Raw genomic sequence first — 57,229 nt, forward strand, 5'->3', positions numbered from 1 at the left:
CGACGTCGTCAGCCTCAACGAGATCGTGCTCGACGCCGTCGACCAGCTGTGGGAGAAGGCGGCCGGGTTCGGCAGCCAGGTCGTCGCGCAGGTGCCCGATACCGAATGCGTGACGATGGGCGACCGGATGATGCTGACGCGCGCGGTCGCGAACCTGATCGACAACGCGCTGAAGTACGGCCCGGTCGCCGCGGACGTGCATTGCACGCTGAGCGGCGACGGCGGCGCGTGGCTGATCGGCGTCGAGGACGCCGGCCCGGGCATCGCGCCCGCGCAGCGCGCGTCGGCGACCGAATCGTTCGTGCGCCTCGAGTCCGCGCATGGCGCGGCGCGCGCCGGCTTCGGCCTCGGGCTCGCGTTTGTCCGCGCGACCGCCGCGCGGCATCGCGGCCAGATCCTGATGCGCAATACCGCGCGCGGTTTCATGGTCGCGCTCCGGCTGCCGGCGCAAGCGGAACGGTGAGCCTGCGCGGCGGCGCGGCACATGCCGGCCGCGCCACGCGTCATCGCCCGATCCCGATGCGACCGTGCCGCAACGTTGCGGCGGGCGCGGCGTCCGGCGCAGACCTTTTCCGCAGTCCTTTTCTCAACGCAGACTTTGAAAGCCCACAACGAACATGGCCACCGTGACGCCCAGCGCGACCAATGAAAGCTTGCATCCGACGATCGGCAGTGTCCGGCTGACGCTCGGCAACCGCATCCTGCTCAGCTTCGGCGTGCTGTTCGTGCTGATGCTGCTGACGGCCGGCGTGTCCTACGATCGCCTGCGCGCGATCAACGGTGAAGCGGTCAGCATCGAGCGCGACTCGCTGCCCGGCGTGTATCTCGCATCGTCGCTGCGCGCATCGGTCAACGAATCGTTCATGCTGCTGCAGCAGGCGACCTTCGTCGAGACCGATCCCGAGGCCGTGCAACGCGAAATCGCGAAGATCCGCGAGGTGACGAAGGAAGTCGACGCGCTGTCGGTCAACTATCAGAACTCGGTATTCCGCGAAGACGATCGCGCGCGTTTCGTGTCGTTCCGCGCCGCGTACGACCGCTACCTGCCACTGTTGAACGACGCCATTCAGAAGAACGGCGCATCGCGCGATGACGAGCTCGCCGCGTATGCGCGCACGGTGCCCGCGTGGAGCGAGGCCGTGCGCGACGCGAACACGATGGTCCAGGAAAACCGCAAGTTCGCGGACCAGTCCGCGAAGCTGATCCGCGAATCCGTGCAGGGCACCGAGATCGTGCTGGCGGTCGCGCTGGCCGCCGTGCTGCTGATCGCGCTCGCGCTCGGCTACGGGCTGTACCGGTCGATCACGTTGCCGATGGCGCGCCTCGTCGGCGTGCACGACGCGATGCGCACCGGCAACCTCACGCAGCGTCTCGACCTGCGCCGCCACGACGAGTTCGGCACGCTGCAGGACGGTTTCAACCGGATGGCCGACGAGCTGGCCGAGCTCGTCGCGCGCGCGCAGCAATCGTCGCTGCAGGTGACGACGTCGGTCGCCGAGATCGCGGCGACGTCGCGCGAGCAGCAGGCGACCGCGAACGAGACGGCCGCGACGACGACCGAGATCGGCGCGACGTCCCGCGAGATCTTCGCGACGTCGCGCGACCTGCTGCGCACGATGAACGAGGTGGCCGGCGTGGCCGAGCAGTCGGCGACGCTCGCGGGCGTGAGCCAGAGCGGGCTCACGCGGATGGGCGAGACGATGCGCAGCGTGATGGACGCGGCGGGGTCGGTGAACGCGAAGCTCGCAATCCTCAACGAGAAGGCGCTCAACATCAACCAGGTCGTCGCGACGATCACCAAGGTCGCCGACCAGACCAACCTGCTGTCGCTGAACGCGGCGATCGAGGCCGAAAAGGCCGGCGAGTACGGCCGCGGCTTCGCGGTCGTCGCGACCGAGATCCGCCGCCTCGCCGACCAGACGGCGGTCGCGACCTACGACATCGAACAGACGGTGAAGGAAATCCAGTCGGCGGTGTCGGCCGGCGTGATGGGGATGGACAAGTTCTCCGAGGAAGTGCGGCGCGGGATGCTCGACGTGCAGCAGGTCGGCAGCCAGCTGTCGCAGATCATCGCCGAGGTCCAGACGCTCGCGCCGCGTTTCCAGATGGTCAACGAAGGGATGCAGACGCAGGCGAGCGGCGCCGAGCAGATCACGCAGGCGCTGTCGCAGCTGTCGGAAGCCGCGCAGCAGACGGCCGAATCGCTGCGCCAGTCGTCGCAGGCGATCGACGACCTGACGCTCGTCGCGAACCAGTTGCGCACCAGTGTGTCGCGCTTCAAGGTCGACGCGTGACGCGCGCGGACGCCCAGCACGGCGCGCACGCGCTGTTCCTGCTGTTCGATCTGGACGGCGAGCGCTATGTGCTCGACGCCGCCGGCATCGACGCGGTGCTGCCGCTCGCGGCCACGAAGGCGGTGCCCGGCGCGCCCGCGTGGATCGCCGGGCTGCTGATGTGCGGCGGCGTGCCGGTGCCGGTGATCGACGTGCCGATGCTCGCGCTCGGCCGGCCCGCGCAGGCATTGCGCTCGACGCGGCTCGTGATGGTCCGCTATCGCGCGAACGGTGCGAACGGTGCGAACGGTGCGGACGGCGCGAACGGCGCGAACGGCGCGAACGGCGCGAACGGCGCGAACGGCGCAAACGGCGCAAACGGCGCAAACGGCGCAAACGGCGCAAACGGCGCAAACGGCGCAAACGGCGCAAACGCCGGCGAGCGCGTGCTCGGCCTGATCGTCGAGCGCGCGACGCAGACGATGCGGATCGACCGCGGCGCGTTCCGCGCGACCGGCATCGTGACGCCGCGCACGCGCTGGCTCGGCCCGATCGCGAACACGCCGGACGGCATCGTCCAGCAGGTGTCGGTGTGCGACATGATCGACGCGGTCGCGCGGCTGCATCTGTTCGACGACACGTCAGGCCTTGGAGGGCCGCCAGCATGAGAATCGGCGATTCGCGTTTCCATACGTGGGTGCTGCGCGAGACGGGCATCGATCCCGACTCGCTCGGCAGCGATTTCCTGATGCGCGCGGTGACCGAGCGCATCCACGCGACGCAGGCGGCGGACGGCGCGCGCGTGCCGTCCGCCGCGCGGCCGCCGGTGTCGCCGGATGTGCTCGACGCGTACTGGCAGCGCCTTAACGCGAGCTCGGATGAACGGCGCGCGCTGATCGAACTGATCGTCGTGCCGGAAACCTGGTTCTTCCGCGATCGCGAGGCGTTCGCGACGCTCGCGCGGCTTGCGCTCGAGCGGCTCGCCGCGCACCCGGCGCGCGTGGTGCGCGTGCTGAGCGCGCCGTGCTCGACCGGCGAGGAGCCGTTTTCGGCGGCGATGGCGCTGTTCGACGTGGGGCTCGATCCGGCCCGCTTCTCGATCGACGCACTCGACCTGAGCGGCAAAGCGCTCGAGCATGCGCGGCAGGGCCGGTACGGACGCAATGCGTTCCGCGGCAGCACGATGGAATTTCGCGCGCGGCATTTCGTGCCGGTGGCGGACGGCTGGCAGCTCGACGAGCGCGTGCGCGCGTGCGTGCAGTTCCGGCAGGCGAACCTGATCGAACCGCTCGGCGACGGGGGCGCCCGCTACGATTTCGTGTTCTGCCGCAACGTGCTGATCTATTTCGAGCGCGACGCGCAGGACCGCGTGATCCGTTCGCTCGCGCACCGGCTGGCCGACGACGGGATGCTGTTCGTCGGGCCTGCCGAGACCGGGGTCGCGATGCGGCACGGGCTGCGCTCCGCGCGGATTCCGCTCGCGTTCGCGTTCCAGCGGCCGCGCGCCGCCGAGCGGCTCGCCGACGGCTCTATCGGCAGCGTTACCGGCGGGTTCGCGGTGACGCGGCCTGCCGCGCCGTACCGGCGGACCGAACGGTATGTGGCGGCGCGTATCGCAGCGGCGCGGGCGGCGCAGCCGGCGTGGCTCGACGGGGCGGGGCGCCCGATCGTGCCGGCGGTGGAGCGCGCGGCCGGCGGGCGCGACAAGCGTGCGCCGGCGGATGCCGACGCGCGGCCGGCTAGCGCCGACGTGCCGACGCTGGAAGACGCGCAGGCACTCGCGAACGCGGGGGCGTTCGATGAAGCCGAGCGTGCGCTCGCGCGCTTCACGGACCGCGTCGGGCCGCACGCCGACGCGTTCTATCTGCACGGACTGATCGCGGACGCACGGGGGCGTGCCGCGGAAGCCGGCGATTTCTATCGCAAGGCGCTGTATCTGCGGCCGACGCATCACGAGGCGCTCACGCATCTCGCGACGCTGCTCGACGTCGGCGGCGACCGCGCGGGGGCGCAATGGCTGCTCGAGCGCGCGCGGCGCTCGGCGGGATAATGAACGAACCGGCGTCGTGCGACGTACGCCGGCATGAGAAGAGGACCTATGAACCGCGAGGCCGTTGACCTGACCCACGTGACGATCGACGTCGACGACTGCTGGAACCGGATCGGCACGCGCGGTGACCGGTCGTGCGAGCGGCTGACCGCGTACCTGCGCTGCCTGAACTGTCCCGTGTACGCAAACCAGGCGGCGGCCCTGCTCGAGCGGCCGCTCGGCGACACCGAGATGAGCGACGCCGCGCGCCGGATGATCGGCCGCGGCGCGGCGCGCGAAGTCGCTACGACCGGCGGTGATGCGCGCCATGCGGCGCTCGCGTTCCGCGTCGCCGACGAGTGGCTTGCGCTGCCGATCGGCGTGCTGCGCGAGATCGCCGGCACGCGGCCGATCCATTCCCTGCCGCACCGTCGCGACGCGGCCGTGCGCGGCGTCGTCAACATTCGCGGCACGCTGCGCATCGCGATCTCGCTCGGCGCGCTGCTCGGGCTCGGCACGGCGGGCGGCTGCCCGCGCGGCGACGCGGGCAGCCGCCGCTTCACGCGCTTGCTGGTCGTTGCGCATCACGGCGACCCGGTCGTGTTCCCGGTCGACGAGGTGGAGGGCGTGCTGCGCTTCGGCGCATCCGACTGGGTGCCGGCGCCCGCGACGGTCGGGCGTGCGAGCGCGGGCCTGTCGCGCGGCGTGCTGACGTGGCGCGGCAAGTCGATCGGCCTGCTCGACGACGACCGCCTGTTCGACGCCGTGACCCGGAGCATGCGATGAGCGCCGATGACGACCTGAGCCACCTGTCGCTCCTCGAGCTGTACCGCGAGGAGACGCGCACGCAAACCCACGCGCTGTCCGAGCGCCTGCTCGCGCTCGAATCCGGGACGCCCGACCCGGCGGCGCTCGAAGCCTGCATGCGCGCCGCGCACTCGCTGAAGGGGGCCGCGCGCATCGTCGGCGTGCCGCTGGGCGTCGACATCGCGGGGCGGATGGAAGAGTGCTTCGTCGCCGCGCAAGGCGGCACGACGGCGTTGACGCCCGCGCATGTCGACGCGCTGCTGGCCGGCGTCGATCTGCTCGTGCGGATCGGCGATCCGCAAGGACAGCCGGTCGACGCGGCGGAGATCGACGCGTTCGCCGCAGCGCTGGCGGCCGCCGACGGCGGGGACGTGGCGCAAACGTTGACGACGGCGGCAGGTGACGATGGTGATGGCGATCGGGATCTGCCGGTGCACATGTCGGCACGTGCCGATGGCGACGCAGCGGTGGCGGGCGTGAGCATGAACCTCGGCACGGGCATTGGCACAGGCGCCAATGCGAGTATGAGTACGGCTGCGGCTGCGGCTGCGGCTGCGGCTGCGAGCACGAGCACGAGCACGAGCACGACCGCCGGCGGCATCCCTGACCCCGCACAGTCCGGCCGCGGCGCCGGCGCGATGCGCCGCGTGCGCGCGGACAGCCTGAACCGGCTGCTGAGCCTGTCCGGCGAATCGCTCGTCGAATCGCGCTGGCTCAAGCCGTTCGCCGAATCGATGCTGCGCGTGAAGCGCGCACAGCGCGATGCCGCGCGTTCGCTCGACACGCTGGTCGAGCGCTTCGCCGGCGAGCTCGACACCGGCGTGCTCGCGTCGCTGAACGAAGCGCGGCACATGCTGAACGATGTTCAGCGCTCGTTTGCGGAACGGATGGACGAGTTCGACCGCTTCGAGCGGCGCAGCACGCATATCGCCGAGCAACTGTACGACGAGGCGCTGCAATGCCGGATGCGGCCGTTCGGCGACGCGACGCGCGCGTACCCGCGCATCGTCCGCGACCTCGCGCGCTCGCTCGGCAAGCAGGTGCGGTTCTCGATCGTCGGCGAGGCGACGCAGGTCGACCGCGACATCCTCGACATGCTCGACGCGCCGCTCGGCCACCTGCTGCGCAACGCGCTCGACCACGGCGTCGAGTCGCCGGCCGCGCGGCGCGCGCGCGGCAAGCCGGCCGAGTCGGCGGTCACGCTCGAGGCACGCCACAGCGCCGGCTCGCTGCTCGTCAGCGTCAGCGACGACGGGCCGGGCGTCGATCTCGACGCGCTGCGCGCCGCGGTCGTGCGCCAACGGCTGACCGACGACGAGACGGCCGCGCGGCTGTCGGACCAGGAGCTGCTCGAATTCCTGCTGCTGCCTGGCTTCTCGATGCGCGACGCGGTGACCGACGTGTCGGGGCGCGGCGTCGGCCTCGACGCGGTGCATGAGATGGTGCGCGGTGTGCGCGGCGCGGTGCGGATCTTCAACGAGCCGGGCGCGGGCATGCGCTTCGTGCTGCAGCTGCCGCTCACGCTGTCGGTGATCCGCAGCCTGCTCGTCGAGGTCGGCGGCGAACCGTATGCGTTCCCGCTTGCACACGTGCGCCGCACGCTCGAGCTCGACCACGCGGATATCGACGTGCTCGAAGGGCAGCCGCATTTCCCGTTCGACGGCCGGCGCGCCGGGCTCGTCGCCGCACACCAGCTGCTCGACGCGGGCGAGCCCGATGGGTCGCGCACGCGCACGGCGGTCGTGGTCGTCGGCGGCGAGCCGGAACTGTACGGCGTCGCGGTCGACCGTTTCCTCGGCGAGCGGATGCTCGTCGTGCAGCCGCTCGACAGCCGCCTGCACAAGATCCAGAACATTGCAGCCGGCGCGCTGCTCGAGAACGGCGACCCCGTGCTGATCGTCGACGTCGAGGACCTGATCCGCTCGGTCGACAAGCTCGTGCGCGGCGGGGAGCTCGCGAAGGTGATGCGCGACCCGCAGCTCGCGCTCGCGGACCGGCGGCGGCGCGTGCTCGTCGTCGACGATTCGCTGACGGTGCGCGAACTCGAACGCAAGCTGCTCGAGAAGCGCGGCTTCGACGTGACGATCGCGGTCGACGGGATGGACGGCTGGAACGCGGTGCGCAGCGACGCGTTCGATCTCGTCGTCACCGACGTCGACATGCCGCGCATGGACGGCATCGAGCTCGTCACGCTGATCAAGAGCGATCCGCTGCTCAAGCGCGTGCCGGTGATGATCGTGTCGTACAAGGATCGCGACGAAGATCGCCGGCGCGGGCTCGATGCCGGCGCCGACTACTACCTGGCGAAGGGCAGCTTCCACGACGAGGCGCTGCTCGACGCCGTACACGACCTGATAGGGGACGCCCGGGAATGAACATCGGCATCGTCAACGACCTGCCGCTCGCCGTGGAGGCGCTGCGGCGCGTAATCGCGCTGCGGCCGGACCATCGCGTGCTGTGGGTCGCGACCGACGGCGACGAGGCCGTGGATTTCTGCGTCGCGCAGCCGCCCGACCTCGTGCTGATGGATCTCGTGATGCCGAAGCTCGACGGCGTCGCCGCGACGCGCTGCATCATGGCGCGCGCGCCGTGCGCGATTCTCGTCGTGACGGCGAGCGTCAGCGCGAACACGTCGTCGGTGTATGAGGCGATGGGCGCGGGCGCGCTCGACGCGGTTGATACACCGACGCTCGCGCTCGCGCCGAACGCGGGCGTGTCGCATCCGCTGCTCGCGAAAATCGACCAGATCGGCCGGCTGCTCGAAAGCCGCACGGCCGCGCCCGTGCCGCGCGCACGCACGGCGGCGGGCCGCGTGCCGACGCTGGTCGCGATCGGCGCCTCGGCAGGCGGACCGACCGCGCTCACGGCGCTGCTGCGCGCGCTGCCGGCGGATTTTCCGGCGGCGATCGTGATCGTCCAGCACGTCGACCAGGCGTTCGCGGTCGGCATGGCGCAGTGGCTCGACGGTTATACGCAACTGCCGGTGCGGGTTGCGCGGCAGGGCGCCGTGCCGCAGCCGGGCGAGGTGCTGCTCGCGGCCACCAACGACCACCTGGCGCTGTCGCCGCGCGGCGTGCTCGGCTATACGCGGCATCCGGCCGAGACGCCGTACCGGCCGTCGATCGACGTGTTCTTCAACAGCGTCGTCGACGGCTGGCAGGGCGACGCGATCGGCGTGCTGCTGACGGGGATGGGGCGCGACGGCGCGCTCGGCCTGAAGGCGATGCGCGCGAAGGGCTGCTACACGATCGCGCAGGACGCGGCGACGAGCGCCGTGTACGGGATGCCGAAGGCGGCCGCCGCGATCGATGCGGCGTGCGCGATCCTGCCGCTCGACCGGATCGCGCCACAGCTGGTCGCGCGCGTGACGCGCAAGCTGCGCGCCTGACGGCCCGCATTGCACGCCGCGCGGGCCGTCGCGTAAAATGCGGGCTTCGGAGATGGCATGCCTCCCCGGGGCCCGCGCCCGCTCGCGACGAGCAACGCACCGGCCCTCAACCGCCGGCAGTCCGACTGCTCGGCTGATGATGCCTGCGCATTCCTGGGTACGGGAGGTCGCAGGCCGTCCATGCGGTGTTCTGCCGCCCAGGTTTGATGTCTTGTCGAATCTGGAAATCACCCGATGTTCAACACTTCCGCCGACTTCTTCGCGACCGTGCGCTACGTGTGCCGCTGGCTCGCGCTCTCGGCGCTGCTCGGCGCGCTCGCCGGGTCCGCGTCCGCGCTGTTCCTGATCGCGCTCGACCTGGCGACCGGCACGCGCGTCGAGCACCCGTGGCTGCTGTGGGGGCTGCCCGCCGCGGGCTTTGCGACCGGCTGGGTCTATCATCGCTTCGGCCAGTCCGTTGCGCGCGGCAACAACCTGTTGATCGACGAGATTCACGACCCGAAGGCGCTCGTGCCGAAACGGATGGCGCCGCTCGTGCTCGTCGCGACCGTCGTCACGCATCTGTTCGGCGGCTCGGCCGGGCGCGAAGGCACGGCCGTGCAGATGGGCGGCGCACTCGCCGATCGCGTCACGCACCTGTTTCGGCTCGACCGCGAGCATCGCCGCGTGCTGCTGATGGGCGGAATCGCGGCCGGTTTCGCGTCGGTGTTCGGCACGCCGCTCGCGGGCGCGGTATTCGGGCTCGAAGTGCTCGCGATCGGGCGCGTGCGCTACGACGCGCTGCTTGCGTGCGTCGCGTCGGCGATCGTCGCGGACGCCGTGTGCCGGTTGTGGGGCGTGCATCACACCGTGTACGCGATCCCGTTCGTGCCGCCCGTCACGGCGGCGGGGCTCGGCGCGACGGTGGTCGCGGGCGTCGCGTTCGGCGTCGTCGGCCGGCTGTTCGCGCATGCGACGCATGCGTTGTCCGCAGTGTTTCGCGAGCGCATCCGCCATGCGCCGCTGCAGCCGGTGGTCGGCGGCCTGCTCGTCGCGGCCGCGGCGACCGCGCTGAACGTGCCGCAGTATCTCGGCCTCGGCATCCCGACGATCGAGGCGGCGTTCCATGGCCCGCTGCCGCTGTACGACTTTGCGGGGAAATTCGCGTTCACCGTGGTCACGCTCGCGTCGGGGTTCAAGGGCGGCGAGGTTACGCCGCTGTTCTACATCGGCGCGACGCTCGGCAATGCGCTGGGCCAGCTGCTCGCGCTGCCGGTGCCGGTGCTCGCGGGGCTCGGCTTCGTCGCCGTGTTCGCGGGCGCGGCCAATACGCCGATCGCGTCGACCATCATGGCGATCGAACTGTTCGGCGCGGATATCGGCGTGTATGCGATCGTCGCGTGTGTCGTCGCGTATCTGTTTTCCGGGCACGCGGGGATTTATCGGGCGCAGCGTGTCGCGGTCGGGAAGGGGGCGAGGGGCGACGGGGATTGAAGGGGCCGGGCACCGCGCGCCAAACGTTGCCGCCGGCACCGCACCGCCCGGCCCGGCCCGGCCCTGCATCGTGCCGGGCCGAACCGTCCGTCAAGCCTCCGCGGGCTCCCCGAGCGGCGTCGCGCCGTCGAATGCGTCGCGGGCCGGCTGATCAGCGAGCCCCTTTGCGAGCTCCAGCGCCTGCCGCTCGAACAGCCGGCGGTACACGCCGCCGTCGATCCGGATCAGCGCATCGTGGCTGCCTTCCTCGATCACCTTGCCGCGATCGAGCACGAGCAGCCGGTCGAGCGCACGCACGGTCGACAGCCGGTGCGCGATGACGAGCGTCGTGCGGCCTTCCATCAGCCGTTCCATCGCCTGCTGGATCAGCACTTCGCTCTCGCTGTCGAGGCTCGACGTCGCTTCGTCGAGGATCAGGACGGGCGCGTCCGCGAGGAACGCGCGCGCGATCGCCACGCGCTGCCGCTCGCCGCCCGACAGCTTGACCCCGCGCTCGCCGACGAGCGTGTCGTAGCCGTCCGGCAGCGCCGCGATGAAATCGTGTGCGCTCGCGAGCCGTGCCGCACGTTCGATATCGGCGCGGCTTGCGCCCGGGCGCGCATACGCGATGTTCTCCGCGAGCGTGCGGTGGAACAGCACCGGCTCCTGCTGGACGATCGCGATCTGGCTGCGCAGCGAGTCCTGCCGCACCTGCGCGATGTCCTGGCCGTCGATCGTGATGCGGCCGCCCCCCACGTCGTACAGGCGCTGGATCAGCTTGACGAACGTCGTCTTGCCGGACCCCGAATGCCCGACGAGGCCGATCCGCTCGCCCGGCGCGATGCACATCGAGAAGTCGTCGTACAGCGCCACCGGATGGTTGCCGTAGCGGAACGTCACATGCTCGAAGCGGATCTCGCCCTGCGTGATGCGGATCGGCTGCGCGCCCGGCTGGTCGTCGATGCCGAGCGGCTGGCGCTTGAGCTCGACGAGCTCCTCCATGTCGTTGACCGACCGCTGCAGGTTGCGGATGTGCAAGCCGATGTCGCGCAGGTAGCCCTGCAGCATGAAGAACATCGTCAGCGCGAACGCGATGTCGCCGATGCTTGCCCTGTCGTTCAGCCACTGGTCGAGCGCGACGCCGATCATCGCGGCCTGGATCGCGACCAGCATCGCGCCCTGCAGGCCGCCGTTGAACGTGCCGCGCATCCACGAGCGCCGCGTGCGCTTCTGCCACTTGCCGATCACGCGCGACAGCCGTGCTTCCTCGCGACCCTCGGCGCCGAACGCCTTGACGACCGTGTTGCAGCTCACCGCGTCGGCGAGGGCGCCGCCCATCCGCGTGTCCCACATGTTGCCAAGCCGCGCGGCGGGTGCGACGAAGCCGAGCGACATCGAGGCCGTCACGGTGATGTACAGCAGCGAGCCGACGCCGATGACGAGCCCCATCATCGGCCAGTGCCAGCCGAGCAGCAGGGTGGCGCCCGTGAGCATCGCCAGCGACGGCAGCAGCGCGATCAGCAGCGTGTCGTTCAGCAGGTCGATCGCCCAGATCCCGCGCGTGATCTTGCGCACCGTCGAGCCGGCGAAGCTGTTCGCGTGCCAGTCGGTCGAGAAGCGCTGCACGCGGTGGAACGACGCCGCGGCGATGTCGCCCATCATCTTCAGCGTGAGCGCGATGATGTTCAGGTAGACGCCTTGCCGCAGCAGCGTCGCGCCGATGCCGAGCGCGACGAGCGTGCCGAATGCCGACAATGCCGCATGCCAGGCGGCCGCCTTGTCGGTGAGCCCGGTCGACAGCGCGTCGACGAGGCGGCCGGCGAACAGCGGCGTGAGCACGTCGGCCAGCGCGACGAGCAGCGCGCACGCGGCGACGGCGAGGATCCGCACCGGCTGCTTTCGCCAGTAATAGAAGGTGAAGCCGAAAACGGCCTTGAACGCATGGCCGCCCAGGTCGGTAGTTTTTCTGATCATATGTCGTTGCCCGGCGCATCGCGCGACGGGACTTTCCGGTTCAGAGAACGTCGAAAACGCAACAGCCGGACCCGCGCATGGGACGCGAATCGAGCGGAACGGGCTGTCGGGAAGATGCGCGGGCCGTCAGGCGCCGACGCGGACGGCTGGCTGGATCAGCTGCGCCGTGAGACCACGTTCGGGAAGGCGGATTGCATTCGAGACATCATCTGCACCTCCCTGAAGTGAATGGTTGAAAAGATGAAAAGGCGTCGAAAAGACGTGAAGAGATTTTATCAACAGAATACGGCCGACTGCAATGTCTGACGAATGACGCGTTGCCGTGCCGATACATTTTAAATCAGGGATTCGGACCCGATTTCCGATGATGCGATGCGGGATCCGACGCGGCGCGGCATGCCGCGCGAGCGACGCGCCGCCGTGCGCGTCTGCGCCGTCGCCCGGCGCTCGCGTGCGCATCGATTACACTGCATGGCTGCGCGCGCCAGGCGACGGCCGGACGGCGGCCAGGCGCGAGCCGGCCCAAGCGGCCATCGCAGATTCACGACACATTCCTGGGGAAACGATGAGCGACGTTCAGCAAGGCATTCTGGCTCCGATCGATGCGGCGGCCCGATACCTCACTTTCACGATTTCCAACGAAGACAACGTCGCGGCGGCGCTCGTCGCGCTGCGCGAAGTCGTCAACGGACGCGATACCGTCGTCGGCTTCGGCCATTCGCTCGCGGCGCGCGTCGGGCGGCCGATCGCCGGCCTGACCGAGTTTCCGGCCTTCGCCGTGAAGGACCGGCCGCTGCCGGCGACGCCGGCCGACGTGTGGGTGTGGCTGCGTTCCGACGATCGCGGCGAGATCACGCTGCGCGCGCGGACGATCGAGCGTGCGCTTGCGCCCGCGTTCGCGATGCAGGATTCGGTCGATGCGTTCCGCTACGCGAACGACCGCGACCTGTCCGGCTACGAAGACGGCACCGAGAACCCGACCGGCGACGACGCGGTTGCGGCGGCGATCGTGTCCGGGCAGGGCGCGGGTCTCGACGGCGCGAGCTTCGTCGCGGTCCAGCAGTGGCTGCACGACTTCGACCAGATGGAAAGCATCCCGTCGGACGACATGGACAACCTCATCGGGCGTCGCAAGTCGGACAACGAGGAACTCGACGATGCGCCGGCATTCGCGCACGTGAAGCGCACCGCGCAGGAGAGCTTCGAACCCGAAGCGTTCATGCTGCGCCGTTCGGCGCCGTGGTCGGACGCGCGCCGCGCGGGCCTGTATTTCGTCGCGTTCGGCCACTCGTTCCGCGCGTTCGACGTGCAGATGCGTCGGATGAGCGGCGCGGACGACGGGATCGTCGATGGCCTGTTCCGCTTCACGCGGCCGCTGACGGGCGCGTATTTCTGGTGTCCGCCGATGAAGGGCGGCAAGCTGGACCTGTCCGCGCTCGGCCTGTAAGCGCCGGGCTGACGGGCTGACGGGCTGACGGGCTGACGGACTGACGGACTGACGGACTGACGGACTGACGGACTGACGGACTGACGGACTGACGGGCGGGCCGCGTTCGATGCGCGGCCCGCCCGTCTTTGTTTCGGGGCTTGCGCTTCAGCGCAGCGTCGTCTCGATGCGCGTGCCGCGCTTGATGAAGAGCGTCACGGGCGTCTTCTCGCTGATTTCCGCGAGGCGTTGCCGCTGCGTGTCGTCGAGCGGACCGTCGACCGTCACCACGCGCCGCACGTACTGCAGCCCTTCGCTATCGACATGCAGTTCGGTGCGCACGTCGATGCGCGCGGCCGGCCATGCCTTGCGCTGCATGTACATCCGCAGCGTCGCGGCCGTGCATTGCGCGAGGCCCGCCAGCACGAACTCATAGGGTGCAGGCCCGCGATTGCCGCCGCCTTCTCGCTCCCCCTCGTCACCCGTCAACGCATGTGAACCGGCGTGCAGGTTGACGACATAGTCGGGCGCGTCGGCTTCGAGGACGGCAGCGGCGTGAATGAGCGACATCGCGGATCTCCGGTGAAAGATGACGGACGGGACCGCTTCGCGCGGCCATCGGATCCGCCAGCATACCGCTTCACCCGGGCGGCGTGCGCTCGAGTGCAGGCAGCGCGGCGCCGGCGCCGGCAATGTTGCGCACGAGGGCGGCGACGCGCTCGCGAAACCATTGATGCGCGCGGTCCGCCTCGCGCGATTCGTGCCAGTACGCGAGGATCGGGAACGGCTTCAGCCGCAGCGGCAGCGGCCGGACGACGATCGGCAGCAGCGCCGTCATCCGCAGCGCGTACGAGTGCGGCAGCGTGAGCAGCAGGTCGCCCGCCGCCGCGATCTGGCAGGCCGCGAAGTAATGCTGGCAGACGATCTGGATGTGGCGGAAGCGGCCGTCGTTGCCGAGCAGCACGTCGAGCGACTGGGGTTCGCCGAGCGACGACACCGCAATGTGCCGCGCGTCGAAATAGTCGTTGCGCCGCAGCGGCGCGCTCGCGAGCGGATGGTCGCGCCGCATCGCGACGACGAGCGTTTCGTCGAGCAGGTATTCGCTCGCGATATGCGGGCCGGTCGGCAGGCGGCGCTCGATGACGAGATCGAGGTTGCCCGACGCGAGCTCGCGCTCGATGTCGTGGACCGGCACGTGCCGGCTCGCGACCCGCAGGCCCGGCGATTCCTGCGCGAACGCGGCGACGAGCTGCGGCAGCGCGATCGACTCGAGCACGTCGCGGAAACCCACGACGACGTCGAGGTCGAGCGTTGCCGGATCGAAGGCCGTCTGCGCGCGCGCGGCGCCTTGCAGCCCCTTCAGATGGCGCTGGACCTCCGCGATCACCGAGCGGGTGCGCTCGGTCGGCACGACGCGGTTGCCCTTGCGGATGAACAGCGGATCGTCGAAATGCGCGCGCAGCCGGTTGAGCGCATGCGTGACGGCAGGCTGCGTGAGGTGCAACGCGCGGGCGGCGGCGCTGATGCCGCCATGCATGTAGACGGCATCGAGCACGCGGAACAGGTTCAGGTCGAGGCGGTGGTCGGCAGGCACGGGCAGCGTGGAATCGGTGGGGCGGTGACCGATTCTAAAGGATGCGCGTCGACCGGCCGCCGCGGGGCCGCCAAAGGTGACGCCGCTTTTGATTTCGATATCGTTCGACCGAAATTTTCGATTCTGTCGATACGAAAACGTTTGCGGTTTGATGAAAGGTGATTGAAAAAAATAGTATGATTTAAATCGGGTCAATTTTTTTATATATGGAATATCGGATCGATACGCGTGTCGATCAACGCGGATTGCACGCGGCCCACAGTCCGGCAAATGCAGGAATCGCCCGGCTCGATGCGGAGTGCGGCGATGCGCGTTATCGGCGGCGCCGCGGATTAATCGTCTTTCACACGACTTGCCGCCGGAAAGCCGGCATCGGCGGATATCCTGTAATAATCCGCCATAACCCAGCCGGCGGCTGACAATATTGCCTGCCGGATCGCAGGTTCGACTATGATGCGACGCTTTAGAATCTTTAGAATCACCATCCGGTTAAGTACATGGATTAATAAAAATTAGAGGCGCGGATGGTTTGAGAGTGATAAATAGAAGACTGAGAGAGTCGGGGGGCTTTGCAAGTGGACGCAGAAGATCAACGGTTGGTCGTCATTTTTTTGAGCGCGGGATTTTCACTGGCTCAGGCTGCCCGTCTCGGAGAAGCCTTTAATCTCGCCAACCGCTTGCAGGCGCTCGGCACCGCTTATCAGCTCGAATTCGTATCTGCGGCCGGCGGACTGCTCCAGTCTTCGTCGGGCGTAAAGATCGCCACCAGCGCGCTCGACGACACGCATGGCCGGCGCGCGCACGCGTTCTTTCATCTTCACGGCGATCGCGCGGTCGTCACCTGGAGTGATGCGCTGCAGCGCCGGTTCGCCGACATCCGCGCGAATGTCCGCTGGATCGCCGATGCGATGAAGCTCTCCGAAATCGTTGCGGCGAAACCGGCGGCCGGCTCGTCGAGCCTCGTGTCGGCGCCGGCGACGTCCGGGCAGCCGGGCGACGACGTGTTTGCGGCGGTCCTGGACATGTTCGGCAGCGACCTCGGCGAGGGCGTCGCGCAGGACATCTGCCACAACGTATCGCGGCCGGTCGACGAGCGCTACGCGCAGTCGATGTGGGCGATCCGCGAACTGAGCGCGAGCCCGGCGATTCGCACGTCGGTGCAGCAGCTGCGCGCACAGAGCATCAACCGGATCTCGATCGCGAGTACCGCGCAATCGGTCGCGATGAGCGAACGCAATTTTCTCCGGCGCTTCAAGAAGGAAATCGGCGTGACGCCGACGGAATTCGTGCTGAACGTGCGCCTCGAGCGCGCGTGCCACATGCTGATCCATACGAGCCTGCCCGCCGACAAGGTCGCCCGGCGCACGGGGCTCGGCAGCGGCGAGCGCCTCGCGAAACTCTTCCGGCAGCGTCTGGCGATGTCGCCGACCGAATACCGCACGACCGAGCGGGAACGGCTCGCGACGGCCGGCAGCGATTCGGCCGGCATGCCGGACGCCGAATGGCCGTGCAGCATGGCGTCGGGCGGACGCTGACCTCCGCGCACCGGGATCTCGCCGGCGTGGTCCGCCGGGATGCGCGTCGCGGCAGCCGTCGGGCCGCCCGCGCGGAACGCAGTCGCGGCTGCCCGTAGAATGGCCGTATCGCGACCCGACATCCGGCTTCCATGTCCTTCCTTCCGACCACCGCCACCGCGCCGTTCTGTCCTTCCGAAGTCAAAGGCAGCATCACGATCGACGCGGGCGCGTCCCGCTGGGCGAAGCTGAAACGCTTCTTCGGCCCCGGCCTGCTCGTCGCGATCGGCTACATGGATCCCGGCAACTGGGCCACCGACATCCAGGCAGGCTCGCAGTTCGGCTATTCGCTGCTGTGGGTCGTCGCATTCTCGAGCCTTGCGGCGATCTTCCTGCAGATGCTCGCCGCGCGCCTCGGCCTCGTCGCCGGAAAGGACCTCGCGCAAGCGAGCTACGACCGCTATGGCCCGGTCGGGCGCGTGTTCCAGTGGATCACCGCCGAGGTGTCGATCGTCGCGTGCGACATCGCCGAAGTGCTCGGCTGCGCGCTCGCGTTCAAGCTGCTGCTCGGCGTGCCGATCGCCTGGGGGATCGTGCTGACCGCGCTCGACACCATGATCGTGCTCGGCCTGCAGGGCAAGGGCTTTCGGCAGATCGAGGCGATCGTGCTCGGGCTGATCGGCACGATGGCGGTCTGCTTCGTCGCACAGGTCGCGATGATGCCGCCCGACTGGCACGCGGTGTTCAAGGGCCTCGTGCCGGGCGACCCCGGCCACGACCGCAAGGACGCGATCGTGCTTGCGCTCGGCATCGTCGGCGCGACGATCATGCCGCACAACCTGTACCTGCACTCGTCGGTCGTGCAGACGCGGCGCGTCGTCGGCGGTGCGCGCGGGACGATCCGCGACACGCTCGCGCTCGTGCGCGTCGACACCTGCGTGTCGCTGTTCGTCGCGATGCTCGTCAATGCGGCGATCCTGATCGTCGCGGGCGCCGCGTTCCATGCGACCGGCCAGACCAACGTCACCGACATCGAGCAGGCGTACCGGCTGATCACGCCGCTCGTCGGCGGGGCGGCCGCGCTGCTGTTCGGCATCGCGCTGCTCGCGTCCGGGCAGAGCTCCACGCTGACGGGCACGATCGCCGGCCAGGTGATCATGGACGGCTTCCTGCACATGAAGATCCCGTGCTACCAGCGCCGGCTGATCACGCGCGGGCTCGCGCTCGTTCCCGCGCTGATCGGCGTGCTGTGGCTCGGCGACCGCGCGGTCGGCCAGCTGCTCGTATGGAGCCAGGTGCTGCTGAGCCTGCAACTGCCGTTCGCGATGTGGCCGCTGATCCGTTCGGTCAGCGACCGCAAGACAATGGGCGAGCATGCGATCGGCCGGCGCATGCAGGTCGCCGCGTGGGCGCTGTTCGCGGTGATCACGGGCACGAACCTGCTGCTGATCACCGGCGTCGCGGGCTGACGAGCTTGCAGACAAGCGGGCGGACCACGGGCTGACATCGGGGCGTCGCTTGCGCGTGCGGTAAACTGCACGTTTTTTCAGCAGTAACGTGATGTTCGATATGTGGAGCGAAATCAGCAACATCGGCGATGCCGCCCTGACATTGCCGATCGCCGTCACCTGCGCCGCGTGGCTCGCGCTGTTCGACAGGCGTCTTGCGATCCGCTGGATCGCACTGCTGGCGGCAGGCATGAGTGTCGTCGGCGCCACCAAGATTCTCTACGCAGGGTGCGGAATCGGCCTTCCGCAGTTCGATTTCCGCGTGATCAGCGGCCATACGATGCTGTCGACGTCGGTGTGGACCGTGGCGGCCTCCATGTTGTGGCAAGCCTTCCGCCCCGGGAAACGGCCCGGCGCGCTCATCGGCCTGAGCGTCGGTGCGGTGACGGGGATCGCACGCGTCTTCGACCATTCGCATACGTTTCCCGAGGTCGTCGCGGGCTGGGTGCTCGGCGCGTCGGTCGCGCTGACGTTCCTGCGTGCCTATGATCGCGTGGAAAAGAAGCCGTTCTCGCCACGCGTGGTCGCGATCTGCCTGTTCCTCGTATCGGGCATCGCCTACGGGCACCGCGCGCCGTTCCAGCAAATGATCGATACGCACTCGCCGCAGCTCTGCGCGTTCGTGCGCGCGACGTCGCCGGACCGGTTCTGACGGCGATTGCCATCCGCGCGCAATGCCGGCCGGATCGCCGGCGACGCGGCCGCGCGGCGCATGCGCGGTGCGTCGGACCGCGTGCGCCGCGATCGCGGCCCGAGCGTCCAAGGTCATCAATCCAGTCTATGACCGGGCATAAGGAATATTCATTTCATCGATTGGTGCCGTTCGCGTACGCTGCCTGTCATTCGATCATGCCGACCGGCATGATCGTCTCGATATACTCGTGAACCACGCGGCGTCGGCCGCGGTGTCGAATCATGATCGGGAGTGGGACAGATGACAGCAGTTTCCTCGCGCCTTGCAGGCAAGTGCGCATTCATCACCGGCGCGTCGGGCGGCCTCGGCCGCGCGATTGCGCGCCGCATGGTCGAGCAGGGCGCGCGGGTGTTCGTGACGGACATCGTCGACGCGGCGGTGCTCGACGCGTTCGCGCAGGAGCTCAATGCCGGCCGCGCTGCGCCGGTCGCGTTCGCCGCGACGCAGGACGTGCGCGACGACGCGCGCTGGCAGGCGCTGCTCGCGCAGGCGAACGACGCAATGGGCGGCCTGTCGGTGCTCGTCAACAACGCGGGCGTCGGCTCGATCGGCGCGCTCGACCAGCTCGAGCTGAAGGAATGGCGGCGCGTGATGGAGATCAACGTCGAGAGCATCGTGCTCGGCTGCAAGTACGCGATGCCGTACCTGAGCGCGAGCCGGCCCGCGTCGATCATCAATATCTCGTCGGTCGCCGCGTTCAAGGTCGAGCCCGAGTTCACCGCGTACAACGCGTCGAAGGCGGCGGTCGCATCGCTGACCAAGTCGGTCGCGATCGACTGCGCGCGCCGGGAGCTCGACGTGCGCTGCAATTCGATCCACCCGGCGTTCATCCGCACGGGCATCGTCGAGCCGCTGTTCAAGCAGCTCGGCGAGCGCGACGCAACGCGCAGGCTCGCGCGCGGCATTCCGATGCGGCGCCTCGGCGAGCCGGACGACGTCGCGCATGCGGCCGTGTATCTCGCGTCCGACGAGAGCCGCTTCGTGACGGCCGCCGAGCTCGTGATCGACGGCGGCATGTGCGCGGTCTGACGCGCGCGATCCGCAAGGGCGCGCGTGCGTCGCGCCAATTACTACAACCATGGAGGAGAACATCGTGTCGACGCTCGTCAACCGCCAACTGCTGCTGAAGACGCGTCCGGAAGGGCGCGTCGGCCGCGAACACTTCTCTCTCGTCGAGACGCCGGTGCCGGCGCTCGCGGACGGCGAAGTGCTCGTGCGCGTGCTGTACCTGTCGATGGACCCGACCAATCGCGTGTGGATGAGCGATATCCCGCAGTACCTGCCGCCCGTCGCGATCGGCGAAGTGATGCGCGCGCTCGGGATCGGGCGCGTCGTCGCGTCGCGTTCCGCCGCATTCGCGGAAGGCGATCTCGTGCAGGGGCTCGTCGGCTGGCAGGACTACGCGGTCGTGCCGGCCGGCGCGGCCGCGCAGCTCGTGAAGCTGCCCGCGCAGTCGGGCCTGCCGTTGCCGACGCTGCTCGGCGCGTGCGGGATGAGCGGGCTGACCGCGTATTACGGCCTGACCGAGATCGCGCCGGTGCAGCCGGGCGAGACGCTCGTCGTGTCAGCCGCGGCCGGCTCGGTCGGATCGATCGCCGGACAGATCGGCAAGATCCACGGCACGCGCGTGGTCGGGATCGCCGGTGGCGCGGACAAGTGCCGCTACCTGACGGACACGCTCGGCTTCGACGCGGCGGTCGACTACAAGGCCGACGATTTTCGTCAGCAACTGAAGGTCGCGACGCCGGATGGCGTGCACGTGAACTTCGAGAACGTCGGCGGCGACGTGATGCGCGCGGTGCTGTCGCGGATGGTGATCGGCGGGCGCGTCGCGCTGTGCGGCACGATCGCGAACTACAACAGCGGACGCGCGGCCGACGACGTCAGCGTGCTGATTTCGAAGCGGCTGACGATGCGCGGCTTCCTGATCCTCGACTATCGCAACAGCCGCGAAGCCGTGCAGACGCTCGCGGGCTGGTTGCGTGACGGCCGGCTGAAGGCCGAGGAAACCGTCGCGGACGGGCTCGAGAACGCGCCCGACGTGTTGAATCGCCTGTTCGACGGCGATCATCGCGGCAAGCTCGTGCTGCGGGTCGATCCGAACGCGTAAGCGGGGGCGGGCGGCGCGCGCGCAATAGGTGCGGGGGCCGGCAGCGCGGCCCGCCCGTCACTCGCCCTGTTCGGCGCGCGCGAAGATGTCCCAGCTCGCCATGAACAGCGCGGCGACGAGCGGCCCGATCACGAAGCCGTTGATGCCGAACAGCGCCATCCCGCCGAGCGTCGAGATCAGCACGACCCAGTCGGGCATCTTCGTGTCCTTGCCGACGAGGATCGGGCGCAGCAGGTTGTCGACGAGGCCGATCACGCCGACGCAGAACGCGACGAGGATCGCGCATTTCCAGATCTCGTCGATCATCAGGAAGTAAAGCGCGGCCGGCACCCACACGAGGCTCGCGCCGATCGCGGGCAGCAGCGACAGGAACGCCATCAGCGAGCCCCACAGCACGACCCCCTCGATCCCGAGAATCCAGAAGATCAGCCCGCCGAGCGCGCCCTGCACGAGCGCAACCGCGATGTTGCCCTTCACGGTCGCGCGCACGACCGTCGTGAACTTCGACAGCAGCAGGGCCTTGTGCTCGTCGTCGAGCGGCAGCGCGCGGCGCACGCGGCGGCCGATCTCGCCGCCGTCGCGCAGCAGGAAGAACACCATGTACAGCATCACGCCGAAGCTGACGATGAACTGGAACGTGTTCTGGCCGATGCTGAGCGCCTGGGCCGCGGCGAACTGGCTGATCTGCGCGGCGCCGTCGGTCAGCTTCTTCTGGATGCCGGGGATGTTGGTCAGCCCGTATTTCTGCAGCAGATTCTGGATCGACGTCGGCAGCGCGTGGATGATGTCGTGGAAGTATTGCGAGTAATTCGGCTGCGCGCTCTTGATCTCCTGGTAGACGAACGCGATTTCCTGCACGAGCGTCGCGGCGACGAACACGAGCGGCAGGATCACGATCAGGATGATCAGCGTCATCGTCAGGAGTGCGGCGAGATTGCGCCGCTTGCCGAAACGGGCCGCCAGCCAGCGCTGCACGGGCTGGAACAGGATCGCCAGGATGGTCCCCCAGAACACCGCGCCGAAGAATGGCGCGAGGATCCAGCAGAGTCCGATGGTGACGACGATCAGCAGGAAGTGAAAGAATTTTTGGTGGTCGTTTCCGCTATCCATGATGGCATTCGCGTGAAGGTGAAATCTGAAGGCCCGGCGCGCGTCCGGGACGGCCCGAACCGGAGTATGCCCGCAAAGGCGTCGCTGTCATAGGTGCGGCCGCCATGCACAGACGAAAACGCCGCGGCCGAAGCCGCGGCGCTGCCGCAGGGCGGATGCGGTGCCGAACCGCATCGCATCGCGTCGTCAGATGTCGAGTTTCGAGACCTTCGTGCCGTTCACCGACAGGTCGCCCATCAGGCCGGCGTTGGTCAGCACCAGCACTTCGACCGGCGCGGTGGCCGTGGTCGTGTCGACTGCGCCGTTCGCGCCGACCTTGACGACCGCGACCGACGCGTCGGCGCCCGCCGACCAGCCATCCGATCGGCGGAACGTGTCGAGCGCATCCTGCGTCATGAACAGGAACACGATCGCCTTCGACTGCGCGCCGGCCTGCAGGCCGACCGACAGCGACGACGTGTTGTAGTAGCCGACCGTCGCGCCACCGACGCGCAGCGCGCCGTTGCCCGTCTGGCCGCCGACGATGAAGCCGGCCTGGATCACGTCCGGGAACACCAGCACGCCGCGCGACTTCGAGACGAGCTCACGCGAACCGGGCACCGTCGAATAGAGGCGCGACAGCGTCGCGTTCACGCTCGCGTTGATCGATTCGCGTTTCGACGCGTTCGCGGCGGGGGGCGGATTCTTGTCGGGCGTGGTAGTGCAGCCGGCGAGGGCGAGGCTGCCGAGCACGACGGCCGCTGCGGCTTTCATCACGAGAGTCTTTCGCATGCTTGTTCTCCTTCGTTGCGGGTTGGGGGGCGGCACGCGTGCCGGGCCGGATCAACGGCGGGCGAGGAGCAGGCCCGCCACGAACGCGAGGCCGGCGACGACGCCCGCGGTCTGCCACGGGTTGTCGTGCACGACCTGCGACACGCGCTCGGCGGAATCGCGCAGCCGGGCGGCCGCGGAATGCGACGCGGTATCGAGCGTGCTGCGCGCCTCGTCGAGACGCGACTGCACACGCTTGCGCAACGCGGCGATGTCGCCGTCGCCATCGTTTTTCAGCAGATCTTCGAGCTCGTCGACGAGCTCGCGCAGATCGTCCTTCACGTCCGCATGCAGGTCGCGCGCGGCAGCGCGCGTGCTGCGTCCCACGCGGCGACCGGTGCGACGGATGTCCGACAGTCCGCGGTCCAGCTTGTGTTCGATCGAGTCGGTGAGCGCCATGGTGATCATCCTCCTTTGAACCAAGCAAATCGAAGATAAGAAGAATCACTGCAATTTGTGTGATTCCTCCAAAGCGGGGGAGTTTCGAGATAATCGTTCGAATCGTCGGCGCAAAGCGCGGAACGCCCCGCCGGGCCTGACACAGCGGGGGAAGAATTTTTTTCGTCGCGCGGGCAGGCAGAGCGCAGGTGATTGGGGTGGCGTGCCGCGCGACGCTGCCGGCCGGGTAAAAATGACGCGAACTGAAAGGTGCGCCGGTAATTTTCTCTATTCCCTTTATCTCCGCTTTTCCCGCCTCCCGACGGCGTGCCGCCGTGCGGCAGGCGCGACAAGACGCGAGCCGGTCCGCAGCAGCGTGCCCGCGCCTGTTCAGGTGCGGCCTCGTATGCGCGTCACGGCGACGCAGGCGGCGACGGTCACGAGCGCAAGCAGCAGCCATGCATCGGTGCCGCCTGCGCCCGTAGAACCTGCGCCCGTGCCGCCGGTCATGTTGCTGTCCGGGGCCGTCGACGTGTCGCGATCGGCGAGCGCGAGATCGATCATCACCGGATCGTGGTCGGACGCACGGTACGAATCCGGTGCGTAGTAGCTCGATTGCTGCTCGGGTGTCTTGTAATCCAGCGTGTATTGCAGCGCGACCGGCTCGTCGGCGTTGGTGTGCCAGTCATGCACGGCCTTCACGCGTGCGGCGAGCGTCGGCGTTGCGAGCGCGTGATCGATATAGCCCGCTTCGCCGCCGAATACGTAGCTGTACGCATCGTTACCGAGAAAGCGTGCGGTGAGATTCACGAAGCCGCGCGTCTCGAGCGCGCGGATCGGGTCCTCCTTCGCATAACTGTTCAGGTCGCCGATCAGCAGCACGCCGTCGGCTGCCGCGCCGGTCGGCGTGCCCGCGAGCCAGTCGGCGATGCGCTCGGCCGCGCGCGTGCGCGTCGCGTTCCAGCAGCCCTGGCCGTCTGACTGGTCGAGATCCGTGCCGGTCGCGTACATGCACCGCTTCGATTTCAGGTGATTGACCGCGATCGTGACCGCGCGGGTGCCGCCAATGCGACGGAACGTCTGCGCGAGCGGCTGGCGGTTCAGGTTGTCGATCGCGAGCGTCGCCGCGTGGCCGGTCGGCTCGACCGTGCGGCTGTCGTACAGCATCGCGACCGCGATCGCGTCGCCGCCGAGGCGGGCCGTGTCCGGATCGACCACACGCCAGTGGTCGCCGAGCTGCGCCGCGAGACGCCGCACCGCGCTCGTGTCGCCATAGCCGTTGTTCGCGATTTCCATCAGTCCGATCACGTCGGCGCGCATCGCGCGCAGCGTCGCGACGATCTTTGCCTCCTGCCGCGCGAACGCGGCCGGCGTCTTCGCGCCGCGGTTGCCGGGATCGTCGAAGCCGCCGCCGCGGCCGTCGCCGTTGAAGTAGTTCTCCACGTTGAACGATGCAACCCGGAGGTCGGCATCGGCGTGACGCGCCGGCGCATCGCTGCGCGGATTCGCGGCCGCGTCGAATGCGGGCGCGGGCGCGCCCGGCACCGGCTGCAGCCGCCACGTGTTGTAGCGCATGTCGAGCACGCCCTCGACGCCGCGCACCGTATAGCCCGCGCGCAGCGTGTTCGCGGCGCTCAGCGCGGGCGGCGGATAGCGCACTGCCGCGGGATTCTGCTTGTTCGAGCCGTCGTCGAGGACGATCCGGTTGCGCGCGTTCGCGTCCGCCTGCGCGGCGGCCTGTGCCGGCGCGACGAGATGCGTCGGCGTGCGCAGCCGGCCATTGCTGAGCACGACGCTGCCGTAGCGGCCGAGTTCGTAGGTGTCGCTGACCGTCAGCGTCTGCGGCAGCCGCACCAGCATGCCCCCGTACGCGGCGAATGCCGACGCGGACGCGACGGGCAGCGTGAGCGTGGCCGGCGTGACCGTCTGCCCGTGTGCGCAGACCGCGATGCCGCCCGACAGCGTGAGCTGCGTCTGGCCATATTTCTCCTCGACCTTGCCGGTCACGTGAACGAGATCGCCGGCCGTGGCGCGCGCTTTCGGCGCGTAGACGAACAGGCCTTCCGACACGCCCGGCCGGTGGCGGCGCTGCGCGTCGGCCTGCTGGACGAAGAATCCGCCGAAACCGTCGGCGCCGCCGAAATCAGCGGTGACGATGGCTTCGATCGACGTCGTCTGTCCGGCCAGCGGCGACGGGCCGCCGTGGCCCCGGATATCGGCGATCAGCGTCGCCGCGCCGCCGCATGCGGCGCTGACCGGCAACGCGGCGAAGGTAAAGGGGGCCGAAATGGCCAACGACAGGGCGAGGGCGAACGATGAAAGCGAGCGACGCATGGGGCGGTCCGTTGGGGAAATCCGAAATGTTGATGAGGCATGCTGACAGCAAAATGTAATGAATTGGCCGAAATGGCCGTTCGGCCAGTGCCGATCGGCCAGGGATGCCGCGGTTTGTCGCGGGATGCCGCAACATGCTGGTGTGCAACGGCCGCGCAATGTGTCGAGGCTTGCGCTACGTCTGTTTGACTGCGCTCGTGCGCAGGACCGTTTCCGCGAGAACTCGACGAAGTGACTGATATCTGTCCATCGGCATCGGCATCGGCATCGGCATCGGCATCGGCATCGGCATCGGCATCGGCATCGGCATCGGCGTCGGTATCGCCATCGCTTTCCTGCGCGGTGTCGCGGCATTGCATAGGCATGCGGCTCGATGTCGGCTGGCTTGCCGTCTGCGCGGCCGTGATGGGTCTGCAGTGCCTGCCGCCAGCGATTGCAGGGTTGCTCGTCTACGACCGCGCGGCGATCTCGTCCGGGCAGGTTTGGCGCGTGGCAACCGGCCATTTCGTGCATCTCGGCTGGGCGCACGCGTCGCTCAACGCCGCGTGTCTCGCCGCATGCGCATGGCTGGCCGGACGCGTCGCAGGCGGACTGCGCACGATCTTCGCGCTCGCGTGCGGCACGGGCGCGCTGCTGTGGTTCGGCGTGCCGCAGGTGGCGCGTTATGCGGGCCTGTCGGGTGTCGTCCATGGCGCGGCCGCGCATGCGCTGATCGTGGTTGCGGGCCGCCGGATGCCGGCATGGATGGCGGCCGGCGCGCTTGTCGCGCTCGCCGTGCGGGTCGGCTGGCAATGTCTGCACGGTGCGCCGCTTGCGGAAGCGGCGTGGCTCGGCGGGCCGGTCGCGCCAGCGGGTCACGTGGCCGGATCGATCGCGGGCGTCGCGTGGGCGGGCGTGACGGCGTACCTGCTGCGTCGCCGCGATGCGCGATCGCATGGACCGTCATCCACCACCGGCTCAAAATAGCGGATCATTTGCCGCGAGGCGCGAGGCGCGAGGCGCGAGGCGCGAGGCGCGAGGCGCGAGGCGCGAGGCGCGAGGCGCGAGGCGCGAGGCGCGAACCAGGATCCGCAAGCGCGCGCCCCAACGCAACGCCGGCACCGACAGGCGATCCGCGCATCGATCACCGACGGCCGGACCGCCGCACCATTCCGAGGAGAGATTCATGGCTTACATGCTGTTGATTGTCGAACCGACCGACCAGCGCGCCGAACGCACGCTGGCCGAAGGGCAATCGCTCTACGCGCGGATGCAGGACTTCGCGGAGGGCCTGAAGGCGCGCGGCGTGCTGCGCGCGGTCGAGTCGCTCGAACGGACGGATCGCGCGACGCGCGTGCAGGTGCGCGACGGCGAGGCGCGCGTCATCGACGGGCCGTTCGCGGAGGCGAAGGAGATGGTCGGCGGCTTCTTTCTCGTCGATGTCGACACGCCCGCGGAAGCGATCGAGATCGCGCGTCAGTGCCCGGCCGCGCAGTGGTGCACGGTCGAGGTGCGCGCGGTCGGCCCGTGCTTCCTTTGATCGTCGAATTTAGGTATTTACCCTGATTTATCGTCACGCGCGTCGATCTGCCGATCGCTCGCGCGTCGTTCGGATAGGGCGCCGCCGGGCCGGCGTCACACACAACTGAAACCAGGAGCGAACGATGCGATTCATGATCATGGTGCGGGCGAATGACGTCAGCGAAGCCGGCGCACCGCCGGACAACCGGCTGGTCGAGGTGATGACGACCTATCACGAGGAACTGGCGAAGGCCGGCGTGCTGCTCGACGCGACGGGCCTGATGCCGAGCGCGAAGGGCTGGCGCGTGCGCTATGTGCGCGGCAAGGGCACGGTGATCGACGGCCCGTTTGCCGAGACCAAGGAACTGATCGCCGGCTATACGCTGATCCAGGTGCGCTCGCGCGACGAGGCGCTCGAATGGTCGCGCCGTTTCCCGGCGCCGTTCGGCGCGGAGATGGACTGCGAGATCGAGGTGCGCCAGCTGATGGAGCTGGACGATCTCACGCCGAGCGAAGCGGTCGAGCGGTTCCGCGAACTGCAGATCGGCCGCGGCAACGCCGTCTGAACGCGAATCCGCCGGGAGAGCAACACATGCACAAGCAGATTTTCATCAACCTGCCGGTGGCCGACCTGCCGCGCGCGCAGGCTTTCTACGCGGCGCTCGGCTTCGCGCCGGTGCCCGCGTACACGAACGACCAGGCCGCCTGCATCCGGATCAGCGACGCGATTTTCGCGATGCTGCTCGTCAGGCCGTTCTTCCAGACCTTCACCGACAAGACCATCGTCGATCCGGCGACCCATGTGCAGGTGCTGCCATGCCTGTCGTGCGAGAGCCGCGGCGAAGTCGATGCAGTGGTCGCGAACGCGCGTGCGGCGGGCGGCACGGCGCCGCGCGCACCGCAGGAATATCCGGGGATGTATGGCCATGCGTTCGCTGATCCGGACGGCCATGTGTGGGAACTGACGTACATGGCGCAGGACGCGGCCGCGCAGGGGCCGGCGTCGTGACGCAGGCGGCCACGCATCGTGCGATCGAGGCCGTCTGGCGGATCGAGGCGCCGAAGATCATCGCGCGGGCCGCGCGGGTGGTGCGCGACGTGGGCGTCGCGGAGGAGCTCGCGCAGGACACGCTCGTCGCGGCGCTCGAGCACTGGCCGGTCGACGGCGTGCCGGACAATCCCGCTGCGTGGCTGATGACGGCCGTGAAGCGGCGCGCGCTCGACCGGGTGCGCCAGGAGTCGCTGCACGCGGCGAAGCGCGACCAGCTCGGTCATGAGCTCGACGCGCTGGAAGCGCACGTCGTGCCCGACATCGCGGACGCGCTCGCCGATGCGCGTGACGACGACATCGGCGACGACCTGCTGCGGCTGATCTTTACCGCTTGCCATCCGGTGCTGTCGAAGGACGCGCGCGTCGCGCTGACGCTGCGGCTGCTCGGCGGGCTGACGACGGGCGAGATCGCGCGCGCGTTCCTCACGCCCGAGCCGACGATCGCGCAGCGGATCGTACGCGCGAAGCGCACGCTCGCGGCGGCGCACGTGCCGTTCGAGGTGCCGGCCGCCGACGCGCGGCCGGCGCGCCTCGCGTCGGTGCTCGAAGTGATTTACCTGATCTTCAACGAAGGCTATGCGGCGACCGCCGGCAACGACTGGACGCGTCCGGCGCTGTGCGACGAAGCGCTGCGGCTCGGCCGCGTGCTCGCGGGGCTCGCGCCGGACGACAGCGAGGTGCACGGGCTCGTCGCGCTGATGGAGCTGCAGGTGTCGCGGATGCATGCGCGCACCGACGCGCAGGGCCGCCCGGTGCTGCTGCTCGACCAGGACCGCAGCCGCTGGGATCCCCTGCTGATCCGGCGCGGCCTTGCCGCGCTCGATCGCGCGGCGAAGCTCGGCGGCGTGCGCGGACCGTATGCGCTGCAGGCGGCGCTGGCGGCCTGTCATGCGCAGGCGCGGCAGGCGTCCGAGACCGACTGGGCGCAGATCGTCGCGCTGTACGACGCGCTCGCCGAAGTCGCGCCGTCGCCCGTCGTCGAGCTGAACCGCGCGGTCGCGGTGGGGATGGCGTTCGGGCCGGCCGCGGGGCTCGAACTCGTCGATGCGCTGCGCGATGATCCGGCGCTCGCGCACTATCACTGGCTGCCGAGCGTGCGCGGCGACCTGCTCGCTAAGCTCGGCCGCGCCGACGAGGCAAAGGCCGAGTTCCGCCGCGCCGCCGCGCTGACCCACAACGCGCGGGAGCGCGAGCTGCTGCTGAAGCGCGCGGCCGACGCGTGAGCGCGTCGGCCGTCCGGCTATCGCCCGGATTGAAAATGCCTATTGGGGGATGCGTGCGCCAACGCCTAGATTAAAGAGCACGATGGCGCACCGCGTGCATCGTTCCCCACATATCCACGGCCGGCTCGGCGCTCGGTCGCCCCGGCCTGTACGGAGGCGCAGATGGCTCAGCTCAAAGGCAGCAAAACCGAAGAGAACCTGAAGTATGCGTTCGCGGGCGAATCGCAGGCGAACCGCCGCTATCTGTATTTCGCGTCGAAGGCCGACGTCGAAGGGCAGAACGACGTCGCCGCGCTGTTCCGCTCGACCGCCGAAGGCGAAACCGGTCACGCGCACGGCCATCTCGAGTATCTCGAAGCGGTCGGCGATCCGGCGACGGGTTTGCCGTTCGGCAACTCGCGGCAGAACCTGGAATCGGCGATCGCCGGCGAGACGCACGAATACACCGACATGTATCCGGGCATGGCGAAGACCGCTCGCGAAGAAGGCTTCGACGAAATCGCGAACTGGTTCGAGACGCTCGCGAAGGCCGAGCGCAGCCACGCGAACCGCTATACGAAGGCGCTCGACGCACTCGTCGACTGACCCGCGCGGCCGGCATCCGCCCGCCGCGGCGCGCGGGCGGTCCGCCCGCCGTTCGCCCGCGGTTCACCGTTAGCCGCCCGCCGTTCGCCGTTCACACCCGCCCGCCGTTCGCGCGATGCGACACGCGGGCGCGGCGGGCGGGTGCGTGCGCATTCGCATCACGCTGGAGCGTCTCATGCCCCACAAGGAAGGCAGTCTCGAAGCACCGACCCGGCATCCGCTCGACTGGCAGTCCGACGCGTTCTACGACCAGGCCGCGATCGATGCCGAGATGACCCGCGTGTTCGACATCTGCGCGGGATGCCGGCGCTGCGTGTCGCTGTGCGGCGCGTTTCCGACGCTGTTCGACCTCGTCGACGAGACGCCGATGGGCGACATCGAGGAAGTGCCGAAGGAATCGTTCGGCAAGGTCGTCGACCAGTGCTATCTGTGCGACCTCTGTTATATGACGAAATGCCCGTACGTGCCGCCGCATGTGTGGAACGTCGATTTCCCGCACCTGATGCTGCGCGGCAAGGCGGCGCGCTACAAGCGCGGCGACGTGAAGCTGCGCGACAAGGTGCTGTCGAACACCGACGCGCTCGGCCATTTCGCGGGCATTCCGATCGTCACGCAGACGGTGAACGCGGTGAACCGCACGCCGCCCGCGCGCCACGCGCTCGAGGCGGCGCTCGGCGTCGACCGCGATGCGTGGCTGCCCGAATTCGCGCCCCGCAAGTTCCGGAGCGCGGCGTTGCGCTCGGACGGGCATCCGGTGCGCGACGGCGAGCGCACGCCCGGCAAGGTCGCGATCTACGCGACCTGCTACGTGAACTTCAACGAGCCCGGAATCGGCCACGACCTGCTCGCGATCCTCGCGCACAACGACATTCCGTACGAGCTCGTGTCGAGCGAGGCGTGCTGCGGGATGCCGCTGCTCGAGCAGGGCAACCTCGCGGGCGTCGCCGCGAAGAAGGACAAGAACATTCCGGTGCTCGAGCGCTACGCGCGCGAAGGCTACGCGCTGATCGGCGCGATTCCGAGCTGCGTGCTGATGTACAAGAGCGAGCTACCGCTGATGTTCCCGGGCGATGACGCGGTGCGCGCGGTCGCCGATGCATTCTGGGATCCGTTCGAATACGTGGTCGCGCGGCATCGCGACGGCCTCCTGAAGACCGACTTCAAGACCGGCCTCGGCACCGTGTCGTATCACGTGCCGTGTCACGCGCGCGTGCAGAACATCGGCCGCAAGACTGCCGACGTGCTGTCGCTGGTTCCCGACACGCACGTGAACGTCGTCGAGCGCTGCTCGGGCCACGCGGGCACGTTCGGCGTGAAGAAGGAATTCCACGCGGACGCGATGCGCATCGGCGGGCCGGTGTTCAAGTCGATGGCGGAGCCGAAGCCGGACTTCGTGTCGTCGGACTGCGCGCTCGCGGGCCATCACATCGTGCAGGGCATCGGCGAGGCCGGGCTCGGCGAGCCGCCGCTCGCGCATCCGCTCACGCTGCTGCGCCGCGCATACGGCATCTGATCCGCATCGCCACACCGACGAAGGACCTTCCATGACCCTCACCCGTGATTCCCTGCTGACGCTCGAAGCGTACGCGAAGATCCGCCAATCCGAACACGCGCGGCTCATCGAGCACAAGCGGCGGCGCGCGGTGCAGCTCGGCAACCACCTGCGCTTCCTGTTCGAGGACGAGACGACGATCCGCTACCAGATCCACGAAATGCTGCACATCGAAAAGATCTTCGAAGAAGCGGGCATCGCTGGCGAGCTGGAAGCGTACCTGCCGCTGGTGCCTGACGGCACCAACCTGAAGGCGACGATGCAGATCGAATACGAGCACGAGGCCGAGCGTCGCGCGGCGCTCGCGCGGCTGATCGGCGTCGAGGATCGCGTGTACCTGCAGGTCGACGGCCATGAGCCTGTCTATGCGATCGCGGACGAGGACCTCGATCGCGAGACGGACGCGAAGACCTCCGCCGTGCATTTCGTCCGGTTCGAACTGGGCGCGCCGATGCGTGCGGCGCTGAAGCAGGGCGCGGCGCTGTCGATCGGCTGCGATCATCCGGGCTATACGGTGCCGCCGCAGCGTATCGACGCCGGCGTCGCCGCGTCGCTCGCCGGCGACCTGCGCTGACCGCGGCGCAAGCTGCCGCCGCCCCCGCGATTTTTTTCTTCTGCAGGACGATGGAATGTCGGCCCGGATACCGGGCGACGGACCGCGCGCGTGCGTGACGAACTGCGCGAATCGACGACGATTGATCAGGATCAACCGACCTTCAAAAACGCGCGGCCGCATGTTCGCCCGAACGCCGGCTGCCTGATCATTGCATGCCCGTTCGCACCTCGCGCACGTCAGTGTGTGCGCGATCGTTATGGAGACATGCAGCGATCGCGCGAATCGTTTGCAGATCCGTAACGGCACGCGCGCCGTCACATGCCTGTCATTGCCTGGTGAGAAACAATAAAGAGATTGCGCATGGGGAAAAGTCTAATGAAAGCAATTCGAACGAATTACCGATCGAAATATATTTCGTTACGAATTTTCCCCTGATTTACCGATTTTCGCGCGACGATCCGGAGATTTTTACTGATGAGGGTCGGAACACCTTGTCGGGCAGACTGCGCGGAGCGGGAGGGCACCCCGCAAAGCCCCGTCAGACGGGGCTTTGCAGCCCGGCGCATAAAGTTCACGTAAAAAAATTCAAGCGTAAATGTATTGCGCATCCATGGCATGATGTTTCATTACGTAACATAAAGTCATTGTCATATTGAGATAAACCCTAGTGATGGTATGCTTCGTGCACAAAAATTCCCACATTGGAGTGAGACCGGATTTGTGCATCATTGCCGGGAATGTCGGCACTGCCTTTGTGCGTGTCGCGACCGCATGCACTACCGGATAACCATAATGTGCAACCTGACCGCCCCGCGACTCGTTCGCGACGGCGCCGCCAATCGCAGCCCGGCCTGGCTGCGTGGAGAGATCTACTATGTTCTTCGATGAGCTAAACGATGAAGAGTGGGTTCGTCTTTCAACGCTGATCGCCGATGAACCGATTCGGCTGAATCGTCGTGGTCGACCACGCGCGGAACCGCGCGTCGTCGCCAACGCTGTGCTGTGGATCCTGACGACCGGAGAGGCATGGTCCAAGCTGCCTGGCCGCTATCCGTCCGGGCCCACGTGCCGCCGTCGCTACGAGGAGTGGCTCGCGAACGGCACGCTGCTGCAGATGATCGACGTGCTGACCCAGTTCAGCGGGCGTACGTTCGCGTACATTCCGCCGCCGCCCGTACCGGTCGCCCCCGTGCGCCATGCGGACCCGGCGCCGGAAAACGACCGCCTGCGCGGCGTGTTCTGGCAAAACCCTGAATCGTGGCAATTGCCGGTCACGCAGGCAAACGTTTGGCATCGCGACGATGCGGCGCTGGCCGTGACGTCGCGCGGCCAGACCGACATGCACGCGGACATGCACGCAGACATGCCCGCGCAGCAGGCGTTCGCGGTGCCCGGCACGCCGGCCGCCGCGGCCGCGACGGGCGTGCGGCAGGCGCGCGCGTCCACCGCGAATTTCTCGGCAACCGAGCCGCAGGTCGACGAGTATCGCGGCTACACGATCCACGGCATCGCGCAGCCCGTGCAGAACCTGATGTATCGCGCATGGGCCGAGATCACGCAGGACGACCGCCGCGTCGAGCGCTCCGGCCTGATCGGGCCGCGTTTCACCGATGCCGAGGAAGCGCAGCAGTTCGCGCTCGACTGGGCGCGGCAGTGGATCGACCGGCATGGCGCGAGCGACGAGCCGGTGCGTGCGGCGGACAATGCGCCGGTGCTGTCCACGCTGGTGCGGGCGGAATCGGACATCCAGCGCTTCATCGCCGAGCGTCGCGCCGCGTCGCTGACCGACGGCCGCAACGATCCGGTGCAGACCGAGCGTCTCGCGTATCGGGTGGGTTGAAGGCTGATGCGCGGCGCATGAGCGCGCCGCGCATGTCGCGCACGAAGGGCGCCGTTCGATGACGGCGCCCTTTGCGCATGCAGGCGTTACTGCCGGCCGTAGGTATCGTCGAAGCGCACGATGTCGTCTTCGCCGAGATACGAGCCCGACTGCACTTCGATCAGTTCGAGCGGCATCTTGCCGGGGTTTTCGAGGCGATGCGACACGCCGAGCGGGATGTACGTCGATTCGTTTTCCGACAGCAGGAACGTCTCGTCGCCGCGCGTGATGCGCGCGGTGCCGCGCACGACGATCCAGTGCTCGGCGCGGTGGTGATGCATCTGCAGCGACAGCCGCGCGCCGGGCTTCACGACGATGCGCTTCACCTGGAACCGCTCGCCCATGTCGACCGAGTCGTAATGGCCCCACGGGCGATGGACCTTGCGGTGATCGGTCGCTTCCGCGCCGCGTTCCGCCTTGATGCGGCCGACGATCTTCTTCACGTCCTGCACGCGCGACTTGTCGGCGACGAGCACCGCGTCGGGCGTCTCGACGATGACGAGGTTCTGCGTGCCGACGCACGCGACGAGCCGGCTTTCCGAATGCGCGAACGTCGACTCGGCGTCCTCGAACAGCACGTGGCCGCGGCCGACGTTCTCGGCGTTGTCCTTCGGCAGGATCTGCCAGATCGCGTCCCACGAGCCGACGTCGGACCAGCCCGCATCGAGCGGCACGACGACGCACTCGCACACCGACGGCAGGTTCGCGAGCGGCTCCATCACCGCGTAGTCGATCGAGTTGGACGGCGACGCGGCGAACGCGTCGCGATCGACGCGGAAGAAATCGCCGTCGGTCTTGCCTTGCGCGACGGCCTGTTCGCAGGCCGCGTAGATCGCCGGCTCGAAATGACGGATCGCGTTCAGCCACACCGATGCGCGCACGATGAAGATGCCGCTGTTCCACCAGTATTCGCCGGATTCGACGTACTGCTGCGCGAGCTCGAGATGCGGCTTCTCGACGAAGCGGTCGAGGCGCCGCACGTCGATGCCGTCAGCAGCGGCGCCGATCGGGCTGCCGACGCGGATGTAGCCGTAGCCGGTTTCCGCATGGTCCGGCACGATGCCCATCGTCGCGATCTTGCCTTGCGCCGCACACTGCACGCCGGCGGCCACGGCCGCGTGAAAGCGCGGCAGGTCGGCGACCGCGTGGTCGGCCGGCATCACGGTCATCACCGCATCGCCGCCGTCGGCGACGATGCGCAGTGCGGCAAGCGTCAGCGCGGGCGCGGTGTCGCGGCCGAGCGGCTCGAGCATGATCGTCGCGTGCTTGGCCATCGCGCGCAATTGTTCGGACGTCGTGAAGCGATGGTCTTCGCCGCAGACGATCAGCACGTCGTCGTTCAGCGGATGGCCGGCCGTGAGGCCGTCGAGGCGGCAAGCGGTCGACTGCAGCAGCGAATGGTCGCCGAGCAGACCGATCAGCTGCTTCGGATAGTGCTCGCGAGACATCGGCCACAGGCGCGTGCCGGAGCCGCCGGCGAGGATCACCGGCTGCACCGCGACGCGCGAGCCCGCGGTTGCAGCGGCGGAGGAAGATTGGCGCGTATCGGCTGCCACGGCCGGAGCATTCATGATGGCACTCCCAGAGTGATGTCAGTGCCTGTCGTTGTAGCATGAAGTAAATCGACAATAAAACCGTACCATTCATCCCATATTCATCTTTCTATCTGCAGGGAAAATTTTCCGCGGCACCATGCCGGGTAAATAAAAAAATAAAAAATAATTCCGCATGCTCCCGCGCATCGCAGGCCTGTAAAGGCGCCCGCGGCGGTGTAACGAACCTGAAAACATCGATATTTCCTGCAAATCCGGGAAAACATGCCGATATAAATACTCGATCGACCGGCAAGAATTTCCGATTAATTTTCGAAATACTTGTGGACTTGCCGGAGGTATTTTCTTCCCGGTTCAATAGCGTCATGCAACGTTTGAATCGAATGCGCGGCAGGGGCTGCGCAAGGAGCTGTTCGGCAAACGCCTGTCCAAAGAGGAAGCGAACATGTTGAGCGTGCTGGCGAGAATCATCGACATCGCGATGGTCGTGACGGGAGCCCTGACCGCCGCCGCGCTGCACGGTGGACGCATCGTTTGGCTCGACGACCTGCAACGCACGATGGTGCTGTTCGACTGCGTACTCGTCGTCGTGTTCTTTCCCGCGTTCGGGATCTATCAGTCGTGGCGTGGCAAGCGGCTCGTCGGGCTGATGGGGCGCGTCGCGTTCGCGTGGCTCGTCGTCGAGCTCGCGGGCATCCTGATGAGCTTCAGCTTTCACCAGTCGGGCGACCTGTCGCGGCTGTGGCTCGGCTACTGGGCCGTCTCGACGATGGCGCTGCTCGCCGCGTCGAAGGCGTGCGTGCACGCTGCGTTGCGGCAACTGCGCCGCGGCGGCTACAACCTGAAGGCGGTCGCGATCGTCGGCGGCACGCCGGCGGCGCGGCGGCTGATCGCGCAGATGCGCGCGCAGCCGGAAGCGGGGTTCAACCCGGTGTGCGTGTATGACGAAAGCGCGGCCCCGAGCGACGTGGCACTCGACGACGTTCGGATCGAGCGGCAGTTCGACTCGCTCGTGTGGCTCGTGCGCAGCCGCGCGATCCGCGAACTGTGGCTCACGCTGCCGATCTCGGAAGAGCGCCAGATCAACCGGATCGTCACGATGTTCCGCCATGACTTCGTGAACATCCGCTTCATCCCGGATGTGCGCAGCCTGTCGTTCTTCAACCACGAAGTCGTCGAGCTGCTCGGCGTGCCGGCGATCAACCTCGCGGCGTCGCCGATCACCGACGTGCGGATCCTGCCGAAGTTCGTGTTCGACCGGCTGTTCGCGCTGGCGGCGCTCACGATGCTCGCGCCGGTGATGCTCGCGATCGCGTGCCTGATCAAGGTGACGTCGCACGGGCCCGTGTTCTTCCGGCAGAAGCGCAAGGGCATCGACGGCCACGAGTTCGAGATCTACAAGTTCCGCTCGATGAAGGTGCACCAGGAAGTGGCGGGCAAGGTCACGCAGGCGACGAAGAACGATGCGCGCGTGACGCCGGTCGGCCGGTTCCTGCGCCGCACGAGCCTCGACGAGCTGCCGCAGTTCATCAACGTGCTGAAGGGCGAGATGTCCGTCGTCGGCCCGCGCCCGCATGCGCTCGCGCACGACGACATCTACAAGGATCTGGTCAAGGGCTACATGTTCCGCTACCGGATCAAGCCGGGCATCACGGGCTGGGCGCAGATCAACGGCTTTCGCGGCGAGACCGACCAGGTCGAGAAGATGATGGGGCGCGTGAAGCTCGATCTCTACTACATGCAGAACTGGTCGTTCTGGCTCGACATCAAGATCGTCGCGCTGACGCTGTGGAAAGGCTTCACCGGCAGCAACGCGTACTGAATACCGAGGGCAGGCAACCTGCTTTCTCCGAATTTCGAATCACTGGTCAAGAGGTCCGACACATCATGAATCTGACTATCATCGGCAGCGGTTACGTAGGGCTCGTCACCGGCGCATGCCTCGCCGACATTGGGCACGACGTGTTCTGTCTCGACGTCGATCAGACGAAGATCGACATCCTGAACAACGGCGGCGTGCCGATCCACGAGCCGGGCCTCAAGGAAATCATCGCGCGCAACCGCTCGGCGGGCCGCCTGCGCTTTTCGACCGACGTCGAAGCCGCGGTCGCGCACGGCGACGTGCAGTTCATCGCGGTCGGCACGCCGCCCGACGAGGACGGCTCCGCCGACCTGCAGTACGTGCTTGCCGCCGCGCGCAACATCGGCCGCTACATGACCGGCTTCAAGGTGATCGTCGACAAGTCGACGGTGCCCGTCGGCACCGCCGAGCGCGTGCGCGCGGCCGTCGCCGAGGAGCTCGCGAAACGTGGCGGCGACCAGATGTTCTCGGTCGTGTCGAACCCGGAATTCCTGAAGGAAGGCGCGGCGGTCGACGACTTCACGCGGCCGGACCGCATCGTGATCGGCTGCGACGACGACGTGCCCGGCGAGCGCGCGCGCGAGCTGATGAAGAAGCTGTACGCGCCGTTCAACCGCAACCACGAGCGCACGCTGTACATGGACGTGCGTTCGGCCGAGTTCACGAAGTACGCGGCGAACGCGATGCTCGCGACGCGCATCTCGTTCATGAACGAGCTCGCGAACCTGGCGGACCGCTTCGGCGCGGACATCGAGGCGGTGCGGCGCGGGATCGGCTCCGATCCGCGCATCGGCTACCACTTCCTGTACGCGGGCTGCGGCTACGGCGGCTCGTGCTTCCCGAAGGACGTCGAGGCGCTGATCCGCACCGCGGACGAGCACGGCCAGTCGCTGCAGATCCTGAAGGCGGTGTCGTCGGTGAACGCGGCGCAGAAGCGCGTGCTCGCCGAGAAGATCATCGCGCGCTTCGGCGAGGACCTGACGGGCCGCACGTTCGGCCTGTGGGGCCTCGCGTTCAAGCCGAACACCGACGACATGCGCGAGGCGCCCAGCCGCGAGCTGATCGCCGAGCTGCTGTCGCGCGGCGCGCGCGTGACCGCGTACGACCCGGTCGCGCAGCACGAGGCGCAGCGCGTGATCGCGCTCGATCTCGCGAGCCACCCGAGCTGGCTCGAGCGCCTCACGTACGCGGACGACGAATCGCAGGTCGCGCGCGACGCCGACGCGCTCGTGATCGTCACCGAATGGAAGGTGTTCAAGAGCCCGGACTTCACCGCGCTCGGCCGTCTCTGGAAGTCGCCCGTGATCTTCGACGGACGCAACCTGTACGAGCCGGAAGCAATGAGCGAGCAGGGCATCGAATATCACCCGATCGGCCGCCCGGGCTCGCGCCAGGCGGTCGCCGCACGGATTCCGGGAGCCGCGCGCGCGAACGCGTGAGGCCCCGCTATACGCCATGTTCCGAAACATCCTGATCGTCTGTCACGCGAACGTCTGCCGCAGCCCGGCAGCGGAAATGCTGTTCAAGTCGCACACCGCGGTGCGCGGCGGGCCGCGCGTGACATTCCACTCGGCAGGCGTCGATGCGAACGTCGGCGAAGGCATCGATCCGATGATGCGCCGGCTGCTCGCGGAGCGCGGCGTCGATGCTACGACGCATCGCTCGCGGCGCCTGTCCCGCAAGATCGTGCGCGACGCCGACCTGATTCTCGTCAGCGAGCGCGCGCAGATCGCGGCGGTCGAATCCGTCGACCCGTTCGCGCGCGGCAAGGTGCACCTCCTCGGCAAGTGGGAGGGCGCCGAAATCGCCGATCCGCATGGCGGCCCCGAGGCCGACTATCGCGAAAGCTACACATTGATCGAACGTCTGGTTCAAGGATGGCTGCAAAGACTATGCTGACTCGCTCAATGCGCCCTGTGGCGCTTTCCCTTGCGCTGACGACTTTTCTGTCAGCCTGCGCAACCGCGCCCGGCAACTATCTCGACGGTTCGCGCCTGAAGGACGAAGGTCCGACGCAACAGGCCGAGACCTATCCGGTTCATTACATCGACGCCAAGCTGATCATGGATCAGCTCCAGCAACAGCAGCAGATGGCGCACCCGCTGCCGCCGTCGCGCTACACGGATCCGTCGCAGTACGTGTATCGCGTCGGGCCGCAGGACATCCTCGGCGTGACCGTGTGGGACCACCCCGAGCTGACGACGCCGCAGGGCCAGTCGTTCTCGAGCGGCGGCAACACGACGCAGTCGGTCGCGGGCGCGCTGCAGGCGCCGTATACGACTGCGCTGCCGGGCCAGGCCGATCCGTATGGCCAGACCGTCGGCGCCGACGGCACGATCTATTTCCCGTTCGTCGGCCGCGTCCGCGCGGCGGGCAAGACGATCTCGCAGATCCGCGACGAACTGGCGACGAGCCTCGCGCGTTACGTGAAGAATCCGCAGATCGACGTGCGCGTGCTGTCTTACCGCAGCCAGAAGGTGCAGGTGACGGGCGAAGTGAAGCAGCCGGGCCCGCTCGCGATGAGCGACGTGCCGCTGACGCTGGTCGACGCGATCTCGCGCTCGGGCGGCTCGACGTCCGACGCCGACCTGCAGCGCATCCGCCTCACGCGCGACGGCAAGCTCTACACGCTCGACGCGAACGGCGTGCTCGATCGCGGCGACGTGAAGCAGAACGTGATGCTGCAGCAGGGCGACATCATCAACGTGCCGGACCGCAGCGACAGCCGCGTGTTCATCATGGGTGAAGTCAAGACGCCGGTCGCGATCCCGATGCTGAAGGGCAAGCTGACGATCGCCGATGCGCTGACGTCGGGCGGCGGCATCCTCGACACGGATGCGAACCCGCGCAAGATCTACGTGATGCGCGGGATGCGCGACAACCCGACCAAACCGGAAGTGTTCCGTCTCGACATGACGCAGCCTGACTCGCTGATGCTGTCGAGCCGCTTCCAGCTGCAACCGCTCGATGTCGTGTACGTCGACACCGCGGGTTCGGTGCAGTTCAACCGCGTGCTGCAGCAGGTGCTGCCGACGATTCAGACGATCTTCTACATGCGACAGATCACGCGTTGATGAACCGCCGGGGCGGCGATCCCGCCCCGGCACCACTCAAGCGGGAACACATGGTGAACACGCAAGCAAAGAACTCCTACGCGGACCTGACCGCGAAGACCGAGGAAGAAGACGTCGTCCTGGGCCAGCTGATCCAGGTCATCTTCGACGACATCTGGCTGCTGCTCGGCATCGCGGTGACGGTCGTCGCGCTCGCCGGCCTGTACTGCTTCATCGCGAAGCCGGTCTATCAGGCCGACGTGCACGTGCGCGTCGAAGGCAACGACAACACGTCGCAAGCACTGACGCAGACGCAGACGGGCGCGATGATCAACAGCGGCCCGCAGCAGGCGCCGACCGATGCCGAAATCGAAATCATCAAGAGCCGCGGCGTCGTCGCGCCGGTCGTCGAGCAGTTCAAGCTGAACTTCTCGGTGATGCCGAAGACGATCCCGGTGCTCGGCAGCCTGGCCGCGCGTCTCGCGACGCCGGGCCAGCCCGCGAAGCCGTGGCTCGGCCTGCGCTCGTATGCGTGGGGCGGCGAAATCGCCGACATCGATACGGTCAATGTCGTGCCCGCGCTCGAAGGCAAGAAGCTGACGCTGACCGCCGGCCCCGACGGCACCTACTCGCTTGCCGACGAGAACGGCGGACGGCTGCTGGCCGGCCGCGTCGGCGAGGCGGAGCAGGGCGGCGGCGTGACGCTGATGGTGTCGAAGCTGGCCGCGCGTCCGGGCACGCAGTTCACGGTGGTCCGGTACAACGACCTCGACGCGATCACCGGCTTCCAGTCCGGCATCCAGGTGACCGAGCAGGGCAAGCAGACGGGCGTCGTGCAGATCTCGCTCGAAGGCAAGGATCCGGATCAGACCGCGGCGATCGCCAACGCGCTCGCGCAGTCGTATCTGAACCAGCACGTGATCGCGAAGCAGACCGAGACGACCAAGATGCTCGACTTCCTGAAGAGCGAGGAGCCGCGCCTGAAGTCCGATCTCGAGCGTGCCGAGGCCGCGCTGACGCAGTACCAGCGCACGTCGGGCTCGATCAACGCAAGCGACGAGGCGAAGGTCTACCTCGAAGGCAGCGTGCAGTACGAGCAGCAGATCGCCGCACAGCGCCTGCAGCTCGCGTCGCTCGCGCAGCGCTTCACCGATTCGCATCCGCTCGTGATCGCGGCGAAGCAGCAGCTCGGCGAACTCGAGGCCGAGAAGGACAAGTACGCGAACCGCTTCCGCAGCCTGCCGGCGACCGAAGTGAAGGCCGTGCAGCTCCAGCGCGACGCGAAGGTCGCCGAGGACATCTACGTGCTGCTGCTGAACCGCGTGCAGGAACTGTCGGTGCAGAAGGCCGGCACGGGCGGCAACATCCATCTCGTCGACTCGGCGCTGCGTCCGGGCGACCCGGTCAAGCCGAAGAAGGTGCTGATCCTGTCGGCCGCAGTGTTCCTCGGGCTGATCCTCGGCACGGGCGTCGTGTTCCTGCGCCGCAACATGTTCCAGGGCATCGAGGATCCGGACCGCATCGAGCGCACGTTCAACCTGCCGCTGTACGGGCTCGTGCCGCAGAGCGCCGAGCAGGTGCGCCTCGACGCGACGGCCGAGAAGAGCGGCGGGCGCACCCGGGCGATCCTCGCGAGCCTGCGTCCGAAGGACCCGAGCATCGAAAGCCTGCGCAGCCTGCGCACCGCGATGCAGTTCGCGCTGATGGAGGCAAAGAACCGCGTGATCGTGCTGACCGGCCCGACGCCCGGGATCGGCAAGAGCTTCCTGACGGTCAACCTCGCGGTGCTGCTCGCGCACTCCGGCAAGCGTGTGCTGCTGGTCGACGCGGACATGCGACGCGGCGTGCTGGAACGCTACTTCGGCCTGACCGCGCAGCCGGGCCTGTCGGAGCTGCTGAGCGACCAGTCGGCGCTCGAGGATGCGGTCCGCGAGACGCCGGTGCCGGGATTGTCGTTCATCGCGGCCGGCACGCGCCCGCCGAACCCGTCGGAGCTGCTGATGTCGACGCGCCTGCCGCAGTACCTCGAGGGCCTCGGCAAGCGCTACGACGTCGTGCTGATCGATTCGCCGCCGGTGCTGGCGGTGACCGACGCGACGATCATCGGCCGCATGGCGGGCGCGACGTTCATGGTGCTGCGTTCGGGCATGCATACCGAAGCCGAGATCGCCGATGCGATCAAGCGGCTGCGCACCGCGGGCGTCGACCTCGAAGGCGGCATCTTCAACGGCGTGCCGCCGAAGACGCGCGGCTATGGCCGCGGCTATATGGCTGTCCACGAATACCTGAGCGCCTGACGGCTTCGAAAGAGGACAGGAGAACCAACGATGAAGATTTCCGTGCTCGTTCCGACCTACCGGCGTCCGGCCGACCTCGCGCGCTGCCTGCAGGCGCTGCAGCGCCAGCAGCGCTTGCCTGACGAGGTGATCGTCGTCGCGCGCCCGGAAGACGACGCGACGCACGAGCGCCTCGCCGATCCGTCGGTCGGCGGCACGCTGCCGCTGCGCATCGTGCCGGTCGACGTGCCGGGGCAGGTCGCCGCGCTGAACAAGGGGCTCGACTCGGTGAGCGGCGACATCGTCGCGATCACCGACGATGATGCGGCGCCGCGCCCGGAATGGCTCGCGCGCATCGAATCCGCGTTCCTGGCCGATCCGCGCGTCGGCGCGGTCGGCGGGCGCGACTGGGTGCACGAGAAAGGCCGTGTGCTCGACGAATCGCGTCCGCTCGTCGGCCGCCTGACCGCGTCCGGCAAGATCATCGGCAACCACCACCTTGGAGTCGGCGGTGCGCGCGAGGTCGACATGCTGAAGGGCGCGAACATGAGCTATCGCCGTGCGGCGATCGAGCGGCTGCGCTTCGACACGCGGCTGCGCGGCGCCGGCGCGCAGGTGCACAACGACATGGGGTTCAGCATGCGCGTGAAGCGCGACGGCTGGAAGCTCGTGTACGACCCGCTCGTCGCGGTCGACCACTTTCCGGCCGAGCGCTTCGACGACAACCGGCGCGACGCCGCATCGCTGAACGCGGTCAGCAATTCCGCGTACAACCTGCACCTGATCCTGCGCGAGCATCTGCCGCCGCTGCGCCGCGAAATCGCGTGGTGGTGGTACACGGTCGTCGGCACGCGCGTGTACCCGGGCCTCGCGCACGTCGTGCTCGCGCTGCGCTCGGCTGACGGCGAGCGCGTGCGCGAGCACTGGCGTGCAGTGCGCCGCGGCGCGCGCGACGCCCGCCGCGCGACGCATGCCCCCCACCGTGCGGCGCTGCCGCCGGTGACGCCTTAACGGGCCGCGCGCATCCCGCACGGCCAACCCCGGAGGGCTTGAAATGAAACGACCCCCACGCTCACTTTGTTCGCTGCCCCCCGAGGGGGCGGTCAGCCTCCTTGGGGCGGCCCGGCGGAGGCTGACATGACTACCACGAAAGTGCACGTCCACCTGTTTTACGGCGCCGATCCGCGTACTTACCGGAAAGGCGACGACATCGGCTGCCTGTACGGCTATCACCACGCCGAATCTGACGAATTCAAGCTGACCTATTCGCAGGACAAGCGCGAGAACCGCCTCGCCAGCGTCGCGCGCCGCGCGCTGAAGGCGGCGCTCGGCTTCGACATCGTCCACGCATGGCGCAACCGCGCCGCGCTGATCGACACCGACGTGATCTGGACGCATACCGAGCAGGAACACCTCGCCGCCGCGCTGATCCTGAAGCTCGCGGGCGCACAGGGCAAGCGGCCGCTGCTGCTCGCGCAGAGCGTGTGGCTGTACGACAAGTGGTCGAGCTTCGGCGCGCCGCGCCGCTGGCTCTATCGCAAGCTGCTCGCACGCGCCGACGTGCTGACGACGCTCGCGCGCGACAACGCGGAGCTGTGCCGCCGCTATCTGCATCGCGACGCGCTGTTCGTCTATTACGGGCTGAACACGCAGGATTTCCCGATCCGCGAGCCGCAGCAATGGCTGCCGAACCGGCCGCTGCGCATCGCGGCGATCGGCAACGACCGCGATCGCGACTGGCGGACCTTCCTCGCGGCATTCGGCGGCGACGAGCGCTACGACGTGCGGCTCGCGACGCGCCGCCGCGTGCCGCGCGAGTGGCACGCGCCGAACGTGAAGATCGGCTCGGCATCGGGGCTCGCGAAACAGCATGAGCTGTATCAGTGGGCCGACGTGATCGTCGTGCCGCTGCGGCCGAACTTCCACGCGTCGGGCATCACCGTGATGCTCGAAGCGGCCGCGGTCGGCAAGCCGATGATCGTGTCCGATGTCGGCGGACTCGCCGACTACTTCCCGCACGACACGGCCGCTTACGTGCCGCCGTTCGATGCGCAGGCGATGCGCCAGGCAGCCGACCGCTTCGCGGCGGAGCCGGGCTTCGCGCTCAAGTGTGCGCAGGCGGCTGCTGCGCGCCTGCGGGACCATGACCTGACGACGCAGGCATTCGCCGCGCAGCACGTGCGGATCACGCGCGACCTGCTGCGCCAGCGCCGCACGCCGGCGGCGGCCGGCGTATCGATGCCGCTCGCGGATTCCCGCCCGTCGTCGTCGCAATGAGTGCAAGTGCAATGAGTACGTCGATTGCCGCCCCGTCCCCCTCGTCCACGTCGTCCCGCTCGCGCCGCTGGTTCGCCGAGCCGAAGCACTGGGCCGGCCAGGCCGGGCTATGGACCTTCACTGCCGCGCTGATCGCCGCGCACCAGGGCTCGGTGCTGACGCTTGCGTTCCCTGCGCTGTCGATCGCGGTCGGCCTGTGGCTGTATTTCAAGAGTCCGGCGCGCTATGTCGGATTCATGTGGTGGGTGTGGTTCCTGAGCCCCGAGGTGCGGCGTCTCGCCGACTGGTCGAAGGGCGCGTTCACGCCGACGAGCCTGATCCAGATCGCGCCGCTTGCCGTGACGATGATCGCCGGCCTGGGCTTGCTGCGTCATTACCGCGCGCTTGCGCAGCGGCGCGGGATTCCGGTGCTGCTGATCCTGTTCGGGCTCGCGTACGCGTATCTCGTCGGCATCGTGTCGAGCGGCGTGATGGCGGCGACCTACGACCTCGCGAACTGGGTGTACCCCGTGCTGATCGGCTTTCACATCATGGTCAACGCGCGCGACTATCCCGAGTACCGCGATGTGCTGTTGTCCACGTTCATGTGGGGCATGCTCGTGATGGGCGCGTACGGCGTCGTGCAGTACTTCGTGATGCCGCAGTGGGACGTGCTGTGGATGGTCGGTTCGGACATGGGTTCGCAGGGCGAGCCGGTGCCGTACGGCGTGCGCGTGTTCAGCACGATGAACTCGTCCGGGCCGTTCGCGTTCGCGATGATGGGCGCGCTGGTGTTCGTGCTCGCGGCGCCGCAAAAGATCCGCTGGGTCGCAGGTGCGGCAGGCTTCATCTCGTTCGCGCTGTGTCTCGTGCGCTCGACGTGGGGCGGCTGGGTGATCGCGCTTGCGATCCAGCTCGTGCAGTCGAGCAACCGCGTGCGGATGCGGATCCTCATCAGCGCGGTCGTGCTGGCCGGGCTGTGCGTGCCGCTGCTGACCGTCGGGCCCGTCGCCGACCGGCTCGGCGCGCGCCTGCAGTCGATCACCAACCTGAAGGACGACCGCAGCTACGACGACCGCAACAAGTTCTACGCGACCTTCGCGGAGACGGCGTTTACCGACGTCGCCGGCGAAGGGATGGGCGCGACAGGCGCGTCGACGAAGCTGTCGAGCGACAGCGGCGAGCTCGGCAAGTACGGCAGCTTCGACAGCGGCGTGATGAACGTGCCGTTCGTGCTCGGCTGGCCCGGCACGCTGCTGTATCTCGCGGGGATCGCGCTGCTGCTCGGCCGCACGCTGCGCGCGGCGCTCAAGCAGCGCAAGGACAAGTTCGTCGGCGCATGCCTGAGCCTGTGCCTGTCGGTGGTCGCGATGCTCGTGTTCACGAACTCGCTGATCGGCACGGGCGGGCTGCTGCTGTTCACCGCCATTTCTTCGATTCTTTCCGCGGCGCACTGGCAGAAGGCCCGGCGCCAGATCGCCGCCGCATACTCACGGGGAGCCGACCATTGAGAATCGCGATCGTCACGCATGTCGTGCGTCATAACGACGGGCAGGGCCGCGTCAATTACGAAATCGCCCGCGCCGCGCTGGCCGAGAACTACGAGGTGACGCTCGTCGCGTCGCATGTCGCGCCCGAGCTGCTGGCCGACCACCGGGTGCGCTGGGTGCCCGTGAAGGTCGGGCGCTTCTGGCCGTCGAACCTCGTCAAGCAGCAGGTGTTCGCGCTGAAGAGCGCGTCGTGGCTGCGCACGCATCGCGCGGAATACGACGTGCTGCACGTCAACGGCTTCATCTCGTGGATCAAGGCCGACGTGAACACCGCGCACTTCGTGCACGGCGGCTGGTTCAAGAGCCCGTATTACCCGTTCGGGCCGACGAAGGGGCTGTGGTCCGCGTACCAGTACGTCTACACGCGCGTGAACACCGCGCTCGAACGCTGGGCATACCGGCGCTCGCGCGCGATCACCGCGGTGTCGGGGAAGGTCGCCGACGAGATCGCCGGGCTCGGCATCGATCGCGGCAAGATCAGCGTGATCTACAACGGCGTGGACGGCAGCGCATTCGCGCACGCGCAGGCCGACCGCGCGGCGTTCAAGCTGCCGGCCGACGCGTTCCTGCTGCTGTTCGTCGGCGACCTGCGCACGCCGCGCAAGAACCTCGGCACCGTGCTGAAGGCGCTGACGAAGCTGCCGGCGAACGTGCACCTCGCGGTCGCGGGCTGGCTGCCCGGCAGCCCGTATCCGGACGAGGCGCGCGCGCTCGGGCTGGACGCACGCGTGCATTTCCTCGGGCTCGTCAAGAACATGCCGACGCTGATGCGCTCGGTCGACGCGTACGTGTTTCCGTCGCGCTACGAAGCGATGAGCCTGTCGCTGCTCGAGGCGATGGCGGCCGGCCTGCCGGTCGTCACCGCGCGCACGGCGGGCGGCGCGGAGATCATCACGCGCGAGTGCGGGATCGTACTGGACGATCCGGACGATCCGGCCGCGCTCGCGCAGGCGATCGGCTCGCTCGCGGTGTCGCGCGACACGTGTCGCGCGATGGGCGACGCAGCACGTGAACTGATGACCCGATTCGGCTGGGCGCACATGGGCGCCCAGTACATTGCGCTTTACCGGCGCATCGGCCAACCCTCGCAGCCGAGCGCATTCGAGCGCGTCGAGCATGCGCTCACGCAGGAGCAATCGTGACGAATCTTTCTTCCCGGCCGATCAAATCGCTGCAAATCGGCATGCACTGGTTTCCCGAACGCGCGGGCGGCCTCGACCGGATGTACTACTCGCTCGTCGGCGCGCTGCCGGGCGCAGGCGTCGCGGTGCGCGGGCTCGTCGCGGGTTCGGAGAAGGTCGCGAACGACACGGGCGGCGCGATCCGCGGCTTTGGCCCCGCATCGGAGCCGCTTGCGCGCCGGATGCTGGCCGCGCGCCGCGCGCTGCGCGACACGATCCGCAGCGAACGGCCCGACGTGATCTCGTCGCATTTCGCGCTGTACACGTTCCCCGGCCTCGACGTCACGCGCGGGATTCCGCAGGTGTCGCATTTCCAGGGCCCGTGGGCCGACGAAAGCCAGGTCGAGGGCGCCGCGTCGCTCGGGCAGCGCGCGAAGCGCTATCTCGAGCAGGCCGTCTACGCGCGTTCGTCGCGGCTGATCGTGCTGTCGCAGGCGTTCGGCCAGATCCTGACGAGCCGCTACGACATCGATCCGGCGCGCGTGCGCGTGATTCCCGGCTGCGTCGACACCGCGCAGTTCGACACGCCGCTCACGCCCGGCGAGGCGCGCCACAAGCTGCAGCTGCCGCAGGACCGGCCGATCGTGCTGGCGGTGCGGCGGCTCGTGCGCCGGATGGGGCTCGAAGACCTGATCGACGCGATCGCGCTCGTCAAGCACCGCCACCCGGACGTGCTGCTGCTGATCGCGGGCAAGGGCAAGCTGGCCGAGGAGCTGCAGCAGCGCATCGATGCGGAGGGACTCCAGGACAACGTGAAACTGCTCGGCTTCGTACCCGACCAGCATCTCGCGGCGCTGTACCGTGCGGCGACGGTCAGCGTCGTGCCGACGGTCGCACTCGAAGGCTTCGGCCTCATCACCGTCGAATCGCTCGCGTCGGGCACGCCGGTGCTCGTGACGCCGGTCGGCGGGCTGCCGGAGGCGGTGGCCGGGCTGTCCGACGATCTCGTGCTGCCGTCGACCGGCGCGGACGCGATCGCGGACGGACTCGGCGCCGCGCTGTCGGGCGCGATCGCGCTGCCGGACGAAATCGCGTGCAAGCGCTACGCGCGCGACCACTTCGACAACGCGGTGATCGCACGGCGTGTCGCCGACGTGTACGACGAGGCGATCCGGGCCAGCTGAGCGCGCCCGCGCTCGCCGGACCTGCGACCGGCCATTGCAGCCATAGCAGCCGTGCGAGACGCGGCACGGCTGCTGGGCGACACCGGTGCCGTCGGCCGGCCGCACAGCCACGCGTCGGGCGGCGTTACCGCGCGCGCTTCAGCGTGGCCGCCCAGAACCCGAGCGCGGCGACACTCACCGCCGCGCCGAGCCCGCAGACGCCGGTCCAGCCGGCGCGCGCATAGACCAGCGTCGACGTGATCGCGCCGAGGCCGCTGCCGACCGAATAGAACAGCATGTAGCAGCCGACGAGGCGCGCCTGCGCATCCGGGCGGGTGCCGAGGATCATGCTCTGGTTGACGACGTGAATCGCCTGTCCGCCGACGTCGAGCAGCACGATGCCGACGATCAGCAGCGGGATCGACGCCGTCGTGAACGCGAGCGGCAGCCACGACACGGCGAGCAGCGCGAGCGCCACGCCGGTCGTCGCCTGGCCGAGGCCGCGATCGGCGAGCCGTCCCGCACGGGCGGCCGCCGCCGCGCCCAGCGCGCCGACGAGGCCGAACGCGCCGATCGCCGTATGCGACATCGCGTGAGGCGGCGCGCTGAGCGGCAGCACCAGCGCACTCCAGAAGATGCTGAACGCTGCGAACATCAGCAGCGCGATCGTGCCGCGCACCTGCAGCACGCGATCCCCACGCAGCAACGTCCCCATCGACCCCAGCAACGCCGCGTAGCCGAGGCTGGTACGCGGCGCGCACGCACGTCCGGCAGCAGCCGCGACAGCACGACGAGCATCACGAGCGCGCCCGCGCCGGACGCGAGATACACGGCACGCCAGCCTGCGAGATCCGTCACGAGCCCCGCCAGCGAGCGCGCGGCCAGCAGACCGATCACGACGCCGCCCTGCGCGGCGCCGACCACGCGGCCACGTTCGCCATCGCCCGCGAGCGCGGCCGCACAGGCGATCAGGCCCTGCGTCATCGCGGTGCCGAGCAACCCGACGCCGGCCATCCCGGCCAGCAGCGCGACACGCGACGACGCGGCGGCGACGCCGGCGCAGGCCACCGCCAGCAGCACCAGTTGCGCGCCGATCAGCCGCTTGCGGTTCAGCAGATCGCCGAGCGGGACGACGAACAGCAGCGCAAGCGCACAGCCAAGCTGCGTCGCGGTGATCACGCCGCCGACTTCGGCGTGCGGAATGCCGAAGTCGCGCGCGATCGAATCGAGCAGCGGCTGCGCGTAATAGACGTTCGCGACGCTCGCCGCGCAGCACGCGGCCAGCAGCGCGACGCGCGCTGTCGACAGGCTGGCGTCGGCAGCGGTGGCGGGCGGCGTGTGATCCGCCGCGACCGATGTACAGGAAGAATCCATCCGTGCTCCTCGCGTCAAGTAGTTGCAATTTGAAACTGGTGTGAGTGTAGGAAAAGAAGTTTTAAAATGCAACTTGTTGTGCGGTGGGTGCGGAGCCTGCGCGCAGATCGCCGGGATCGCCTCTCAGGCGGCCGGCATGAACGAGCAGAAAGCGGAGAGAAAGATGGCCAGACAGAAAAGTCTCGCGGATTCGCCATGCCCGGTGGCGCGGGCGACCGACATCGTCGGCGACCGGTGGGCGCTGCTGATCGTGCGCGACGCGTTCGACGGCGTGCGCCGTTTCGGCGATTTCCGCACGAGCCTCGGGGTCGCAAGCAACATCCTGTCGGACCGCCTCAGGATGCTGGTGGAGGCCGGGGTGTTCGAGGTCGTGCCCGCGTCGGACGGCACCGCGTACCAGGAATATGCGCTGACGAAGAAAGGCGAGGGGCTGTTCCCGGTCATCGTGATGCTGCGCCAGTGGGGGGAGGCGCACCTGTTCGAGCGCGGCGAAAGGCACTCGGTGCTGGTCGACCGCAAGACCGGCCGGGCGATCCGCAAACTGGCGCTGCGTCACGACGACGGCCGACCGCTGAAGGCGGCCGAGACGGTCGTCAGGAAGGTGGTGGCCGACGACGAGGGCGCGGCACGCTGAGCGGCGGTTTTTGCTGCGTCGGCTTTGGCGTCGGCTTCGGCGTCGGCTTCGGCTTCGGCGTAGGCGTAGGCGTAGGTGCAGGTGCAGGTGCAGGTGCAGGTGCAGGCGTAGGCGTAGGCGCGGGATGCGCCCGGTGCTCGTCAGTCAATCGCTTGCACGGTGCGCCCGGTGCGCGGCGCGGTATCCGAGGCGTGCGCATCCGGTCGAACCATGCACGCCAGCGCCACGCCTGCGATCAGCAACGCGGCCGAAATCGCGGTTTCGATGCGCAGCCCGTCGGCCACGTGCAGCGCGCCGGCGCCGCCTGCCAGTGCGCCGAACGCCGCGACGCCGATCGCGCCGCCGGCCTGCCGCGCGGTGTTCAGCACCGCGGATGCGATCCCCGCGCGTTCGGGCGCGACCGACGCGAGCACGGCGGTCGTCATCGCGGGCACCGCGAGTCCCATGCCGGCCGGAATCAGCAGGAACGGCACGAGCAGCGCGGCGAGCGGCGTTGCCGCATCCACGCCGTGCAGCAGCCCGTAGCCGAGCGCGGCGACCAGTGCGCCCGCGATCATCGGCGTGCGCGGACCGCGGCGCGCGACGATCTTGCCGCTCGCGATGTTCGACAGCAGGAATCCGCCCGTCAGCGGCAGGAATGCAAGGCCCGCCTGCAGCGCCGATTCGCCGCGCACGCGCTGCAGATACAGCGCGAGCACGAACACGGTCCCGTAATACGTGAGATTCACGCAGATGCCGAACAGCACCGCCGCGCTGAACGTGCGGCTGCGGAACAGCGACAGCGGGAGCATCGGTGCGGCCGCGCGCGCTTCGACCGCGACGAACGCGAGCGCGGCGACGACGGCCAGCGCGAATCCGCCCGCCACCGCCGGATGCGCAAGGCCGAGCGGGCGCCATTCGATCACGGCGCCGGTCAGCGCGGTCAGCATCAGGATCGCGAGCGTCTGGCCGCGCAGGTCGAGCGCGCGTGGCGCGTGCGGGATCGCAGGCGCCATCGCACGGCTCGCTGCCGGCCGGGGCTTCGCCGGCACCCATGCGACCGTCGCCGCGAGCCCGGCCGCACACAGCGGCAGATTGACGAGGAAGATGCCACGCCAGCCCCATGCGGCGATCAGCAGGCCGCCGACGACCGGACCCGCGGCGATCGAGATCGCGCCGGCGGCGGTCCACCAACCGACCGCTTGTGCGCGCAGCCGCGGATCGTGACGGCTCGCGTCGTTGAGCAGCGCGAGCGAGTTGGGCAGCATCGCCGCGGCGCCGACGCCTTGCAGCGCGCGGGCCGCGATCAGCATCTCGGGCCGGGTGGCGGCGCCGCACGCGAGCGACGCGATCGCGAACAGCGCGATGCCGGCTGCATACATGCGCCGCGCGCCGAAACGGTCGCCGAGCGCGCCGCCGGACAGCATCAGCACCGCGAACGCCAGCGTATAGGCATCGACGACCCACTGCAGCCCGGCGACGGTCAGGTGCAGGTCGGCGGCGACATGCGCGAGCGCGATGTTGACGATCGTCACGTCGAGCTGCGTGACGACGAAACCGATGCTGACGGTCGCGACGATGCGCGTCAGCGCGGGCGGGAAGGTGGGGGCGGGGTTCGGGGTATCCATGCGTCGATCGTAGGACGGTGCGCGTGGATGACGTTTCATTGTGTTGTGAAATGTCGATACGCCGGCGGAAACACGGGTCGGATTGTTCTGGACGCGAAGGGGGACGTGCGAAGGGGCGTTCCGAAGCGCGAGATTCGAACGGCGAGGTGAGAGGTGAGAGGTGAGAGGTGAGAGGTGAGAGGTGAGAGGTGCGAGGTGCGAGGTGCGAGGTGCGAGGTGCGAGAGGCGAGAGGCGAGAGGCGAGAGGCGAGAGGCGAGAGGCGAGAGGCGAGAGGCGCGATCCGTCCTGCGGCCTATCCGCCATGCCAACCCTCAAGACGGCCGCGCAACGGCCGCTCATTGGCGCTCAACGACGGATCAATGCCGCTCGCCGCGCCACCGCCCCGGCGCGACGCCGAACCGCTTCGTAAACGCGTGCGTGAACGCACTCTGGTCCGCAAAACCGACCATCCCGGCGACGTCCGCGAGCGGATGCCGTCCGTCGGCAAGCAGGACGACGGCGCTGTCGAGCCGCAGCCGTTGCAGATAACGATGCGGCGTTTCGCCGAACGCTTCGACGAACAGCTGATGAAACCGGCGCATCCCATAGCCGCAATGCGCGGCGAGGTCGGCGATGCGCAGCGGCTCGGCGAGCCGCGCGCGCAGCCATCGGTCGATGCGCGCGAAATCGAGGCCGGCCGCGGGCGCGGCGAGGCTGCTGTCGCCGAGCAGCGCGCCGCACAGCCGCGCAGCGGCTTGCCACTGGAAGCGATGCGCGGCCGCGCATTGCGCGTCGCCGGCCGTCTCGTCCGGCTGCACCGCAACGGCCGCCGCGAGCTGCGCGACGAGCGCGGCCAGGTCCGCATCGATCGCCACCGCGCGCGAGGTGTCGAACATCCGCTGCGGCACCGCGAGCGACGCCGCGGGCAGGTCGAGCACCAGCTGGCGGTTGTCGCCGAGGCCCGCGTAGTCGTGGCGCGACCCGGCCGGAATCAGCCACGCGCCGTGCCGGTCGATACGCTGGCCGACGCCGTCCACCTCCATTACCATCGCGCCGTCGACGCCGAGCACGACCTGATGAAAGTCGTGCACGTCCGACGCTTCCGACGCGTCGTAGCGGCGCAGCGCAATGGCGGGAGACGGGATGCGTTCCATCGGGCGGACGGCGGACAGCCGCGTCAGAGTCAGACGTCGAGCAGTTCGACTTCGAACACGAGCGTCGCGTTCGGCGGAATCACGCCGCCCGCGCCGCGCGGGCCGTAGCCGAGTTGCGGCGGGATCGTCAGGCGGCGCACGCCGCCGACCTTCATGCCCTGCACGCCTTCGTCCCAGCCCTTGATGACCATGCCGCCGCCGAGCACGAACGCGAACGGGTCGTTGCGGTCCTTGCTCGAATCGAACTTCTGGCCGTCGGTCAGCCAGCCGGTGTAGTGCACGCTGACGGTTCGGCCCGCTACCGCCTCGGCGCCGGTGCCTTCGGTGAGGTCTTCGTACTTGAGGCCCGATTCGGTCGTGATGACTGCCATGACTTCTCCTGAGTAGGATTGGGTGAAACCGCTATTGTAGGCGAGCGGACCGTACGCCGCCGCATGTCGCGGGCGGGGCGCCGATGCAAGCTGCCGTCGCGCCGCGGGTCGGCGGCCCGGATCGCCGTTGGAACGCGCGTTTGAATCGAACCGCGACGGCACGGCCGTTCGCGCGGCGGACGATCGCAGCACGCGTATGAATTCGTTTTCATCCGGAGCGCCGCCGTGACGCGCGCAGCGCGGGCCCGACCGGCGGGAGGCGCGTCGCGCGTGCGTCCGGCCGGGCTCGCGCCCGGTTCCGGCGTCGTCCGCCGGACCGCCGGCGAAGCCGGCAAGTGTTCGAATCGCCCCCCCGCATCCGCGTCGCGGGACGGGTATGTTTCACACGATTTTCACCGCACCGTGTTTGGAAGCGCGCGTCTACCGCGTCGCTTGCGCGTCCTGACCCCCGGCGCCTATCGTTACATCTGCCGATGTCACGATTTTCGGTGGCGTCTGCCGGGCCGGTGTCTGTTGCCGGCCGCGAAGCATGGGACCGGAGACGAACCAACATGAAGTCAGCCGCATCAACCACCGCCGCCGACGTGATGCCGGTGCGCCGCGATTTGCGCTTCGACCTGCCGGTCGAGCGCGCGAAGGACTGGCATGGCCTCGGATCGCATGTGACCCATTTCTTCAACGCGCTGTCGCTGCTGTTTCCGGCGGGCGAGCGCTTCTTCATGGATTCGGTCCGCCACTACCGCGACCGGATCGACGATCCGGTGCTGAAGCAGCAGGTGCTCGGCTTCATCGGCCAGGAGGCGATGCATACGCGCGAGCACGTCGAATACAACGAACTGCTGCAGGCGAACCGGCTGCCCGCGCGCAAGCTCGACCGCCGCGTGTGGGCCGTGCTCGGCTTCATGAAGCGCAAGCTGCCGCATTCGGTGCAGCTCGCGCATACCGTCGCCGCCGAACACTACACCGCGATGCTCGCGGACTGGATCCTGCGCGACCCGTCGCGGCTCGCCGGCTCGGTCGACGGCTACCGGCAGATGTGGGTGTGGCATGCGCTCGAGGAAACCGAGCACAAGTCGGTGTCGTTCGACGTGTGGAACGCGGCGATGGAGCCGGGCGCGCGGCGCTACCTGATCCGCATCGGCGTCTATCTCGTGACGACGCTCACGTTCTGGCCGACCGTGTTCCTGATGCATGTGACGCTGCTGTGGCGCGACCGCGATGCGAAGCATCCCGTGCGCGGCATGCTGCGCATGATCGCGTTCCTGTACGGGCCGCGCCGCGGGCTGTTCCCGCGCATCACGCGCGAATGGCTGAGCTTTTTCCGGCCGGGCTTCCATCCGTGGGATCACGACAACCGCCATCATCTCGCGCAAGTCGATGCGATCGTCGCCAGGTATGGCGGGCATGATGCCGCGTCGTCCGGCCGTGGCCGTGCCGGCGCGCTCGCGCCGATGACGTCGGGCCGCTGATGCGCGGCGGCGCCCCGGCAAACGGCGCGCGCGCCGCGTGTTGTGCGCGTGCGTCAGCCGGTCACGTCTGAGGATTGACCGAAATCAAGCGTTTTCCGCAGCGCCGCATATGCCGCGTTCCGCGTCGGATCGGCCCCGACACGGGCGCTGGCCGAAACCTCGCCGGCGCCTTGCACGGCAACGCGTTGCGCAGCGCGTCAAGGCGCGGCCCGCACGAGCGTGCGGGCGCGCGGTGCGCCGGCCTGCGCCAGCCCGTTTCGCACCGTTCGCACTACCGGGATAACACCCATCTAGCCGACCGTCGCCGGCACCGATATACCGTTCAAGACAGGAAGTAATCCGGTGCGATCGTTGCCCGGGGTATTTTATTCAGACGGAAATCCGGCGAATATGTGGGTTCGAACGTCTGGTCTGTCGCGTGCTGCGGCAGTGAGCCGAAGCGCGATACCAACGCAGAACGGGGAGCAACGATGGTTTCAAAGTCATCCGATCCCACCAGGGGAGCGTCGGCCGATGGGCCGTCGGTGTCCGTGACCGCGCCCGAAGCCGGGCGCAAGCTGTTCGTGATCGCGCGTTCGCCCGAGGAGGCGCTGCTCGACCAGCTTCGCGCGCTCGGCTGGGAGATCTCGATCGCGAAGACGGCCGGCGCCGCGCAGAACATGACGGCCGGCGTCGGCGTGGCCGCGGGCCTGATCGACTTCACCGGATTCACGTCGCGCGAGTACCCCGCGCTGAAGGGGTGCCTGAGCCAGCCGGCGATCGGCTGGATCTCGATCGCGCGGGCCGGCGTGTCGATCGGCCCCGCGGTGCGCGAGATGATCCGCAGCTACTGCTTCGATTACGTGACGCTGCCGCTCCCTTACGAATGGATCTCGCACGTCCTCGGCCATGCGCGCGGCATGGCGGCGCTCGACCGCGTCGACGGCGCGGCCTATGCGGCATCGATCGGCGAGCACGGGATGATCGGCAACTGCGAGGCGATGCAGCAGCTGTTCAGCACGATCCGCAAGGTCGCGAAGACCGACGCGAGCGTGTTCATCTCGGGCGAATCCGGCACTGGCAAGGAGCTGACCGCGCTCGCGATCCACGAGCGTTCGGGCCGCGGCAAGGGGCCGTTCGTCGCGATCAACTGCGGCGCGATCCCGCATCACCTGCTGCAATCGGAGCTGTTCGGCTACGAGCGCGGCGCGTTCACGGGCGCGAACCAGCGGCGCGCGGGACGGATCGAGAGCGCGCACGGCGGCACGCTGTTCCTCGACGAGATCGGCGACATGCCGCTCGAAAGCCAGGCGAGCATGCTGCGCTTCCTGCAGGAAGGCAAGATCGAGCGGCTCGGCGGGCAGGAATCGATCCCGGTCGACGTGCGGATCGTGTCGGCGACGCACGTCGATCTCGACGGCGCGGTCGAGTCAGGACGCTTCCGCTCGGACCTCTATCACCGGCTGTGCGTGCTGCGCATCCACGAGCCGCCGCTGCGCGCGCGCGGCAAGGACATCGACATCCTCGCGCACTACGTGCTGCAGAAATACAAGGCCGACAGCGGCCGCAAGATCAGCGGCTTCACGTCGGCCGCGCTCGACGCGATGCGGCGCTACGAATGGCCCGGCAACGTGCGCGAGCTGATCAACCGCGTGCGGCGCGGCATCGTGATGGCCGAGAGCCGGCTGCTGACGCCGCACGATCTCGGGCTCGAGACCCCCGGCGAAACCGAGCCCATCACGCTCGAGCAGGCACGCGCGCTCGCGGAGCGCACCGCGATCGAGAATGCGCTGCTGCGCAACGATCACCGGATCAACAAGGCGGCCGCCGAACTCGGCATCTCGCGCGTGACGCTGTACCGGATGATGATCGAGCACGGGCTCAACGATCACGACAACGGCGACAACGGCGGGACGGACGGCGCGCCTTCAGGGCCGCCGTCGGGCGACGCGGGGCATCGGCGGGTCGGTTGACGGGGCGCCGGAACGGTTCGTTGCTGTCGGGTCGGGCACGGCGCGCGCGGTTGCGCGTCGCGCCGACCGGGCCGTGCGGGCCTTCGTCATGGCGCCGCGCGCACGCCG

Annotated in this window: 49 protein-coding genes, 1 pseudogene and 1 riboswitch (1 of these 51 running past the window's edge); of the genes and pseudogenes, 37 read left to right on the plus strand and 13 right to left on the minus strand. The window is 68.5% G+C overall.

Going from position 1 to position 57,229, the window contains the following annotated elements:
* The 8 genes from ACV229_RS21845 to ACV229_RS21880 all read left to right on the plus strand — a co-directional run.
* Window positions 1-463, plus strand: partial view of a hybrid sensor histidine kinase/response regulator gene (locus ACV229_RS21845; RefSeq protein ID WP_448085188.1) — the 3' end only. It extends 671 nt beyond the left edge of the window; 463 of the gene's 1,134 nt are visible here — the last part of the coding sequence; its start codon lies beyond the left edge, outside the window; its stop codon occupies window positions 461-463.
* Window positions 464-617: 154 nt separating this feature from the next.
* Window positions 618-2,294 carry a methyl-accepting chemotaxis protein gene (locus ACV229_RS21850; protein WP_448085189.1) on the plus strand — a complete coding sequence of 559 codons (1,677 nt, stop codon included), beginning with the start codon at window positions 618-620 and terminating at the stop codon, window positions 2,292-2,294.
* The gene (locus tag ACV229_RS21855; protein ID WP_448085190.1) at window positions 2,291-2,941 is read left to right on the plus strand and encodes a chemotaxis protein CheW; all 651 of its coding nucleotides are present in this window, start codon (window positions 2,291-2,293) and stop codon (window positions 2,939-2,941) included. The genes ACV229_RS21850 and ACV229_RS21855 overlap by 4 nt, the downstream gene beginning before the upstream one ends.
* On the plus strand, window positions 2,938-4,323 hold the full coding sequence (locus ACV229_RS21860) for a CheR family methyltransferase (RefSeq protein ID WP_448085191.1): 1,386 nt from the start codon (window positions 2,938-2,940) through the stop codon (window positions 4,321-4,323). Before ACV229_RS21855 ends, ACV229_RS21860 begins: the two co-directional genes overlap by 4 nt.
* A gap of 48 nt (window positions 4,324-4,371) precedes the next feature.
* Window positions 4,372-5,088: a chemotaxis protein CheW gene (locus ACV229_RS21865; protein ID WP_448085192.1), complete on the plus strand. Its 717-nt coding sequence runs from the start codon at window positions 4,372-4,374 to the stop codon at window positions 5,086-5,088.
* Window positions 5,085-7,484: a response regulator gene (locus tag ACV229_RS21870; RefSeq protein WP_448085193.1), complete on the plus strand. Its 2,400-nt coding sequence runs from the start codon at window positions 5,085-5,087 to the stop codon at window positions 7,482-7,484. The genes ACV229_RS21865 and ACV229_RS21870 overlap by 4 nt, the downstream gene beginning before the upstream one ends.
* Entirely contained in the window at window positions 7,481-8,497 is a 1,017-nt protein-coding gene (gene cheB / locus ACV229_RS21875) for a chemotaxis-specific protein-glutamate methyltransferase CheB (RefSeq protein WP_448085194.1), read from the plus strand. The genes ACV229_RS21870 and cheB overlap by 4 nt, the downstream gene beginning before the upstream one ends.
* A 39-nt stretch (window positions 8,498-8,536) precedes the next feature.
* Window positions 8,537-8,650, plus strand: a riboswitch (Fluoride riboswitch).
* A gap of 81 nt (window positions 8,651-8,731) precedes the next feature.
* The gene (locus tag ACV229_RS21880) at window positions 8,732-9,970 is read left to right on the plus strand and encodes a voltage-gated chloride channel family protein (RefSeq protein ID WP_448085195.1); all 1,239 of its coding nucleotides are present in this window, start codon (window positions 8,732-8,734) and stop codon (window positions 9,968-9,970) included.
* A 90-nt stretch (window positions 9,971-10,060) separates the two neighbouring features.
* Here ACV229_RS21880 and ACV229_RS21885 read toward each other — a convergent pair whose 3' ends face one another.
* Window positions 10,061-11,923, minus strand: a complete 1,863-nt coding sequence (locus ACV229_RS21885) for an ABC transporter ATP-binding protein (protein ID WP_448085196.1) — start codon at window positions 11,921-11,923, stop codon at window positions 10,061-10,063.
* A gap of 126 nt (window positions 11,924-12,049) precedes the next feature.
* Complete coding sequence (locus tag ACV229_RS21890) at window positions 12,050-12,382, minus strand: hypothetical protein (RefSeq protein ID WP_448085197.1); 333 nt, start codon at window positions 12,380-12,382, stop codon at window positions 12,050-12,052.
* A 106-nt stretch (window positions 12,383-12,488) separates the two neighbouring features.
* Between ACV229_RS21890 and ACV229_RS21895 the strand changes: the two genes are divergently transcribed.
* Window positions 12,489-13,370: a Dyp-type peroxidase gene (locus tag ACV229_RS21895; protein WP_448085198.1), complete on the plus strand. Its 882-nt coding sequence runs from the start codon at window positions 12,489-12,491 to the stop codon at window positions 13,368-13,370.
* 147 nt (window positions 13,371-13,517) lie between these two features.
* On the opposite strand, the gene ACV229_RS21900 is transcribed toward ACV229_RS21895, so the two are convergent.
* Both ACV229_RS21900 and ACV229_RS21905 read right to left on the minus strand, forming a co-directional pair.
* Window positions 13,518-13,919 (minus strand): OsmC family protein, encoded by a 402-nt coding sequence (locus ACV229_RS21900; protein WP_448085199.1) that lies wholly within the window; start codon window positions 13,917-13,919, stop codon window positions 13,518-13,520.
* 70 nt (window positions 13,920-13,989) lie between these two features.
* Window positions 13,990-14,943 carry a LysR family transcriptional regulator gene (locus tag ACV229_RS21905; protein WP_448085200.1) on the minus strand — a complete coding sequence of 318 codons (954 nt, stop codon included), beginning with the start codon at window positions 14,941-14,943 and terminating at the stop codon, window positions 13,990-13,992.
* A 596-nt stretch (window positions 14,944-15,539) separates the two neighbouring features.
* Here ACV229_RS21905 and ACV229_RS21910 point away from each other — a divergent pair.
* The 5 genes from ACV229_RS21910 (at window position 15,540) to ACV229_RS21930 (ending at window position 20,769) form a co-directional block, all read left to right on the plus strand.
* Window positions 15,540-16,478, plus strand: coding sequence for a helix-turn-helix domain-containing protein (locus tag ACV229_RS21910; protein WP_448085201.1), 939 nt, complete (start codon window positions 15,540-15,542; stop codon window positions 16,476-16,478).
* A 131-nt stretch (window positions 16,479-16,609) separates the two neighbouring features.
* Window positions 16,610-17,926 (plus strand): Nramp family divalent metal transporter, encoded by a 1,317-nt coding sequence (locus ACV229_RS21915; RefSeq protein ID WP_448085202.1) that lies wholly within the window; start codon window positions 16,610-16,612, stop codon window positions 17,924-17,926.
* Between the two features lie 100 nt (window positions 17,927-18,026).
* On the plus strand, window positions 18,027-18,617 hold the full coding sequence (locus ACV229_RS21920; RefSeq protein ID WP_448085296.1) for a phosphatase PAP2 family protein: 591 nt from the start codon (window positions 18,027-18,029) through the stop codon (window positions 18,615-18,617).
* A gap of 282 nt (window positions 18,618-18,899) precedes the next feature.
* Window positions 18,900-19,688, plus strand: a complete 789-nt coding sequence (locus ACV229_RS21925) for an SDR family oxidoreductase (protein WP_448085203.1) — start codon at window positions 18,900-18,902, stop codon at window positions 19,686-19,688.
* Window positions 19,689-19,752: 64 nt separating this feature from the next.
* Entirely contained in the window at window positions 19,753-20,769 is a 1,017-nt protein-coding gene (locus ACV229_RS21930) for an NADP-dependent oxidoreductase (RefSeq protein ID WP_448085204.1), read from the plus strand.
* Window positions 20,770-20,826: 57 nt separating this feature from the next.
* On the opposite strand, the gene ACV229_RS21935 is transcribed toward ACV229_RS21930, so the two are convergent.
* From ACV229_RS21935 to ACV229_RS21950, 4 genes are all read right to left on the minus strand, one after another.
* Entirely contained in the window at window positions 20,827-21,879 is a 1,053-nt protein-coding gene (locus ACV229_RS21935; RefSeq protein ID WP_448085205.1) for an AI-2E family transporter, read from the minus strand.
* Window positions 21,880-22,065: 186 nt separating this feature from the next.
* Entirely contained in the window at window positions 22,066-22,650 is a 585-nt protein-coding gene (locus ACV229_RS21940; RefSeq protein ID WP_448085206.1) for a BPSL1445 family SYLF domain-containing lipoprotein, read from the minus strand.
* A gap of 51 nt (window positions 22,651-22,701) precedes the next feature.
* Window positions 22,702-23,088, minus strand: a complete 387-nt coding sequence (locus ACV229_RS21945) for a DUF883 family protein (RefSeq protein ID WP_448085207.1) — start codon at window positions 23,086-23,088, stop codon at window positions 22,702-22,704.
* A gap of 369 nt (window positions 23,089-23,457) precedes the next feature.
* Window positions 23,458-25,401, minus strand: a complete 1,944-nt coding sequence (locus ACV229_RS21950) for an ExeM/NucH family extracellular endonuclease (protein WP_448085208.1) — start codon at window positions 25,399-25,401, stop codon at window positions 23,458-23,460.
* 363 nt (window positions 25,402-25,764) lie between these two features.
* Between ACV229_RS21950 and rrtA the strand changes: the two genes are divergently transcribed.
* The 10 genes from rrtA (at window position 25,765) to ACV229_RS22000 (ending at window position 33,708) form a co-directional block, all read left to right on the plus strand.
* Window positions 25,765-26,367 carry a rhombosortase gene (rrtA, locus tag ACV229_RS21955; protein ID WP_448085209.1) on the plus strand — a complete coding sequence of 201 codons (603 nt, stop codon included), beginning with the start codon at window positions 25,765-25,767 and terminating at the stop codon, window positions 26,365-26,367.
* Between the two features lie 199 nt (window positions 26,368-26,566).
* Window positions 26,567-26,920, plus strand: a complete 354-nt coding sequence (locus ACV229_RS21960) for a YciI family protein (RefSeq protein WP_448085210.1) — start codon at window positions 26,567-26,569, stop codon at window positions 26,918-26,920.
* 124 nt (window positions 26,921-27,044) lie between these two features.
* Window positions 27,045-27,467 (plus strand): YciI family protein, encoded by a 423-nt coding sequence (locus tag ACV229_RS21965; RefSeq protein WP_448085211.1) that lies wholly within the window; start codon window positions 27,045-27,047, stop codon window positions 27,465-27,467.
* Window positions 27,468-27,493: 26 nt separating this feature from the next.
* The gene (locus ACV229_RS21970) at window positions 27,494-27,910 is read left to right on the plus strand and encodes a VOC family protein (RefSeq protein WP_448085212.1); all 417 of its coding nucleotides are present in this window, start codon (window positions 27,494-27,496) and stop codon (window positions 27,908-27,910) included.
* Window positions 27,907-29,175 (plus strand): RNA polymerase sigma factor, encoded by a 1,269-nt coding sequence (locus ACV229_RS21975; protein ID WP_448085213.1) that lies wholly within the window; start codon window positions 27,907-27,909, stop codon window positions 29,173-29,175. The genes ACV229_RS21970 and ACV229_RS21975 overlap by 4 nt, the downstream gene beginning before the upstream one ends.
* A 162-nt stretch (window positions 29,176-29,337) precedes the next feature.
* Window positions 29,338-29,760 (plus strand): rubrerythrin family protein, encoded by a 423-nt coding sequence (locus tag ACV229_RS21980; protein ID WP_448078624.1) that lies wholly within the window; start codon window positions 29,338-29,340, stop codon window positions 29,758-29,760.
* 175 nt (window positions 29,761-29,935) lie between these two features.
* Window positions 29,936-31,273, plus strand: coding sequence for a heterodisulfide reductase-related iron-sulfur binding cluster (locus ACV229_RS21985; protein WP_448085214.1), 1,338 nt, complete (start codon window positions 29,936-29,938; stop codon window positions 31,271-31,273).
* 31 nt (window positions 31,274-31,304) lie between these two features.
* Complete coding sequence (locus ACV229_RS21990) at window positions 31,305-31,886, plus strand: DUF3501 family protein (protein WP_448085215.1); 582 nt, start codon at window positions 31,305-31,307, stop codon at window positions 31,884-31,886.
* A 90-nt stretch (window positions 31,887-31,976) separates the two neighbouring features.
* Window positions 31,977-32,168 carry a hypothetical protein gene (locus tag ACV229_RS21995; RefSeq protein ID WP_448085216.1) on the plus strand — a complete coding sequence of 64 codons (192 nt, stop codon included), beginning with the start codon at window positions 31,977-31,979 and terminating at the stop codon, window positions 32,166-32,168.
* Between the two features lie 574 nt (window positions 32,169-32,742).
* Window positions 32,743-33,708 carry a DUF6566 family protein gene (locus ACV229_RS22000; RefSeq protein ID WP_448085217.1) on the plus strand — a complete coding sequence of 322 codons (966 nt, stop codon included), beginning with the start codon at window positions 32,743-32,745 and terminating at the stop codon, window positions 33,706-33,708.
* Between the two features lie 86 nt (window positions 33,709-33,794).
* Here ACV229_RS22000 and ACV229_RS22005 read toward each other — a convergent pair whose 3' ends face one another.
* A complete protein-coding gene (locus ACV229_RS22005; RefSeq protein WP_448085218.1) occupies window positions 33,795-35,318 on the minus strand; it encodes a mannose-1-phosphate guanylyltransferase/mannose-6-phosphate isomerase in 1,524 nt (507 codons plus the stop codon).
* A 427-nt stretch (window positions 35,319-35,745) separates the two neighbouring features.
* Here ACV229_RS22005 and ACV229_RS22010 point away from each other — a divergent pair, with 427 nt between their 5' ends.
* The 10 genes from ACV229_RS22010 to ACV229_RS22055 all read left to right on the plus strand — a co-directional run bounded on the left by ACV229_RS22010 (window position 35,746) and on the right by ACV229_RS22055 (window position 48,601).
* A complete protein-coding gene (locus ACV229_RS22010; protein WP_448085219.1) occupies window positions 35,746-37,122 on the plus strand; it encodes an undecaprenyl-phosphate glucose phosphotransferase in 1,377 nt (458 codons plus the stop codon).
* Window positions 37,123-37,187: 65 nt separating this feature from the next.
* Entirely contained in the window at window positions 37,188-38,600 is a 1,413-nt protein-coding gene (locus ACV229_RS22015; protein WP_448085220.1) for a UDP-glucose dehydrogenase family protein, read from the plus strand.
* A gap of 16 nt (window positions 38,601-38,616) precedes the next feature.
* The gene (locus ACV229_RS22020) at window positions 38,617-39,060 is read left to right on the plus strand and encodes a low molecular weight protein-tyrosine-phosphatase (protein WP_448085221.1); all 444 of its coding nucleotides are present in this window, start codon (window positions 38,617-38,619) and stop codon (window positions 39,058-39,060) included.
* On the plus strand, window positions 39,054-40,235 hold the full coding sequence (locus ACV229_RS22025) for a polysaccharide biosynthesis/export family protein (RefSeq protein ID WP_448085222.1): 1,182 nt from the start codon (window positions 39,054-39,056) through the stop codon (window positions 40,233-40,235). Before ACV229_RS22020 ends, ACV229_RS22025 begins: the two co-directional genes overlap by 7 nt.
* Before the next feature lie 50 nt (window positions 40,236-40,285).
* Window positions 40,286-42,511, plus strand: a complete 2,226-nt coding sequence (locus ACV229_RS22030) for a polysaccharide biosynthesis tyrosine autokinase (protein ID WP_448085223.1) — start codon at window positions 40,286-40,288, stop codon at window positions 42,509-42,511.
* 30 nt (window positions 42,512-42,541) lie between these two features.
* Entirely contained in the window at window positions 42,542-43,501 is a 960-nt protein-coding gene (locus ACV229_RS22035; RefSeq protein ID WP_448085224.1) for a glycosyltransferase family 2 protein, read from the plus strand.
* A gap of 126 nt (window positions 43,502-43,627) precedes the next feature.
* The gene (locus ACV229_RS22040) at window positions 43,628-44,767 is read left to right on the plus strand and encodes a glycosyltransferase family 4 protein (protein ID WP_448085225.1); all 1,140 of its coding nucleotides are present in this window, start codon (window positions 43,628-43,630) and stop codon (window positions 44,765-44,767) included.
* Window positions 44,768-44,778: 11 nt separating this feature from the next.
* A complete protein-coding gene (locus ACV229_RS22045; protein ID WP_448085226.1) occupies window positions 44,779-46,257 on the plus strand; it encodes a glucose-6-phosphate isomerase in 1,479 nt (492 codons plus the stop codon).
* Window positions 46,254-47,438, plus strand: coding sequence for a glycosyltransferase family 4 protein (locus tag ACV229_RS22050; RefSeq protein WP_448085227.1), 1,185 nt, complete (start codon window positions 46,254-46,256; stop codon window positions 47,436-47,438). The genes ACV229_RS22045 and ACV229_RS22050 overlap by 4 nt, the downstream gene beginning before the upstream one ends.
* 41 nt (window positions 47,439-47,479) lie before the next feature.
* Complete coding sequence (locus tag ACV229_RS22055) at window positions 47,480-48,601, plus strand: glycosyltransferase family 4 protein (protein WP_448085297.1); 1,122 nt, start codon at window positions 47,480-47,482, stop codon at window positions 48,599-48,601.
* A gap of 124 nt (window positions 48,602-48,725) precedes the next feature.
* On the opposite strand, the pseudogene ACV229_RS22060 reads toward ACV229_RS22055, so the two are convergent.
* Window positions 48,726-49,954, minus strand: a pseudogene (locus tag ACV229_RS22060) (MFS transporter).
* Window positions 49,955-50,117: 163 nt separating this feature from the next.
* On the opposite strand from ACV229_RS22060, the gene ACV229_RS22065 reads away from it, so the two are divergent.
* A complete protein-coding gene (locus ACV229_RS22065; protein ID WP_448085228.1) occupies window positions 50,118-50,588 on the plus strand; it encodes a winged helix-turn-helix transcriptional regulator in 471 nt (156 codons plus the stop codon).
* A gap of 140 nt (window positions 50,589-50,728) precedes the next feature.
* Here ACV229_RS22065 and ACV229_RS22070 read toward each other — a convergent pair whose 3' ends face one another.
* The 3 genes from ACV229_RS22070 to ACV229_RS22080 form a co-directional block, all read right to left on the minus strand.
* Complete coding sequence (locus ACV229_RS22070; protein ID WP_448085229.1) at window positions 50,729-52,195, minus strand: MFS transporter; 1,467 nt, start codon at window positions 52,193-52,195, stop codon at window positions 50,729-50,731.
* A 357-nt stretch (window positions 52,196-52,552) separates the two neighbouring features.
* Window positions 52,553-53,329, minus strand: a complete 777-nt coding sequence (locus ACV229_RS22075; protein WP_448085230.1) for a helix-turn-helix domain-containing protein — start codon at window positions 53,327-53,329, stop codon at window positions 52,553-52,555.
* A 29-nt stretch (window positions 53,330-53,358) separates the two neighbouring features.
* Complete coding sequence (locus tag ACV229_RS22080) at window positions 53,359-53,700, minus strand: FKBP-type peptidyl-prolyl cis-trans isomerase (RefSeq protein WP_448085231.1); 342 nt, start codon at window positions 53,698-53,700, stop codon at window positions 53,359-53,361.
* 551 nt (window positions 53,701-54,251) lie between these two features.
* Between ACV229_RS22080 and ACV229_RS22085 the strand changes: the two genes are divergently transcribed.
* Window positions 54,252-55,169, plus strand: coding sequence for a metal-dependent hydrolase (locus ACV229_RS22085; protein ID WP_448085232.1), 918 nt, complete (start codon window positions 54,252-54,254; stop codon window positions 55,167-55,169).
* Window positions 55,170-55,639: 470 nt separating this feature from the next.
* Window positions 55,640-57,121, plus strand: coding sequence for a sigma 54-interacting transcriptional regulator (locus ACV229_RS22090; RefSeq protein WP_448085233.1), 1,482 nt, complete (start codon window positions 55,640-55,642; stop codon window positions 57,119-57,121).
* The last annotated feature ends 108 nt before the right edge of the window (window positions 57,122-57,229 follow it).

Source organism: Burkholderia sp. MR1-5-21, assembly GCF_053427715.1.

What these genes read in the sequence shown, in the direction of transcription:
- ACV229_RS21850 (WP_448085189.1), top strand. Translation starts at nt 618, where the DNA reads ATGGCCACCGTGACGCCCAGCGCGACCAATGAAAGCTTGCATCCGACG.
- ACV229_RS21860 (WP_448085191.1), top strand. Translation starts at nt 2,938, where the DNA reads ATGAGAATCGGCGATTCGCGTTTCCATACGTGGGTGCTGCGCGAGACG.
- ACV229_RS21865 (WP_448085192.1), top strand. Translation starts at nt 4,372, where the DNA reads ATGAACCGCGAGGCCGTTGACCTGACCCACGTGACGATCGACGTCGAC.
- ACV229_RS21870 (WP_448085193.1), top strand. Translation starts at nt 5,085, where the DNA reads ATGAGCGCCGATGACGACCTGAGCCACCTGTCGCTCCTCGAGCTGTAC.
- cheB (WP_448085194.1), top strand. Translation starts at nt 7,481, where the DNA reads ATGAACATCGGCATCGTCAACGACCTGCCGCTCGCCGTGGAGGCGCTG.
- ACV229_RS21880 (WP_448085195.1), top strand. Translation starts at nt 8,732, where the DNA reads ATGTTCAACACTTCCGCCGACTTCTTCGCGACCGTGCGCTACGTGTGC.
- ACV229_RS21885 (WP_448085196.1), bottom strand. Translation starts at nt 11,923, where the DNA reads ATGATCAGAAAAACTACCGACCTGGGCGGCCATGCGTTCAAGGCCGTT.
- ACV229_RS21890 (WP_448085197.1), bottom strand. Translation starts at nt 12,382, where the DNA reads ATGCGCACGCGAGCGCCGGGCGACGGCGCAGACGCGCACGGCGGCGCG.
- ACV229_RS21895 (WP_448085198.1), top strand. Translation starts at nt 12,489, where the DNA reads ATGAGCGACGTTCAGCAAGGCATTCTGGCTCCGATCGATGCGGCGGCC.
- ACV229_RS21900 (WP_448085199.1), bottom strand. Translation starts at nt 13,919, where the DNA reads ATGTCGCTCATTCACGCCGCTGCCGTCCTCGAAGCCGACGCGCCCGAC.
- ACV229_RS21915 (WP_448085202.1), top strand. Translation starts at nt 16,610, where the DNA reads ATGTCCTTCCTTCCGACCACCGCCACCGCGCCGTTCTGTCCTTCCGAA.
- ACV229_RS21920 (WP_448085296.1), top strand. Translation starts at nt 18,027, where the DNA reads ATGTGGAGCGAAATCAGCAACATCGGCGATGCCGCCCTGACATTGCCG.
- ACV229_RS21925 (WP_448085203.1), top strand. Translation starts at nt 18,900, where the DNA reads ATGACAGCAGTTTCCTCGCGCCTTGCAGGCAAGTGCGCATTCATCACC.
- ACV229_RS21935 (WP_448085205.1), bottom strand. Translation starts at nt 21,879, where the DNA reads ATGGATAGCGGAAACGACCACCAAAAATTCTTTCACTTCCTGCTGATC.
- ACV229_RS21940 (WP_448085206.1), bottom strand. Translation starts at nt 22,650, where the DNA reads ATGCGAAAGACTCTCGTGATGAAAGCCGCAGCGGCCGTCGTGCTCGGC.
- ACV229_RS21945 (WP_448085207.1), bottom strand. Translation starts at nt 23,088, where the DNA reads ATGGCGCTCACCGACTCGATCGAACACAAGCTGGACCGCGGACTGTCG.
- ACV229_RS21950 (WP_448085208.1), bottom strand. Translation starts at nt 25,401, where the DNA reads ATGCGTCGCTCGCTTTCATCGTTCGCCCTCGCCCTGTCGTTGGCCATT.
- rrtA (WP_448085209.1), top strand. Translation starts at nt 25,765, where the DNA reads ATGCGGCTCGATGTCGGCTGGCTTGCCGTCTGCGCGGCCGTGATGGGT.
- ACV229_RS21960 (WP_448085210.1), top strand. Translation starts at nt 26,567, where the DNA reads ATGGCTTACATGCTGTTGATTGTCGAACCGACCGACCAGCGCGCCGAA.
- ACV229_RS21965 (WP_448085211.1), top strand. Translation starts at nt 27,045, where the DNA reads ATGCGATTCATGATCATGGTGCGGGCGAATGACGTCAGCGAAGCCGGC.
- ACV229_RS21970 (WP_448085212.1), top strand. Translation starts at nt 27,494, where the DNA reads ATGCACAAGCAGATTTTCATCAACCTGCCGGTGGCCGACCTGCCGCGC.
- ACV229_RS21980 (WP_448078624.1), top strand. Translation starts at nt 29,338, where the DNA reads ATGGCTCAGCTCAAAGGCAGCAAAACCGAAGAGAACCTGAAGTATGCG.
- ACV229_RS21985 (WP_448085214.1), top strand. Translation starts at nt 29,936, where the DNA reads ATGCCCCACAAGGAAGGCAGTCTCGAAGCACCGACCCGGCATCCGCTC.
- ACV229_RS21990 (WP_448085215.1), top strand. Translation starts at nt 31,305, where the DNA reads ATGACCCTCACCCGTGATTCCCTGCTGACGCTCGAAGCGTACGCGAAG.
- ACV229_RS22000 (WP_448085217.1), top strand. Translation starts at nt 32,743, where the DNA reads ATGTTCTTCGATGAGCTAAACGATGAAGAGTGGGTTCGTCTTTCAACG.
- ACV229_RS22005 (WP_448085218.1), bottom strand. Translation starts at nt 35,318, where the DNA reads ATGAATGCTCCGGCCGTGGCAGCCGATACGCGCCAATCTTCCTCCGCC.
- ACV229_RS22010 (WP_448085219.1), top strand. Translation starts at nt 35,746, where the DNA reads ATGTTGAGCGTGCTGGCGAGAATCATCGACATCGCGATGGTCGTGACG.
- ACV229_RS22015 (WP_448085220.1), top strand. Translation starts at nt 37,188, where the DNA reads ATGAATCTGACTATCATCGGCAGCGGTTACGTAGGGCTCGTCACCGGC.
- ACV229_RS22020 (WP_448085221.1), top strand. Translation starts at nt 38,617, where the DNA reads ATGTTCCGAAACATCCTGATCGTCTGTCACGCGAACGTCTGCCGCAGC.
- ACV229_RS22025 (WP_448085222.1), top strand. Translation starts at nt 39,054, where the DNA reads ATGCTGACTCGCTCAATGCGCCCTGTGGCGCTTTCCCTTGCGCTGACG.
- ACV229_RS22030 (WP_448085223.1), top strand. Translation starts at nt 40,286, where the DNA reads ATGGTGAACACGCAAGCAAAGAACTCCTACGCGGACCTGACCGCGAAG.
- ACV229_RS22035 (WP_448085224.1), top strand. Translation starts at nt 42,542, where the DNA reads ATGAAGATTTCCGTGCTCGTTCCGACCTACCGGCGTCCGGCCGACCTC.
- ACV229_RS22040 (WP_448085225.1), top strand. Translation starts at nt 43,628, where the DNA reads ATGACTACCACGAAAGTGCACGTCCACCTGTTTTACGGCGCCGATCCG.
- ACV229_RS22045 (WP_448085226.1), top strand. Translation starts at nt 44,779, where the DNA reads ATGAGTACGTCGATTGCCGCCCCGTCCCCCTCGTCCACGTCGTCCCGC.
- ACV229_RS22055 (WP_448085297.1), top strand. Translation starts at nt 47,480, where the DNA reads ATGCACTGGTTTCCCGAACGCGCGGGCGGCCTCGACCGGATGTACTAC.
- ACV229_RS22065 (WP_448085228.1), top strand. Translation starts at nt 50,118, where the DNA reads ATGGCCAGACAGAAAAGTCTCGCGGATTCGCCATGCCCGGTGGCGCGG.
- ACV229_RS22070 (WP_448085229.1), bottom strand. Translation starts at nt 52,195, where the DNA reads ATGGATACCCCGAACCCCGCCCCCACCTTCCCGCCCGCGCTGACGCGC.
- ACV229_RS22075 (WP_448085230.1), bottom strand. Translation starts at nt 53,329, where the DNA reads ATGGAACGCATCCCGTCTCCCGCCATTGCGCTGCGCCGCTACGACGCG.
- ACV229_RS22080 (WP_448085231.1), bottom strand. Translation starts at nt 53,700, where the DNA reads ATGGCAGTCATCACGACCGAATCGGGCCTCAAGTACGAAGACCTCACC.
- ACV229_RS22085 (WP_448085232.1), top strand. Translation starts at nt 54,252, where the DNA reads ATGAAGTCAGCCGCATCAACCACCGCCGCCGACGTGATGCCGGTGCGC.
- ACV229_RS22090 (WP_448085233.1), top strand. Translation starts at nt 55,640, where the DNA reads ATGGTTTCAAAGTCATCCGATCCCACCAGGGGAGCGTCGGCCGATGGG.